Origin of the sequence: Oligoflexus sp., from assembly GCF_035638955.1 — a bacterium.
Lineage (GTDB): Bacteria > Bdellovibrionota_B > Oligoflexia > Oligoflexales > Oligoflexaceae > Oligoflexus.
The window spans coordinates 1-50,388 of the sequence record NZ_DASQYZ010000238.1; the positions used below are offsets into that span (position 1 = coordinate 1).

Annotated in this window: 64 protein-coding genes; 11 read left to right on the forward strand and 53 right to left on the reverse strand. The window is 51.0% G+C overall.

Annotated features, from left to right (window positions below; translation table 11 throughout):
• The 27 genes from VE954_RS21920 to VE954_RS22050 form a co-directional block, all read right to left on the reverse strand.
• The coding region (locus VE954_RS21920; protein WP_324956765.1) for a phage tail tape measure protein at positions 1–1,584 on the reverse strand (1,584 nt) is incomplete at its 3' end.
• 156 nt (positions 1,585–1,740) lie between these two features.
• Positions 1,741–2,073, reverse strand: a complete 333-nt coding sequence (locus tag VE954_RS21925) for a phage tail assembly protein (protein ID WP_324956767.1) — start codon at positions 2,071–2,073, stop codon at positions 1,741–1,743.
• A 32-nt stretch (positions 2,074–2,105) separates the two neighbouring features.
• Positions 2,106–2,621 (reverse strand): phage major tail tube protein, encoded by a 516-nt coding sequence (locus VE954_RS21930; RefSeq protein ID WP_324956769.1) that lies wholly within the window; start codon positions 2,619–2,621, stop codon positions 2,106–2,108.
• Between the two features lie 48 nt (positions 2,622–2,669).
• Positions 2,670–4,094, reverse strand: coding sequence for a hypothetical protein (locus VE954_RS21935; RefSeq protein ID WP_324956771.1), 1,425 nt, complete (start codon positions 4,092–4,094; stop codon positions 2,670–2,672).
• Positions 4,095–4,097: 3 nt separating this feature from the next.
• A complete protein-coding gene (locus tag VE954_RS21940; protein ID WP_324956773.1) occupies positions 4,098–4,853 on the reverse strand; it encodes a phage tail sheath family protein in 756 nt (251 codons plus the stop codon).
• Between the two features lie 50 nt (positions 4,854–4,903).
• On the reverse strand, positions 4,904–5,374 hold the full coding sequence (locus tag VE954_RS21945; protein WP_324956775.1) for a hypothetical protein: 471 nt from the start codon (positions 5,372–5,374) through the stop codon (positions 4,904–4,906).
• A complete protein-coding gene (locus tag VE954_RS21950) occupies positions 5,367–5,771 on the reverse strand; it encodes a hypothetical protein (RefSeq protein WP_324956777.1) in 405 nt (134 codons plus the stop codon). Before VE954_RS21950 ends, VE954_RS21945 begins: the two co-directional genes overlap by 8 nt.
• A complete protein-coding gene (locus VE954_RS21955) occupies positions 5,768–6,616 on the reverse strand; it encodes a hypothetical protein (RefSeq protein ID WP_324956779.1) in 849 nt (282 codons plus the stop codon). The genes VE954_RS21950 and VE954_RS21955 overlap by 4 nt, the downstream gene beginning before the upstream one ends.
• A complete protein-coding gene (locus VE954_RS21960; protein ID WP_324956782.1) occupies positions 6,613–6,924 on the reverse strand; it encodes a hypothetical protein in 312 nt (103 codons plus the stop codon). The genes VE954_RS21955 and VE954_RS21960 overlap by 4 nt, the downstream gene beginning before the upstream one ends.
• Positions 6,921–7,109 carry a hypothetical protein gene (locus VE954_RS21965; RefSeq protein ID WP_324956784.1) on the reverse strand — a complete coding sequence of 63 codons (189 nt, stop codon included), beginning with the start codon at positions 7,107–7,109 and terminating at the stop codon, positions 6,921–6,923. The genes VE954_RS21960 and VE954_RS21965 overlap by 4 nt, the downstream gene beginning before the upstream one ends.
• Positions 7,110–7,739, reverse strand: coding sequence for a phage baseplate assembly protein V (locus tag VE954_RS21970; RefSeq protein WP_324956786.1), 630 nt, complete (start codon positions 7,737–7,739; stop codon positions 7,110–7,112).
• Positions 7,729–8,196, reverse strand: a complete 468-nt coding sequence (locus VE954_RS21975) for a hypothetical protein (RefSeq protein WP_324956788.1) — start codon at positions 8,194–8,196, stop codon at positions 7,729–7,731. Before VE954_RS21975 ends, VE954_RS21970 begins: the two co-directional genes overlap by 11 nt.
• Positions 8,196–8,456, reverse strand: a complete 261-nt coding sequence (locus tag VE954_RS21980) for a hypothetical protein (protein ID WP_324956790.1) — start codon at positions 8,454–8,456, stop codon at positions 8,196–8,198. Before VE954_RS21980 ends, VE954_RS21975 begins: the two co-directional genes overlap by 1 nt.
• A 35-nt stretch (positions 8,457–8,491) precedes the next feature.
• Positions 8,492–9,244, reverse strand: coding sequence for a Rha family transcriptional regulator (locus VE954_RS21985; protein ID WP_324956792.1), 753 nt, complete (start codon positions 9,242–9,244; stop codon positions 8,492–8,494).
• A gap of 23 nt (positions 9,245–9,267) precedes the next feature.
• A complete protein-coding gene (locus VE954_RS21990; RefSeq protein ID WP_324956794.1) occupies positions 9,268–10,293 on the reverse strand; it encodes a major capsid protein in 1,026 nt (341 codons plus the stop codon).
• Positions 10,294–10,298: 5 nt separating this feature from the next.
• Positions 10,299–10,694 (reverse strand): head decoration protein, encoded by a 396-nt coding sequence (locus VE954_RS21995; RefSeq protein ID WP_324956796.1) that lies wholly within the window; start codon positions 10,692–10,694, stop codon positions 10,299–10,301.
• Positions 10,691–11,893, reverse strand: a complete 1,203-nt coding sequence (locus VE954_RS22000; protein WP_324956798.1) for a S49 family peptidase — start codon at positions 11,891–11,893, stop codon at positions 10,691–10,693. The genes VE954_RS21995 and VE954_RS22000 overlap by 4 nt, the downstream gene beginning before the upstream one ends.
• Positions 11,894–12,212: 319 nt before the next feature.
• Positions 12,213–12,512: an RNA-binding protein gene (locus VE954_RS22005; RefSeq protein ID WP_324956799.1), complete on the reverse strand. Its 300-nt coding sequence runs from the start codon at positions 12,510–12,512 to the stop codon at positions 12,213–12,215.
• Positions 12,513–12,832: 320 nt separating this feature from the next.
• Complete coding sequence (locus tag VE954_RS22010) at positions 12,833–14,329, reverse strand: phage portal protein (protein WP_324956801.1); 1,497 nt, start codon at positions 14,327–14,329, stop codon at positions 12,833–12,835.
• Positions 14,313–14,522, reverse strand: coding sequence for a hypothetical protein (locus VE954_RS22015; protein WP_324956803.1), 210 nt, complete (start codon positions 14,520–14,522; stop codon positions 14,313–14,315). The genes VE954_RS22010 and VE954_RS22015 overlap by 17 nt, the downstream gene beginning before the upstream one ends.
• Positions 14,509–16,368, reverse strand: coding sequence for a terminase gpA endonuclease subunit (locus VE954_RS22020; RefSeq protein ID WP_324956805.1), 1,860 nt, complete (start codon positions 16,366–16,368; stop codon positions 14,509–14,511). The genes VE954_RS22015 and VE954_RS22020 overlap by 14 nt, the downstream gene beginning before the upstream one ends.
• Positions 16,346–16,951 (reverse strand): hypothetical protein, encoded by a 606-nt coding sequence (locus VE954_RS22025; protein ID WP_324956807.1) that lies wholly within the window; start codon positions 16,949–16,951, stop codon positions 16,346–16,348. The genes VE954_RS22020 and VE954_RS22025 overlap by 23 nt, the downstream gene beginning before the upstream one ends.
• 831 nt (positions 16,952–17,782) lie before the next feature.
• On the reverse strand, positions 17,783–18,394 hold the full coding sequence (locus VE954_RS22030) for a hypothetical protein (protein ID WP_324956809.1): 612 nt from the start codon (positions 18,392–18,394) through the stop codon (positions 17,783–17,785).
• A gap of 365 nt (positions 18,395–18,759) precedes the next feature.
• A complete protein-coding gene (locus tag VE954_RS22035; RefSeq protein ID WP_324956811.1) occupies positions 18,760–19,227 on the reverse strand; it encodes a hypothetical protein in 468 nt (155 codons plus the stop codon).
• Positions 19,227–22,055 (reverse strand): trypsin-like serine protease, encoded by a 2,829-nt coding sequence (locus VE954_RS22040; RefSeq protein WP_324956813.1) that lies wholly within the window; start codon positions 22,053–22,055, stop codon positions 19,227–19,229. The genes VE954_RS22035 and VE954_RS22040 overlap by 1 nt, the downstream gene beginning before the upstream one ends.
• Positions 22,056–22,420: 365 nt before the next feature.
• Positions 22,421–23,269: a hypothetical protein gene (locus VE954_RS22045; protein ID WP_324956815.1), complete on the reverse strand. Its 849-nt coding sequence runs from the start codon at positions 23,267–23,269 to the stop codon at positions 22,421–22,423.
• Positions 23,270–23,293: 24 nt separating this feature from the next.
• Positions 23,294–24,457 (reverse strand): sigma 54-interacting transcriptional regulator, encoded by a 1,164-nt coding sequence (locus VE954_RS22050; protein WP_324956816.1) that lies wholly within the window; start codon positions 24,455–24,457, stop codon positions 23,294–23,296.
• A gap of 354 nt (positions 24,458–24,811) precedes the next feature.
• Between VE954_RS22050 and VE954_RS22055 the strand changes: the two genes are divergently transcribed.
• Positions 24,812–25,546: a hypothetical protein gene (locus tag VE954_RS22055; RefSeq protein ID WP_324956818.1), complete on the forward strand. Its 735-nt coding sequence runs from the start codon at positions 24,812–24,814 to the stop codon at positions 25,544–25,546.
• Positions 25,543–25,977: a hypothetical protein gene (locus VE954_RS22060; RefSeq protein WP_324956820.1), complete on the forward strand. Its 435-nt coding sequence runs from the start codon at positions 25,543–25,545 to the stop codon at positions 25,975–25,977. Before VE954_RS22055 ends, VE954_RS22060 begins: the two co-directional genes overlap by 4 nt.
• Positions 25,978–26,005: 28 nt before the next feature.
• Here VE954_RS22060 and VE954_RS22065 read toward each other — a convergent pair whose 3' ends face one another.
• A complete protein-coding gene (locus VE954_RS22065) occupies positions 26,006–26,359 on the reverse strand; it encodes a hypothetical protein (RefSeq protein WP_324956822.1) in 354 nt (117 codons plus the stop codon).
• A 449-nt stretch (positions 26,360–26,808) separates the two neighbouring features.
• Here VE954_RS22065 and VE954_RS22070 point away from each other — a divergent pair, with 449 nt between their 5' ends.
• Entirely contained in the window at positions 26,809–27,021 is a 213-nt protein-coding gene (locus VE954_RS22070; RefSeq protein WP_324956824.1) for a hypothetical protein, read from the forward strand.
• A 4-nt stretch (positions 27,022–27,025) separates the two neighbouring features.
• Here VE954_RS22070 and VE954_RS22075 read toward each other — a convergent pair whose 3' ends face one another.
• Positions 27,026–27,778: an IS5 family transposase gene (locus tag VE954_RS22075; protein WP_324956826.1), complete on the reverse strand. Its 753-nt coding sequence runs from the start codon at positions 27,776–27,778 to the stop codon at positions 27,026–27,028.
• An 80-nt stretch (positions 27,779–27,858) separates the two neighbouring features.
• On the opposite strand from VE954_RS22075, the gene VE954_RS22080 reads away from it, so the two are divergent.
• Together VE954_RS22080 and VE954_RS22085 are read left to right on the forward strand one after the other, a co-directional pair.
• Positions 27,859–27,981 (forward strand): hypothetical protein, encoded by a 123-nt coding sequence (locus VE954_RS22080; RefSeq protein ID WP_324956829.1) that lies wholly within the window; start codon positions 27,859–27,861, stop codon positions 27,979–27,981.
• 76 nt (positions 27,982–28,057) lie between these two features.
• Entirely contained in the window at positions 28,058–29,119 is a 1,062-nt protein-coding gene (locus tag VE954_RS22085) for a hypothetical protein (RefSeq protein ID WP_324956831.1), read from the forward strand.
• Positions 29,120–29,392: 273 nt separating this feature from the next.
• Here VE954_RS22085 and VE954_RS22090 read toward each other — a convergent pair whose 3' ends face one another.
• The 14 genes from VE954_RS22090 to VE954_RS22155 form a co-directional block, all read right to left on the reverse strand.
• Entirely contained in the window at positions 29,393–29,998 is a 606-nt protein-coding gene (locus VE954_RS22090) for a hypothetical protein (protein WP_324956833.1), read from the reverse strand.
• Between the two features lie 12 nt (positions 29,999–30,010).
• Positions 30,011–30,778, reverse strand: coding sequence for a C1 family peptidase (locus VE954_RS22095; protein ID WP_324956835.1), 768 nt, complete (start codon positions 30,776–30,778; stop codon positions 30,011–30,013).
• 144 nt (positions 30,779–30,922) lie between these two features.
• Positions 30,923–31,156 carry a helix-turn-helix transcriptional regulator gene (locus VE954_RS22100; RefSeq protein ID WP_324956837.1) on the reverse strand — a complete coding sequence of 78 codons (234 nt, stop codon included), beginning with the start codon at positions 31,154–31,156 and terminating at the stop codon, positions 30,923–30,925.
• Positions 31,157–31,164: 8 nt separating this feature from the next.
• Positions 31,165–31,353, reverse strand: coding sequence for a hypothetical protein (locus tag VE954_RS22105; RefSeq protein ID WP_324956839.1), 189 nt, complete (start codon positions 31,351–31,353; stop codon positions 31,165–31,167).
• Between the two features lie 8 nt (positions 31,354–31,361).
• Positions 31,362–31,859, reverse strand: a complete 498-nt coding sequence (locus VE954_RS22110; RefSeq protein ID WP_324956841.1) for a glycoside hydrolase family 108 protein — start codon at positions 31,857–31,859, stop codon at positions 31,362–31,364.
• On the reverse strand, positions 31,859–32,143 hold the full coding sequence (locus VE954_RS22115) for a hypothetical protein (RefSeq protein WP_324956843.1): 285 nt from the start codon (positions 32,141–32,143) through the stop codon (positions 31,859–31,861). The genes VE954_RS22110 and VE954_RS22115 overlap by 1 nt, the downstream gene beginning before the upstream one ends.
• Positions 32,144–32,171: 28 nt before the next feature.
• Entirely contained in the window at positions 32,172–32,477 is a 306-nt protein-coding gene (locus tag VE954_RS22120; RefSeq protein ID WP_324956845.1) for a hypothetical protein, read from the reverse strand.
• The gene (locus VE954_RS22125) at positions 32,478–32,735 is read right to left on the reverse strand and encodes a hypothetical protein (protein WP_324956847.1); all 258 of its coding nucleotides are present in this window, start codon (positions 32,733–32,735) and stop codon (positions 32,478–32,480) included.
• A 56-nt stretch (positions 32,736–32,791) separates the two neighbouring features.
• Positions 32,792–33,268, reverse strand: coding sequence for a RusA family crossover junction endodeoxyribonuclease (locus tag VE954_RS22130; RefSeq protein WP_324956849.1), 477 nt, complete (start codon positions 33,266–33,268; stop codon positions 32,792–32,794).
• Positions 33,255–33,686 carry a single-stranded DNA-binding protein gene (locus VE954_RS22135; protein WP_324956851.1) on the reverse strand — a complete coding sequence of 144 codons (432 nt, stop codon included), beginning with the start codon at positions 33,684–33,686 and terminating at the stop codon, positions 33,255–33,257. The genes VE954_RS22130 and VE954_RS22135 overlap by 14 nt, the downstream gene beginning before the upstream one ends.
• Entirely contained in the window at positions 33,683–34,018 is a 336-nt protein-coding gene (locus VE954_RS22140) for a hypothetical protein (protein ID WP_324956853.1), read from the reverse strand. Before VE954_RS22140 ends, VE954_RS22135 begins: the two co-directional genes overlap by 4 nt.
• Positions 34,019–34,176: 158 nt before the next feature.
• Complete coding sequence (gene bet, locus VE954_RS22145; RefSeq protein WP_324956855.1) at positions 34,177–34,917, reverse strand: phage recombination protein Bet; 741 nt, start codon at positions 34,915–34,917, stop codon at positions 34,177–34,179.
• Positions 34,868–35,767 carry a PD-(D/E)XK nuclease-like domain-containing protein gene (locus VE954_RS22150; RefSeq protein ID WP_324956857.1) on the reverse strand — a complete coding sequence of 300 codons (900 nt, stop codon included), beginning with the start codon at positions 35,765–35,767 and terminating at the stop codon, positions 34,868–34,870. The genes bet and VE954_RS22150 overlap by 50 nt, the downstream gene beginning before the upstream one ends.
• Before the next feature lie 2 nt (positions 35,768–35,769).
• Entirely contained in the window at positions 35,770–35,994 is a 225-nt protein-coding gene (locus tag VE954_RS22155) for a hypothetical protein (RefSeq protein WP_324956859.1), read from the reverse strand.
• Between the two features lie 975 nt (positions 35,995–36,969).
• On the opposite strand from VE954_RS22155, the gene VE954_RS22160 reads away from it, so the two are divergent.
• Positions 36,970–37,449, forward strand: coding sequence for a hypothetical protein (locus VE954_RS22160; RefSeq protein ID WP_324956861.1), 480 nt, complete (start codon positions 36,970–36,972; stop codon positions 37,447–37,449).
• Positions 37,450–37,713: 264 nt separating this feature from the next.
• Positions 37,714–38,103, forward strand: coding sequence for a hypothetical protein (locus tag VE954_RS22165; protein WP_324956863.1), 390 nt, complete (start codon positions 37,714–37,716; stop codon positions 38,101–38,103).
• A gap of 26 nt (positions 38,104–38,129) precedes the next feature.
• Here the strand turns inward: VE954_RS22165 and VE954_RS22170 are convergent, their stop codons facing one another.
• The 7 genes from VE954_RS22170 to VE954_RS22195 all read right to left on the reverse strand — a co-directional run bounded on the left by VE954_RS22170 (position 38,130) and on the right by VE954_RS22195 (position 43,233).
• Complete coding sequence (locus tag VE954_RS22170) at positions 38,130–38,321, reverse strand: hypothetical protein (protein WP_324956864.1); 192 nt, start codon at positions 38,319–38,321, stop codon at positions 38,130–38,132.
• A 117-nt stretch (positions 38,322–38,438) separates the two neighbouring features.
• Positions 38,439–38,726: a helix-turn-helix domain-containing protein gene (locus VE954_RS44365; RefSeq protein WP_414699025.1), complete on the reverse strand. Its 288-nt coding sequence runs from the start codon at positions 38,724–38,726 to the stop codon at positions 38,439–38,441.
• 12 nt (positions 38,727–38,738) lie between these two features.
• Complete coding sequence (locus VE954_RS22175) at positions 38,739–39,380, reverse strand: hypothetical protein (RefSeq protein WP_324956866.1); 642 nt, start codon at positions 39,378–39,380, stop codon at positions 38,739–38,741.
• A gap of 313 nt (positions 39,381–39,693) precedes the next feature.
• The gene (locus VE954_RS22180) at positions 39,694–40,482 is read right to left on the reverse strand and encodes a hypothetical protein (protein ID WP_324956868.1); all 789 of its coding nucleotides are present in this window, start codon (positions 40,480–40,482) and stop codon (positions 39,694–39,696) included.
• A gap of 60 nt (positions 40,483–40,542) precedes the next feature.
• On the reverse strand, positions 40,543–40,923 hold the full coding sequence (locus tag VE954_RS22185; protein ID WP_324956870.1) for a hypothetical protein: 381 nt from the start codon (positions 40,921–40,923) through the stop codon (positions 40,543–40,545).
• Positions 40,920–41,210 carry a hypothetical protein gene (locus VE954_RS22190; RefSeq protein WP_324956872.1) on the reverse strand — a complete coding sequence of 97 codons (291 nt, stop codon included), beginning with the start codon at positions 41,208–41,210 and terminating at the stop codon, positions 40,920–40,922. Before VE954_RS22190 ends, VE954_RS22185 begins: the two co-directional genes overlap by 4 nt.
• Positions 41,197–43,233, reverse strand: a complete 2,037-nt coding sequence (locus tag VE954_RS22195; RefSeq protein WP_324956874.1) for a hypothetical protein — start codon at positions 43,231–43,233, stop codon at positions 41,197–41,199. The genes VE954_RS22190 and VE954_RS22195 overlap by 14 nt, the downstream gene beginning before the upstream one ends.
• A gap of 836 nt (positions 43,234–44,069) precedes the next feature.
• Between VE954_RS22195 and VE954_RS22200 the strand changes: the two genes are divergently transcribed.
• Complete coding sequence (locus tag VE954_RS22200; RefSeq protein ID WP_324956876.1) at positions 44,070–44,861, forward strand: hypothetical protein; 792 nt, start codon at positions 44,070–44,072, stop codon at positions 44,859–44,861.
• A 6-nt stretch (positions 44,862–44,867) separates the two neighbouring features.
• On the forward strand, positions 44,868–45,335 hold the full coding sequence (locus VE954_RS22205) for a hypothetical protein (protein ID WP_324956878.1): 468 nt from the start codon (positions 44,868–44,870) through the stop codon (positions 45,333–45,335).
• Positions 45,336–45,365: 30 nt separating this feature from the next.
• Here VE954_RS22205 and VE954_RS22210 read toward each other — a convergent pair whose 3' ends face one another.
• From VE954_RS22210 to VE954_RS22220, 3 genes are all read right to left on the reverse strand, one after another.
• Positions 45,366–45,926, reverse strand: a complete 561-nt coding sequence (locus VE954_RS22210; protein ID WP_324956880.1) for a hypothetical protein — start codon at positions 45,924–45,926, stop codon at positions 45,366–45,368.
• Positions 45,927–46,251: 325 nt separating this feature from the next.
• Positions 46,252–46,656, reverse strand: a complete 405-nt coding sequence (locus VE954_RS22215; RefSeq protein WP_324956881.1) for a type II toxin-antitoxin system VapC family toxin — start codon at positions 46,654–46,656, stop codon at positions 46,252–46,254.
• A gap of 2 nt (positions 46,657–46,658) precedes the next feature.
• The gene (locus tag VE954_RS22220) at positions 46,659–46,973 is read right to left on the reverse strand and encodes a hypothetical protein (RefSeq protein ID WP_324956883.1); all 315 of its coding nucleotides are present in this window, start codon (positions 46,971–46,973) and stop codon (positions 46,659–46,661) included.
• Positions 46,974–47,765: 792 nt separating this feature from the next.
• Between VE954_RS22220 and VE954_RS22225 the strand changes: the two genes are divergently transcribed.
• Positions 47,766–48,038 carry a hypothetical protein gene (locus VE954_RS22225; protein ID WP_324956885.1) on the forward strand — a complete coding sequence of 91 codons (273 nt, stop codon included), beginning with the start codon at positions 47,766–47,768 and terminating at the stop codon, positions 48,036–48,038.
• A gap of 1,277 nt (positions 48,039–49,315) precedes the next feature.
• A complete protein-coding gene (locus VE954_RS22230) occupies positions 49,316–50,308 on the forward strand; it encodes a CPBP family intramembrane glutamic endopeptidase (protein WP_324956887.1) in 993 nt (330 codons plus the stop codon).
• Positions 50,309–50,388: the final 80 nt, after the last annotated feature.

Below are 50,388 nucleotides of genomic sequence, written 5' to 3' on the forward strand. Positions count from 1 at the left end.
CTTGAACGTTTTTTCCATGCGGCGAAGCGAGCCATCCCTCTCGGCGGCGGCAAGATTCGAAGCGGCGGGGGCGTGGTCCTCTCCGCCGATTTTTTTCCAGGCTTCCGCCTTTTTTGCTGAACCTGCGCCTTCCAAAGCCGCGTTTACGTCGTGCAGAACATCAATCCAGTTCCGCATGTTGTTTGCAGAGTCCCTGGTTTTGACGCCCATTTGGTCGAGCAGTTTTTCCAGCTCTTTGGGAGGCTTTGCAAGACGCAAAAAAACTGAACGAAGCCCCGTCCCTGCCATGGATCCCTTGATACCGTTATTATGCAGAACGGATGAGGCTGCAAGGGTCTGCTCAAGACTGGAATTCACGTCAACGGCCACAGCCGAAACGTATTTGAGCATCTCCCCAAGGGACTCAAGACTGGAGGCTGACGACGAGTAAGCCGCGGTCAATGAATCGCCCACCCGCTGCATTTCGGAAACATCAATCCTGAACCCCTGCAGAACCTCGGAAGTTATCTCTGCGGTTCGGGCAAGTCCGGTCATGCTGCTGTTGGCCAAAGCAAGCATGCTGGGCATGATGGCAATGATTTCATTGGTCCGATATCCTGCGGTTGCCAGCTCATTTTGAGCCCCGGCAACCTCCTTTGCTGAATAAACCGTTTCCGCCCCGAGCCGACGCGCATCATCTTTAAGGCGTTTATATTCCTCAGATGTGGCACCGGCCATGGCCTTGACGCGAATCATGGCTTTCTCGAATGCGACCGCTTCACGGATTGGGGTTGTGAAAAGGTAACCATATCCGAGAGTAAAAAGGCCACGGGACATGGCTTCGGAGCGAAGCTGTCCCGCACGGTCTGACAGCCTTTGGGCCTCGTGCGCGGTCTTAAGTGTCCTCGTCTGCCGCTCGATCGTCTGATTGAGCCGTTCGCCGCTTTTTTGAAGGTCCCGGGTTTCCATGCCGGCTTTATGAAGATTGTTCTCATACCGCTGAATACTTTCGTTGGCCCGGTTGACCTGTCCATGGGTCATACCAATTGAGCTTGAAAGTTCCCGCTCGGCTTTGCTCAGCTGCTCAACACTTGCCCCGGTTTCACGCGCCACAGTCTGATGGGTACGAAGACCAAGGGTGGCTTCCCTAAACTCCTGCCGCGCGGCCGCGGTACTGTCTCTCACTCTCGCAAGTTCCCGGGCAAGCGCCTCCAGCTGGGCTTTCTGTTCCCTGGTGGCATCGGTGGACATGGCCTGCCGCATCCGTTGATACTCGGAGGTGAGCACGCGGTATTCACGCTGCGAGTCCATCAGGACCTGCCTTGACCTTGAAACCGCATCGGTATGAACTTTCAGTGCTGCAGTGGCCGCCTGCCTCGTCACCTGGATTTGCAGAAGTTTCCCGTTCTGCTCCGAGAGCTGCAGGGTAAACCTAGCGACCTCATCCCTCGTTCTTTTAAGGCCCTCAACATCGGCCGCGGTGGATCGCAGTGCTTTTAAGGCACTGTTCATGCTTTTGATCCGTTCATCCGCAGTGGAAAATGTTGCGTTGAAAGCCGCATCAAACGCCGCTTTGATCTTAACGCTAACCTGTCTATTGCCCATCTGTCACCGCTTCCCAGGTTTCCTCGGAGTCATCCGGACCCCTGTCTTCATTATCCAAAAGAGCTTCGAGCCATTGGTCGAATTCGCTGTAGGCCATATCCAGTGACTCATTCGCAGTGAATCCATACCGCTCTCTCATCACTGAAATGGCTCGCCTTAGATGACGCGCATCGGGTGCACCGGACGAATCACCGGCCTTTTCCGTGGCTTTTTTCCGAGCACAATCCCGTGACTTTCCGCATACTCGGTCATCACTGTGTTGACGTGCAGCACAATCCCGTCCACATCATCAGCGTAAAGCTCGTCAAATGCCTCTTTCGGGAGGTTCTCGCAGAAAGCCATGACCAGGAGCTGCATCTGCATTTCCTCGGGCTTTTTCGCGTTTTCAGCCATAACCATCTTGTGTCTGGTCTTGAAATAATCAGAGAGCGTGACTGTCTCGTATCGTTTGCCTTTGTATGTCAAAGGCTTGATTAAACCGTATTCCATCCTCATCTCCACTTGAAATCATGCCAGTGATTTTAACCAATCTTCAGGTTCGCCCTTGCAGCCGCGTGCTGGTCGAATGCTCCAATCAGCGTTGTGCCGGCCATGACATCAACCGTAATGAGAGGCACAGCGCCTCGCGAGAGGATCCAGCTGAGCACCGACATTTCAACCGTCTGGGTTGCGGATTTCGGATCACCCGCTTTCCAGGTGCCGGGGTCCACACCCTTGACCCAGCCTCGCAGAACGCACGTGATACCTTCGGAGCTGCCGTCGACAGAGGCCATATGACCGAAAATCGTGGCTGTAATGAGCCCGGAAAGATTCACACCGGCAGAGAGATATCCTTCGATGGTCTGCTCACCGAATTTGAATGTCGCCTCCAGTTTTTCGAGGCCAACATCAATTTCAATTGGTGCGGCCATGCCTGCTCCCCGCCACTCCTCGGTCTTGTATTTGATCTTTGGGAGGGCGACTTCCTCGCAGATCGCCGAGAAATCACTGATACCGAACATCACATTGAAATTCTTCAAGTGTTTTGGCAGCTTCATAAATAGGCCTTCCTGCAAAAATTAAAGCTGTGCTTATTCATTCTGATCTCATTTGCAGCACACAGCGGTTGCATGCGCCTCTGCGCCATTGGGCTGCCCGCTTTCGAGCGCCCATGTGCAAGCATGAAAGCTAAAATCCCCGCCGCGAGTGGGATCTATAAACGGGGCGGAATCCCGAAGATAAATTTTCGCTGCACCATCGCGACCTGTTATATAGCACCCGCCTGATATAAGCGTTTCATCCGCAAGGCAACTTGCGGAAACACTGGTTTCAGATCCCTGCAGCTGGCTGCTTTCCTCTCTACTTGTACACCCGGAAAATGCCTTTGGGCCAGGAGGCCCGTCCTTGCCTTTGACGTCAACTGCAGGCCCATTTCCGCACTTGACGAAGCCATTTCCAGAAATTGTGCAGCCGTCGCCATTTTTCCCATCTGAACCCTTCAGCGTGGCCAATGGGGTGCTGGTGGCCCCGCATACGATATCGGACCCGGCGATTGCGCAGCTGTCACCGCTCCGGCCGTCAGCACCCCTAAGCGACGACAGAGGGGTTCTTGTGGCTCCGCAGACAATCTCATTGCCGATTATCGCGCAGCCGTCACCGTTCCGGCCGTCACCGCCTTTGAGCGAAGTGAGAGGGATCTTTGTCACACCGCAAACGATGTCTGTTCCAAGAATGGAGCAGCTGTCACCTTTGTCCCCTTTCAGTGCAGCCAGTGGCGTCGTGGTGGAGCCGCAGACGAGGTCTGTTCCAATGATGGCACACCCATCCCCATTTTTTCCGTCATTTCCTTTAAGCAATGCCAAAGGAATCCGGGTGGAACCGCATACAATGTCGGGGCGTTCGATCGTGCAATTATCCCCGTTTTTTCCGTCAGCACCTTTCAGCGTTGCCAAAGGAATTTTGCTTGTGCCGCAGACAATCTCATTGCCGATAATCGCGCAACTGTCACCATTCCGGCCGTCCGTACCCCTCAGCGCTGCAAGGGGGGTGCTGGAGACGCCGCAAACAATGTCCGGCCCAACAATGGAGCAGCTGTCGCCCTTGTCCCCCTTCAGCACCGACAGCGGGGTTTTGCTTGCACCGCAGACAATGTCCGCTCCAATAATCGCGCAGCTGTCACCTTTCAGGCCGCTGCTGCTCGGGCTCACCCAGCGGCCCGAGGAATCAATGATGGGAGTCTTGCCTACCGATAGACTTCTCACATTGACGTCCACGGGCATGTTCACGCTGCCATTCGCATTGGATATGATCACCGACGCCGGACAGTCCGCTTTACTCCTGCAGTCCAGTGGCGCGACTTTGCTAATGCGCAGGGTAAAATCCTGGCCTCTTGAATTGTTCGAAAGGTTGTCTATGGAGAATGAATTCTCGAAATTTGGCTGCTCGTTGTCGGAGAAAGGCGGCACTGGCTGGCCACGGCTTTCATGGGCGAAAAGCAGGGCAGGCAGGATGATAATAAATCCAAAATTCACTGTTTAAGCTCCAATCGTTTCAAGATATTTGTCGGTGATTTCTTCGGTGAAAGTCAGCTTTTCAGATACCGGCGTCGGGGTAAATTCGTAGATCCAAAAGACGTTGCCATCGTTCAGAGCCGTGGGGGTATTGGCTTCCGGATCCGCAAAGCACCTGCCGCCAGCAATGGCTCCGAGGCGCTTCAATTCGCCCAGATAGGCGTTGACGTTATTGGCCACTGCATCGAAGTAGTTCCTCGTGATGCCCTTGGCAACCGCCCAACGGTGAGATGCCTGGATGGCTTCCCGAATGGCATCACGTATCCTGACCTTCTGAAGCTGGTTTGTTTTCAGATCCAGTGGATCACCTGTGCCGCGGGCACCCCAAAGACGAAGTCCATCCTGCCGAACGATCGTTGCCACCTGAATGGCGTTGAGCCTTTGGCCCTGGGACTGCGGATCATTGAGCGCAAATGAAACGGCTTTGGACGTTCCAAGAATGCCGCCAATTTCCTGGTTTGACGGCGATTCCCAAAAATTGATCTTCGCCAAAACACCGGCAGCGTATGAGCTGGCCGGCACATCCAGGGCGGCGCCACTATCGGGCGCGATCCTGACCTTGGGAGAGACGATATAGACGTTTGGTGCGCCATTGGCAGTCCGGAATTTTCTGAGTTCCGTTTCATCCTCTGGACCGTCCAGGATCACAACTGCACCAAGTCTTTCGGAAATCGCTTTAAGCCTTAAAGCCACCGGGTTTGCAAGTGCATCATCGGCCATTTTTATCACCATTCGTTATTGGTTTATGACAATCAGAAGACGCGCAGAATTCAGGGTCGTCGCCTTGAAAGAGGTGTTGGGTCAGGCTCCGGGTCCGGCGATGGATCCGATACCGGGTTTACTGCCGGCTTTGGATTTGTATTGCCATACCCAGGGGCAATCAAAATCTTGGGCTTTTGATCTGTAATGGATTGGGCTTCAGCCAGCGATTCAATGGCTTTGATAAGATCGCCATCCGAATCCGATAGAGATTTGACCAATACGACCGTGGCCTCCAGTTGATCAAAGATCCCGGTGACAGCTTCGTGGAGTGATCCTTTTACGCCACTGGCCTCGGACGGGAAAATCGCTTCAAGAGCCGCTTTTTTCTTAAAATAAGCCCGAGGCACATTGGGTTTTAGTTCCGTGCTGGCCGGCGCTGTGCCGACGATTCCGATCACCGATTGATTCGGGGACCTGATTTGGCGAATCTCACTGCCGCCCTCCTTGATAACAACGCCGTGAACGTATAAATCAGCCATATTTAACCTCAAAACTTCCATGAAAGACTCGCTTCAAAATCCCGCGGGACTGCACGGATACCGAAAGTGCAGCCCTGATTGCTTTGATTTCCCTCTCCGTGGGGACACGCCCGGGGTCGATCTCGTAGTCGGATTTTGTGAGCGGAGCGAACGTTATATTCGGGAATCCAACCCAGGCGAGTGCCATGCGAATGGCCAGGGGCGTTCCCCTGATGCGGATAAAGTCGATCGCCTGCCCCTCGATGAGACTCGGCTCCACAGCGAAAGGCAGCAGGGGAGTCAGGCCGTATTCCCAAAGGATGGCTTCACGAATCTCCGGATCATTGAGCAGGCGGATATTCAATATGGGCGAAGTGTCAAATTCCGGATAGAACTGACGGATCACACGCTCAATCACGCTGATGCCTCCACCGACAGTTCCAGCTTTGAGATCGATGCATAGCGCTCGGCCTGAACAGGAATATTGGTTTCCGGGGACCTCATGATCACTGATTTTACCCCTGGCTGGTGCAGCTCTTTTACAATCCAGCTGACAGTGGGAACCCAGCCCAGCTTCTTTTGGGCCTCAAACCGGGCACGGAAGGCGGTCTCAATTGCCCCCTGGTGGTCGGCCCCATAACCCGGGCTCAGTATGATGATGGCGCTGATCACAAATGGTGTTGGCCGTGCTTCGAGAAACGTGACTCTATCCAAGGCAGGTTTTACGGTTTCCTTTTTGAAGGCGTCAGTCAGAGCCTTGATCACTGCCGTTTTCAAGTCAGCCGCATCGGAATTGATCAGAACATGAATGAAAAGATCCCCCTCGACGTTTTGGACAAAGGCGTCCATGACGGAGGCTGTTCTGGCATTTTTTTCGGTGCCTAATGTGGCTTCGCCATAAAGGAAGGTCAAAGCCTTATACATGGCATCGGTGCCTGCCGGTGATGCCTGGTCCCGCGTACCGCGCATCCGCTCCCGGTAGGCTTCATAGCTTTCACCCTCGCGGATCCTGCCTTTGAATATGAAGTCAATCTCATTCGATAGCTTCACAAGCTGTGTATAGGCGGCATTATTAATTTTTTCAATGCCAATGACCTGCGTGAGAACCAGCTCAACGAGCAGGTGATAGAGGGGATCGGCAGGAGTGGGTTCCTTGAAATCAGGCAACACCTTCCGGTACTCTCCCGTAAACCGCTCAATGGTTTGGCGCAGTTTGGCCTGAAAATCCGGCGTTTCAATGATATGTGGAAGCTCTGTCATCATATTCCAATATTCCTTTTTTCGGTGCCTATGGACATGGCGACCAGCAGCTCTTCGCCATTGCGCTGATCAAAAACCGTGTCGATTTTTGCGCCTTTGATGGTGTTCTCAATGCTTTCTGAAAGGTCGCCGGTCAACTCCAAAACCATGGTCTGGGTGATAGGTCGGTCGAGATAAAGTAAATGATTTGTTCCATACCATCTAAGCATTGGCCGCGAGCCTTTAGGGGTCAAGACCGCCCTGCGCACGGCCTGCCGCAGCCAGCTCTCGCCAGTGATCGCCTTGCCTGTGACTTCATCCATGCCAATCATGAGATTTTCCCATCCGTCATGGGTCCACCGTTTGGCGTTGTTCCCGTGACCAAAGCATTCGATGTGATGTGATCGATGATCACCTGCGCGATGGCCTCCCACGCTTCTTTCGTGACGCCTTTGGCGTTTGTCGCGGCCTCATAAAGTAAGCTGCCAAGTAAGTCTTCCGTGCCTTTGAGCGGCATTTATCCTCCAAAAGAGTCCAGCCTTGCCCTTATGCCTGGAATTTCTGCGGCTGCCGGCTGGAGCGGCTGCGGTCCCATCATGGTCGCCGTTTGCGATTTTTCGACAACCATCAAGGCATCTGAAAAAAGCTTCAAAACCTCATCACCGGCCTTGTTTCTGATGGCTGCTTTTTCAGTTTGAAACTCGATCCTCGAGCCTTTCACGACCAGATTCATTTCCTCGGGTCTCGACACTGTCATGGTGTGGGAATCTGAATCATAGGAAAACTCAAGCCCATCCTCGTACCTTCGAAGCTTTACCTTTGGGTTCTTCGAGGGAGCCGGATGTGCGCTGCAATATATCGCATGCCCGGCGTACCCGCCGCCCAGCTCCCCACCAGGAGAAAGCACCAGCAGCTGCTCACCAACCGCCGGCATGTCCCAGTCAATCGACCCGGCCGCGCGCTCCTGAAGGACAGAAAGCCAGGCGCTGTCAAGCGGCGAAAGGTCCTTTGACGGATCCCCTTCATTGAATCGAACCTTGACCAGCGCTTTGTCCGCATCAACGGCGATTACCTTTCCAGGCCGCAGGATGTTTTCCATCCGGCGCTGGAGATCTTTCACAGCAATCTCGATCCTTTCAAGTGACATCCTCTTTAACCCCATTCACATAGAGATGCTTCGGCAGCGTCGGCTCTGGCGGCAGCCAGCACGGCTTTTGGTATTGGATTTTGTAGGTCATGGAGAGGGCCGCTATCCGCTTTTCCCCCAGCATGTCGTGGCCAAAATCCACCTCATCCAAAAGCCAGTCGGTGACAAGGTCATCGAACTCCTTGTTCGATTCGACAGCCGCTTCCATCTTCTGCCGGACGGACACCAGTTCCTTTTCCGCGTCCCCTTCTGAAACAAAGCAGCATTCAATTTCAAAGCGGACCTCGCGATTCTCATAGTGGTTTTGGTTCTCCAACAGCGTGTCGCGATGAAAGTAAAGATTCACAAACGGCAGATCACCTACGCTGATTCTCGTGACTCTGGCGCTGAACTTATTGAAGTCAGGAAGAGCAAGGCCCAGGGACTTTTCGAGCTGGCTGCGAATCTCAAGAAGCATCAAAATGTTCTCTCGAATCTCTGTCCATCGACGCGGTGCAGATCAATCTCAGTGAAGCCCACGCCTGAACGTTTCATGTTTTTCACTTCGTAGAAGACTCCGCTCCTGACCCGCTTCAGCACAGCACCTTCCGGCAACTTTTCAGCATCTTCATCAAAGACCAGAACCCTCGCGACCCTGGCGATCATGCCGGGATGGCCCACGGGAGCGTGATCATCAAATTCCGTGTAAATTGCCCACAATTCCCTGACTTCGTACAAAAAACATTCATCGAATTCCGGGCAAGGCATAAAATTCAGCCCGCCAGTTCTTCGCTGCCGTCGCCGTGTGAAAAATCAAAAAGTGCAGCACCATCGTTACTGAAGATGGGCACCTGTATGATCCTTGATCCATAGGCTTTTGGTTTGTAGCGATCAGATAGCTCTTTGATGTCATCAAGCAGGTCCAGGAACCTCTGGCAATACCGGTCCCTCTCATGAAGGCTTGCGATGAATGCCTTGACGTTTCCCTCGGCAAGGCCAATTCTTTTGTGCTGGAGGCGGGCATGGTTTTCGATTTCGGTCATTTCCTCGATGGTTTTTGCGCCCGTCACCCACTCCTGCTCTGTAAATCCATCAGCAGTGGACTTTACCTGCAAATAGCCATACCGATGCTTGTACTTTTTACGGGGCAGAGCTGGGAGCTGCTGACCGTTTTGAATCCGGTGTTGAAGTTCCATGATAATTGCAGCCCGGCGATTAAACTCCAGTATGAAAAGTTCCTGTAGCTTTGCCGCTTTGTCACCTGTGAACCCAAGAACGATTGCCCAGAATCCGTCACGGGTCAGTTCATACATCAGGTTTGTTTTGCCGGATTCATCCCGATATTCACTGGGCGCAAAATTGCGCTCAGTGAATGATTTCGAATAGTTCGCCAATTTATTGCGAATGGTCCGAAGCACATCCTTATGGTTGCGGTCAAATTCCCGCGCCAGAATAAATGAGTTCGTTACCGCTTCACTTTCCTCATTGGCGTAAACAAGTTCAGTTTTCTGCTGGATGATATCCATAATCTCCTCGGCCCCTTCCTGTTTTATGCAACCGTCACAACGCCCGCAGTGTTTGGATCGTACGTGACAAAGAGCGGTGCCGACTGGAGCAGCACAATGCGCTGGCTCGGGTCTTCCTCTTCCCAGCTTTTGACAAAGACCCGGCGGGCCTGAAGGCCTGCCTTTAGATCGGGAATCGCCCCATAGTGCCGGACGCCCTGGATGTCACTGCATGTGAAGAGAACCTCCTTCGGCGCAATGTCATAGGTCTTCTGGTCGGTCTTCCCTTCGTGGGTCCAAAGTTCGCAGTTGCCAAAGGACCCCCTGTACATCAGGTTTTCAAAGGAGGAATCCTCGGGAGTCAGCTTCAGGCTAAGGCTTGCTGCAAGGCGCATATAGTCTGGCAAAACCTTTTGGACTTCCTTGTTTGCACGGAATAAGTCCCAGGCATCAATGCCGAGGATCATCTTCCTTGGGCGCGCCTGATTCAAATTTTTTGAGGCCATCTCCCGCTGAAAGTTTTCGACAAAGTCGGTCATGGGGAAATCGGGATTGGCCCAGGTATTGGTGCCGGTCAGCTTCACGGTAAGGGCTGGATCTCGCTTGAAGTCGATGACTGAATCAAAGCCTTCGCCGCGAATGGTCAGCTTGCCGGTTTTTACAATTTCAAGCGCCATCAGCTCTTCACGGACGCGCAGCCGCTCAAAGAGCCGGGTTGTCTTTTGAATCAACCGAAGCTCGGCGCGCTGCATGGTTGTCAGCTCGCCGCCAAAATCCTCACCCGGCAGACGGTCCTGCCCATCCTGGCCCGTGATGCCGGTCTTTTCCTTGATGAATGCCGGTTTAAAGGATTTGGTCGAATAGCCCTGGTCACGAAACATCGGCGCTTCGAGCAGCGGATGAACGAAGGGGGCCGCCCCGATCCTGTTGTCGGTGTTCTCGTCGAAGTAGACCTCCTCCTTCTCGGAGCGGACTTCCATGGGAAAGAAGGTGTCACGGAAATACCTGGTCCTCGGGACAAGACGCATGACGAGGCGGTTCAGATAGTAGGTGCTGTAGATGGGTAGCATGGCTGTCAGTCCTCACCGTTTTCAAGATAGATATTGTGCAGCTCCAGCTCATCCTGCACCGAATCCAGCGTATGGCTTTTGCCGACCGTGAGGTCGAGCCTCAGAAAAGCGCCGGTTCTGAAAACCGGGGCAAATTTATCTGCTTCGGTGGCGTCGATATCGAGCTGCAGGATGCAGCGGGCTTTTTCGCTTCCATCGGCTATGGCCGTGGTCCCGTCTTCAGCGGTTTTGGCGCAAAGGACGTATTTTCCGCTCGCCGTCTTTCGCCCGAGGATCGAGCCTTTTTTCAGGACCTGACCTTTCTCAATCGTCACGGACCCGCGGTAAGCCGGGAAGGATCCTCTGTTGAGAAAAGCCGGCTCATACTTCGAGACTTCACGAAAATGCGGTTCATATTTCATTTATGGGTGCCTCCGGTAAGGCCCAGCTTTCTGGCGAGTTCTATGGCCGCGTCCTGCTCCGAGGCGACGACATCCAGGCCCGTGGACTGGGAAGGCGGAACATCAAGTCCGCTGAGGCTCCTGTCATGGTCCTTCCTGATGGCCTGCCAGGGAGCTTTTGGATTTTTCTTTGATTCCATCAGGATCTCAATGGCCGCATCCTGAACGCTCACTTCGGACTCAACCAGGCTTTGGAGAAATTCGCCCGACACTTGCCCCTCAGCCAGTGTGCGGATGCGCTCAACGCGGGTCTTCTCCGCTTTGAAACGATCATTTTCCCCGGCTGCGCCGATCCTTATGAAATGTTCGGCAATAGCCGGGTGATTCGCGGCGATAAACTCCGCGGTGATGTTATCCGTTGTCATTTTTTGGGCTCCGTAATTTGAAATGACATTTTCGAGAGTGGAGACTTCATCAATCAGGCCCCGCTTTTGTGCTTCCGAGCCGATGAAGACCGAACCCTGACCGAATTTCCCGAGAACCATGTCGCGGTTGATTCCGCGGTTGCGGGCGACTTTTGAAATGAAGACCTCAGCCAGCCCATCGATGACGGCCTGGACCTCCCTGGCTCCGTCCTCGGTTGAGGGATCGCGGTTTTTGTTTGGGCTTTGGCTGGAGACGAAGCGGATTTCGTTCTGATTTTTTTCGGATTGCAGCGCTGACTGAACGCCTATGCTCCCGATGATGGAAGAGTCGGAGCCGTAAACGCGGTCACAGGCACTGGCGATCCAGTAAGCTGCGGATGCTCCGGTTCCGCCGACATAGGCGGCAATAGGCTTTTGGCCGCGTGCCCCGAAGATGTGATCGGCCAGTTCCGAGCAGCCATTGGCCTCACCGCCGGGACTATCGATGTCAAGGACTATGCTGCGGACCTGATCGGAGGCCAGCATCTGGTGGAAATCGCGAAGCACTGTTTCGTAACTGGTCGCGCCGCAGTGCTCGGTCATGAGATTGGCGCGCTTGAATAGAGGGCCACGGACCGGGATGACTCCCACCCCGCCCCGAATAAAGGCTTTCTCCGAGTTGTTCAGTCGATCACCTCGAATTTTTTCGAGCGCATCGATATCAGCGTGCCGCTCCACGACTGAAAGCATCAATCGCAGGGCCTCTTCGGTCATGGCCCACTGGGAATTTAAGATTTGATTGAGAGCAAAAGACACGATTAACCCCGCAGTTAACTGGGGCCAATCATAGCGTCAAAAGGCTTGAAGAGTGAAGGATTGGGGTGTTCGCTATGTAGCGAACACCCTCGCTTGGAATTTGCTTGACGAGTTCAGGCGGCTGGCTAGAATGCGCTCGGCTGAAGATCTGACATCAGGGATTGGAATCTGACTAATAGTCAAAATCCGATCGGCCTCTCGACTGCCCGAAAAGAACTGTGATTGAAATTCAAGGGCAAAAAAAAGACGCCTTGAAGCGTCTTTTCTTTAATTGCGAAAACTCAACTTTGACAGTTGGGCTTCCAAATATAAGCAGGAATCAATAACCCTGACCATTCCGGCCAGAGCCATAACCGCTACTGCTGCGCGGTACGGAAGGTCTGGCTTCATTGACTGTCATTGGGCGACCATCGTAATTTCTGCCGTTCAGCTTATCCACAGCCATGGCCGCGTCGTGAGAATCAATCATTTCGACAAAGCCGAAGCCCTTGCTACGGCCTGATTCACGGTCCATGATGACCTTGGCAGATCCGACTTCCCCGTATTGATTGAACGCATCCATCAGCGTTTGATCAGTGACAGAATAAGCGAGATTACCAACATATAATTTGTTGCCCATAGGGGGCCTCCAGAGTGCATCGGCGGCTAAAGAGAAACAAGCAGAATTACTTACAGGCTCGATAGAAGCGCAGGAATGCGTTAAGAGAGTACTTAACACGCCCACACACGAATAGATAGGCGATATCTGGCCAACTCAAGGATTACGTCGTAAGCTGATGCATCCTCCAGGAAATCAGAGCCTCGCGAGGCGTGGATGGATCTCGTTTTAGTTGCAAGGATTCTTCTCTCACCATATTTTCAACCCATGGGATTGATGTGCCGACAAAATGAGAAATATATCCGTTGCGCCTTACAGTTGCTGAATCGTCTGGCGACTTGTCAGCTCAAATCGCTTTTTTCGAACGTGCTCCTTTCAGCCTTATACTCCCGGATATGCTTGTCAAAATCCCGGCCCTGGCTTTCCACAATCGATCGGCGTGTGCGCAGGCCGGCGTTCACCTCGACCTCGTTTGCCCTGGCATCCTTAAGTGGATCGATTGATTCCATTTCCGTGCCGGTCCATTGCGTCTGAAGATAAGCCTGTCGTTTCAGGGGATCGTTGAACCCGGGCGCATCCAGCATGCCTTCCCGAATCGCGTCAGTAATGACCCATTCCCATACCGGCTGACAAAGGCCTGTTACAAACCAGACCCGCCGAATCTTAAATGCCTTCCAGGCTTCAAGCAGCGCTGCCCTGGCCGCGGAATAGGATGACTGAAACTTCTGGGCAAGAACTTCCGGAGGCAGACCGACCCCGATTCCGATCTGACTCGCGATGGCATCGAAGAAAGCCTCAAAATTCGAGTTTGGGCGGCCGGGAGCGGGAGAGGATATCTTTTCCCCAGGAAGGAGAGGAACGAGCATTCCAGGCCCAAATTTGACCGTTCTGCGCTCGGGTTCGGGACGCATCGACTCAGGCAAAGCCTGGTTCTGCCTGCCGATGATCCCGCCGGTCTCGCTTGTGATGAATGTGGCGTAGAATGCGCTAATGACTGCTGCCATGATCTCGGCCTCCGTGTATCGGCTGATCTGCTTGAATTTCTCCACAACGGGTGCCAGAAGCGGCTCGCCTCGGCTTTGCCCGGGCAGGCGCTGCATAAAGACATGAAGGATGGCAGGCGCTCCCTCCTGGTCAAACCGGGCCGCCCGCACGGTATCCGATCCGAGCAGAAAGCGCTGATCAGCCTTGGCAATGTGATAGGCAACAGGCATTCCCGTTGAATCCAGCTCCACGCCCTCCCGAATATCAGTCCTGGGGCTTTTTACTATCAACGGATTTTGCAGGCGAGCTCCATCGATAACCTGAAGGCACGTTGGCAAGATGGCAAGGGGTCGGTCACGGTACCGGCGCACGACCATGCAGTCGCCATCGAGAAGAGCGGCCCGGAACACCTGCGCCTGGAGTTCCTGAAAGCTCACCACACCATGAAAGTCTGCGGTGTTTTTTTGCATGTGCAGTTCAAAAATCTTTTCCGCCCGCCTCTCAAACTCCCGGGCCTTGTCCTGGGGAATCCCGATCAACTCGTGATCGATACGGGCCTGGGGCCGAAGTCCCGCACCGATTACATTGGTCGTGTGATTTTCAATCGCTCCCCGCGCGAGGCTTTCGTTTCGATCGAGATCACGCGACTGGTTTCGGAGTGTGGCAAGTGCCGGCAGCAGGGCCTCGTCGGCGTCCGCGGACGAAGCATACCATTCCTGTGATGCCCGGCTTTCACGCGATGTCGACCGATAGGGGGTGTCGACGGCCACAGTCTCCAAGGTTGTCCCGCCAGTCATGAAGCCTTTCAGTCGGGACCATGCCGATTTTCTTTCGACCTTAACCTGGAATTCCATAAACAGCGCCTCCCCCATTGTTTCTCATGAGTGCCATTTTCAGCTGATATTCCCGGCGATAGAGTTCACGCAGATCCCCGCGCCTCACCCGGCGGCGGTTTTGATTCACTTCGATATCCACCTCCTGGCCGCCGCTTTCGATGGCTGTGATAGCTCTCTGAACCGATTCAAGCTGCTGCTCAAGCGTTTGCACGTCCGACCTCCTTCTCGATTGTGTCTGCGAGTTGATCGATATCAGTCCCCAGCCAGTAAAATGCGGCCAGCGCATAGCGGTAGCAGTCAAAGGCGTGGTCCGGCGTGCCGGATGTTGTCTCGTAGACCGTTCGCCATTCTCCATTGACCGCCTTGTGGCGGGCCCTGGGAGCGATCAGTTGAGTGAAAAAATGTCTGGTTTCCTTGTCCTCCCAAAGCCTTCGCGGGAAATGGCAGAATCCATGACCGAAAGAAGATTCGATTTTTCCCTCCTCAAATTGCCTGACGCGGCTGATGGATTGCGAGAGGCCGGCAAACACCCGGGCCTTGGTGGTGTTGGTTCCGACCGGGTAGACCCGCACACCAAATTCATTATTCAGCGTCTGGCGGCCAATGACCGGTGTCGCGTCCCCCGGCATGCCCTTGATACAGATGAAATTCCTATGAAAGAGTGGCCCGACGTTATCGTGGACGCTTTGCGTGTTATGGCCACCGGTATCAAAGCAGGCGGCGGCGACTTCGAGATCAAACCCAAGTGGGTGATCCCAGCGCCGCTCCAGCCGCCGCATCAGTCGATCCCACGTCTCCTTTTGATCGGCATCCCCACTGATGACCCCATAGTCAATCACCCAGCTCTCCTGGCCACGGCCCCAGCCTCTTACCACAAAATCAAGATGCGCCGGGTGGACATCGATACCCGCAGTGATCAGATAAATGCCGGGATTGAGTGGCTCAACGGGCGAATCGTCCAGGAGCTTCTCAACTCCACCAATATCGATGGAATCAGCAGGATCCTCCCACGCCTCGGCCAGAACGTTGTTGTGAAATGCCTTCATTTTCTGAAGATCCTTCTGGGCCTCCACCCAGAGGTTCCAGGCGTCATCCCATGAGAAAAACTGGGGAGCGGCGTAAAGCGCACTAAGGATATACCCCTTGACCCGGCCTTTGGTCTTATCCTCGGCCGTGGCGATCCATTTGCCGCTCCTGATCAGCCAGACCTTTTCGATATTTCTGTGGGCATGGTCGCAGCACGGTGCATGCCATTCGCATTCGCCGCTGGCTGTCTCATGCGGCCCGCGCATGCGTTCCCATTCGATCGTGACGAATTCGCCGCAGCCTCTGCAGGGAACGTGGTACCTCAGCTTCTGTGTGTCCTCGACATCCCGGGTGATGGGACAGACGCCTTTGATTGTAGGGGTACTGAGCCGCAGGATCTTTCGGGTTTTCTGGAAGGTCGATGTGCATCCAAGGGCAATGGCTGACGGATCCCCTTCCCCCTGACAGTCAGTATCGTAGGCTGACTGCTCGTCCAGCACGAGGCGGCGCACGGACTGCGATCTCAGCTCCGAGGAAGACTTGGCCGAAGCGATGTTGATAAAACCGCCTGGGAAGGTCTTGATGTCGAGCGTGTCCTTTTCCTTCTGCCTGGCTTCGCCGATCTTTCCAATCAGGTCCTTGCAGCGGCGCAGGATGGGCGCCAGCTTCTGCTTGGAAAATTTCTGCTTTGAATCCCTGGTCGGGAAAACAACCATGGCAGCCGCAGGTGATACCGCTGCCCCCCAGAGCATCCAGGCGGTTGAAAGGATGGTGAGACCGAGCTGCCGGCCCTTTCGTATGCGGACTTCCTCGACTCCGCTGTCGTCTTCCAAATTGCGCAGAATATCGATCATGTACCAGGTATCTTCGAAGCTGATCGGTCCCGGCCGTGGAGTGCCTTCGGGAAGGATAAAGTTTTTTTCGCAATATTCCTTGATACCAACCTTCATCACGGGACGAATGCCGGCCTTGAAGGATCGAACGGCCGAGCCGAGGCAATCCTCTATTTCAAGCCTGGGTAGAATCTTCATGATCCCCCCCGGCGCTCTCTTCAAATGTGCGCTTCTTTTGTTTTTGCAGCGATGAAAAATCGAATTCCGAGATTTCCAGGAGCACATCCTGGATCATTTGAATCAATTGCTTCACGATTTCATCAGAGGCTTCATCGGTCAGCCCAACGGATAGCAGCTGGAAGCGCATTCTTTCAGGAATTTCGAGAAGCCGGTCGCGGGTTTGCCTGGCAAGGTTGAACACCTCGGTTTCAACTTTCGCAAGGTCCACAAGGCTTTCGGTTTGTTTCAGGAGGAGGACACGCTCGTTCAGCGCCTCATAATATTCCTTGACCTGGCGGCTTTCAGCCAGAGGAGGATAGGCATTGTTTTGAAGAAGATGTTGACTCTCAATGGCCTCTGTATTTCGGACCTGTCCATTGTCACGACCGTTTTCCCATTCGAGGCATGCTGTAAAAATTTCGAATCGTCTATCGTATCTGGCTTCTCCAGAAACGCATTGGGACAGGCGTCCGATTTTCACAGCTTTATAAATGGCTTGATGTGAGACCCCGAGAATTTCGGCGAGTTCCGGGCCGGAAGCAGTCTTCAGCGTTTTTTTCATGCGTAATCCTTTGATTTCTACAAGCTGAAAAGCGACGAAACTGCGGGGTTAATCGTGGCTTTTGCTTCTTCCATCAAAGGTCAGTTTAGCTATGTGTCAGTTTGCAATGAAATGCAGCTCCATATTATGGTCTACAAAAAACGGGGGCGGTTGATCGTCAACCATTGGGGGCAGGGGTGCCGGAAGGACCCAAAACCATGAAACGCATGGCTATAAAGGGCTGTGAGCGACTACCACCGCGAAATAATTGAACAGCAAGCAGTTGACAAAGCCTCTAGCCGCAATCACGCTTGCAGTCTGATGGCTGACCAAAGGTCCCGGCGCGTAAACGCCAGGATCTCGCTTGGGCATTTAAACATGGATTTATCGATCACGACAACACCAAATTAGGGCCACCCATGTCTTACAGGGCATCACACTGCACCGTCGTTTGATAACTCGTGCTTACGGTCGTTGAAGAGGAACTGCCACATGATTTGAAAGTTACTTCCTTGCCTTGGCACGAAGCTGTCAGCCTAGCTACACTTTGAGTCGAAATACTCTGATTCGAAAAGCTGCGATAGGTCTTGCCCAAGGTGCGACAGATAACTTCAGCTATTCCAGCTGTAATGGTGGAATCCACGGGCAACCACTGTGTGCCTTCCCGATAAAAGAGCGCTCCGTTGGTGCGGATATCAAAACCGCTCGCTAATTAGAATCTGCGTGAGCATGAATGTGTTTGGTCAATATTTCTCAAACTCATTCGGCATCAAACTCTGCCCCTAATTCCTTTCCACGTCCTTTAAAGCACAAGGCAAAGGGGCAAAGTTTGATTTCCACTTGATCAAAATCTCACTGGCTTTCCTTTGACAAGACTATGACACCATCAGAAAATTCCAATGTCAGATGGTCTCCTTCCAATACATAAGCCGCATGCACTAATGCTTTGCCCGGAACAGTAAGGTTGGACCATACTCCACCTTTCTCACGAGTTGCCGGGCAGTTCCTCCCAGTGACATCCAGCCAGGTCTTCAGGGGCCAGGAATTAAACCCGCAGGACAAGGATTGTTCTGCTGCTGTCTTGAAATCCTCATTTTCAATTTTCATGTGAGTTTGGGTCAACACTGAATCGATGCCACCATCCTCAGCGGTATAAGGACCAATATGCCGGATTTGCAGCAGTTCTTTGGAGCAAGATAAGTCCGCGAACTGATTCTTGTTCCAGATCAAGAGTTCAGCCTGCATCTCAAGCTTGGTTTGGCAATAACTATATCCACAAGCCTTGCATTCAGTTGACCAGCTTCCGAGCAATTCTGGATTGTCAGAAGTCGAGGTGAGCCCAAGCGGAATGGACGCCACAGGAGGCGCGTTCTGCGCTGGAGCTTTATCTTTATCATTACTATCCTTTCCACATGAGGAAAGAAGTGTGGTAAATGCGAACAATGCGAGACCTTTCAACACCATGTTAACCTCCAGTTCTGATCTTTCCCAGTTCAGTACGACGGACCACATTGAGGAGAAGCAAGCATGGGCGAGCGAGGACCCTACCCCCGGGAGCCCTGTTACTGTCTAGCTTCGCCAGGAGAGCTATCAGAAGCAGAAGGTCAAGGTACTATGTCACGATCGGGGCTGGAAGGTACGAAGGTGCAGGATGAAGCGGAGATAGACGATCGATAACTCTTCAGGCCGAGGCAGTCCAAGGCGTAAAATTGTTTCAAAAGTCGTCCACCAAGATGAGCTGCACTTCACTTCCTCAGATCATCATCAGTCGGATGATTCTCGCGATCAACCTACCCCCTTTTGCCTGACCATGACCTCCGCTACTGCTCTTACAGGATTTGATATCCCTTTGGTTTAATATTTTCTTGCCTAATGTAGTTGAACACATCGTCTGAACTCAATGGCATATTGGATATGTCTGCTATTTGTTCAACGAACACTTTTCTACGTTCCTCGAAGGCACTTACCATACTTTTCAAGTCATCATTAGTAAAATGAACGATTACTTTTTTCGACTGAATGACTTTGAGCTGACCGCCGTACTTTTCCGAAAATGTCTTAAAAATATCGAACACTTTTTCAATTGATTTGCTAGAACAACAAAGGGCAATTCTCACAGAGAGATTCTTCCCCTGAACCAAAAAGTCAATTAGGTAGTCGTCATTTTTAATTACATATCTTCCTTGTCCTCCACCGATTTTCGGAATAATTCCAGGTAGCTTCGAGAAATCATTCAAAACCACATCTGATTTAGATTCTGGCGGTAGATATGCAAAATTAATAGCTTCTAGTCCCATTAATCCTCCAGAAGAAGATTTTTAAACTCAACATCTTTCCAAGCGATACCCGAAACCAAACCTGGTGATTCTCTTGTTGGAACGGCTTTTCCAGTTATTCTTGAAGCAACATACCTATGATGCCCATCGGATATTACCTTAGAACCGTCTGGCTTGACAAAAACTTCTATTGGTTCAATTTTTATTCCTGCTTTCAAATCACTTATATACCTATCTACTCTAATTGGATCAACCTCTGCCTGAGTCGTCTTTAGAACATCAGGCCCGTCACCAACTAGATCTTTAAGAGGCTTGGTAATAAAACTGGGGTCATTTTTGAATTTCTTGAGATCATCAGCGTCAAGCCCAATTTTCTTCGCAGAGTCCAGAACATCATCCAAATCCTCCGCGCGCACTCCAGCCTTGAGCAGATCGTCATAAACCTGATCAGCCGTCTTGAGCCCTTTATCAAGAAACTTCCCTCCATCGCTCGCGGTGTTCACATATGGTCTGAAGTCTTTAAAGATGTCAGCCGCCTTCTGTCCTTTTCTTAACCATTTGGGCACAATGATCGATAAAAGGTCAATGGCGAAATCCATAGAATTTTGGGTCCCATAGATGGGCGCACCCGTCCTTGGATCACGGGGCTGGGATTGGACATAGTCATTCGCGTTCTTCATGAGAGAAGGAAATGTTGTAAAATCCACGGCAAAATTGGCAAACTCATACGTGTACTGCAGGGCCCTTTGGGTATAAAATGTTGTGTATCGATTGAGTTCATCGAAGGACTGATGAGCTTTGTACACCCCGGCTGCAATCATGAACTGCATCCCCTCAGCCCGAACTCCACGGCCGTCCGCCTCTTCGAGCCTCTCCTGAACAAATCTTTGGCTTGCATCCAGCTGCCGGTTCTTAAGTGCTTCCTGCTGTGCGGGACTCATTTTCCGCACTTCGCTCGTCATGGGAACCCCAAGCCCATACTCGTTCTGCATGGCGATGGTATCAGCAATATCATCAATGTCCTCCGACAGGCCCGGATCAGTTGAAAGAACAGATTTTGCCACCGTATCGAGCGCCATCCGAAGCTCTTTTAGCGCAAGAGGATCGATCTGACCGCCCTTCAGCATTTGATTGAGTTTCCCCAGGATTTCCGGATTTATGCCTTTTTCAAAGAGTTTGGGGTCCAGATTGGAAAGGTTTGCAATCCTTGACATCACATCCAAAAGATGATCCTGACTGCCGACAGGATGGCCTTTTGTTGTGACCTTGCGGCCCTTTTTATACTTTTCGGGCGGCAGACTTCCAGATGAACCCTGGCCACCGTTATCAGTGGGTTGTGCCGTGGATCCCGGGGCTCCGGCTGTGGTCACTGAAGTAATGTCGGTGCCTGGCGAATATCCTCCGTGATCAGCTGGATCTTCAGCTATGCCGCCGGTGGCGATGAATGCTCCGGCGCCGCCTACCGCTCCTGAACCTGCGGCAGCAAATTTAGCTGATGCCACCTTGATGGATTGTCCGCCGACCTCAACAACGAATGCCGCTTCTCCCGTCACTGCTCCGCTGGAAATGAGATAATAGCCCCCGTATGCACAGAGAGCGATGGCAGCAATGACCACAATTGTCTGCTTGTTATCCTCCAGGTATTTTCCAATCCTGTGATCGGGATCAATCCGACCCAAAGCCTGACGAAATTCCGAGTTCCGCGACATCACGTCAAGTTCCTTGACGGACTTTGTCAAGGAATCCGCACCTGCGGCCACGCTGAGGCTTCCATTTGGATTTGTAGGATCAATGTCCGCAAGTGTGCCTGTCAGGGTTTTGATTGGGTCTTTTCCAACCTTTTTTGCCCATTTTTTGATTTTTTTAATGCTGATGCCTTCGGGCCTGATGGACTCCAGCCTCTGCTCACGCGCCAGGTTATAGGATGAGAAGATTTCCGTGAGGGCGATCCCCACGTTTTTGCGTAGCTCAGGATCATAACCCACGTGAATGCCGACCAGCTGACCGTTCTGAAAAATAGGGGCACCCGAATAACCCGGAACGGTATCAAGGTCGTAAGATAGAAAGCCCTGCTGGTCCAGGGCGTGATTCCGTGTCTCCTGGGTATACCGCTGCCAAACCATGTAGGAGTGTTCAAAAGGCTCAAGGTTTTGCGAGCCTGAACATTTACACCCCTGGGTCCAGGGCATGGTTTCACAGGTCCAGGCGTCGGGCGGCGTTTCGAGGCAGGAACTCGAACCTCCACGCCCTGGAATGGGGGTGAGCTCAGGCTTGCTTTCGGGCTGGGAGGAAGGTGAAGGTGTCACCCATTCAGTAATCGTGACCTGCCTGGGCGCGGTTACAATCCTGAGAGGCTCGCTGCTATCGTAGCTGTCGAGCTGAGCCGGGTAAACCGAGGAGAGGTCCACGGGCGAAACCAATTGCAGCTGCGCAATATCAAGGTCTTCATAGATATCGTAAACGGCGCGAACTTTGCGCTTCTCAGTCGAGCTGAAGGAAACTTCAACATCATCCAGCAGTTCAAAGGAGCCATCCGTACGTTCAATCATGACGCCATCAAGGCAATGGGCGGCCGTAGTCACGACGTCGGGCGCTGTAAGCGTTGCATAACAAACAGCCGTTTTTCCTCCGACCCGTTCGGATTTGCTGAGGACGCCCACGGGCCAGCTGCTATACGGCACGCGCTCCTCTATTCTGTTATCAACTCCGATAATTGCTTTGGCGGTCGATCTTGCAGGCGGGGGCACGCCGCAACCCGTCACAAGGTAGGAAAACAATGTCAGGATGGCGATGATCTTTCTCTTCAATCTGCAACATGCCAGGACTGATAGCACCTTTTGATTGTTCATATTAACCTCCGCGGTGTAAGTGTGACTGTATTTTTGATCATATTTTCTTCAATCTCCTTGCAGAGACTTCAGCGATTGGCTGGTTCGCCAATGCTTCAAGTTGGGCTCATTCTCCACGATGACTTAACGCAGGCTGGTTAAGTGTTTCAGCCTTAGTGCCCGAACGACGCCTTATACTGGATTTGGATTATTCAGTCCAGTAAAGAAGGTCCGTCTGAAAGCAACAGCTCTTCAGAATGGATGGTTCACGGAACTGCCCAAATCCTTGAAGACCATGACCAAGTTCGAAAGCATTGGCAAAGTTTTCATGATGAGAGAACACATCAAAGCGATCCGGTAATGCTGCAAATTCCTTTGCCTCGTCATCAGAGCTTGGACGGCCCCCTTGGGATGTATTGATTACTTCGCCCATTAAGGGCAGCTTTGCTCGAAACTTTACTGGCCCGGCGAAACCAATTTGTTGTGTTCTCTGGCCCAATCCAGTCAAGGACTAGGGCTGAAACTTGGCGTTCAAGTGAAGACAGAGATTCAAGAGTCAACCACTGGTTGTTGCGTATCTTGACCGCTCCTGGCCCGCGCTCAGTAAAGGTCACGGCTGAAGTTACCATTCGCACTGATACGTCTGCGGGAATAAAAAAACCATCGCAGTCCCAGCCGTCAGGAGTCTTGTACCCAGGAGGGACCATATACAAGTCATTGTCGTAAGAACGACCTGAAATATTGGGGCCGTAGACTCCTGCCCAGCGGCCTGAATTGTTGTGGCAGTCACCATAAAGCAGGTCCCGTTCAGTCACGTCAGCATTTATGCGGCGTTCTGCCAGAACCAATCTTGTCGTTTCCATTTCCTCCTCGGTCATGTTTCGCAGCAATGGTGTCCCCGTACTGAATTCCAAGACAGGAATATCTTCAAGATTCAAGGCAGGTAGATCGGCTTCAAGAAATTCGATGCTACTATCGACACTGCCACCCATTAGAGCAGGTGGTGTGCCGCCGTCAGTCCCTCCGCTTTGCAAACCAAGGCCATCGCCGCCGATGCCATCGCCAGTCAGGGCTGGTGTGCCGTCACTGCCGCCGATGCTCCCATTTTGCAAGCCAAGGCCACCGCCACCTCCTATGGTACTTTGCAATCCCAGGCCTTGACCCGAGCCTTGCCCAGCAAGTGAAATAGAGGAAAAGAGCATACCAACAAGCATGACTGACAATTTTTTTTCCATAAAAGCTCCTTAAGTGATTTGGGATCAGCACTGCATCGTGGAAGTCGCCAACCCATACTTTCGCCGTTTGGCGTCAATTGTCGATCGTGGAAGTCCAAGCGCCTTGGCTGCTTCGCTAATAGTCCTGTGCTTTTTTAGGGCTGAGCTGATCATGAGCGCTTCGAGAGCGTCCATCGTCTTCAACATATTTCGACCAGACAGAACCTCTTTGAAAAGATCAATATGCAGACTCGCCTCTTCAGGGGATTCCTCAGTAGCAGACTCACAGCCTTTCGAGGCCGGTGTCAGCATCCCCTTAAACACGGGAAAACCTTCGATGCATAGAGGCTGGCCCTTCACCGAAGCCATCAGGATCCAGGTGTCGATGGCCTTAAAAAGCTGGCGAATGTTTCCGCGCCAATGAAATTGCGCAAGGTATTCAACCAGCTGCGCAAACAGATCTCCGCTGATCGAAACACCATTATCCGAAAAGCGGCGCGCAACCAGCGCAGGCAGGTCTGCCTTGCGATCTCGAAGAGGCAAAAGGTGTATATCAATACCAGTCAGCCGACTTCTGAGATCGAGAAGGAATCGCCCTTCATCGACTTCATCATCCAGGTCCCTTGTCGAAGCAGCGACCAGCTGGAATCGGCTGTGGAGCTGGGACGTTTCCCCAAGTCGGTTGAATGTTCCGTCGTTCATTACCCGCAGAAGCTTCTGCTGGATAGATAAGGGAATGGTATGGATCTCGTCCAGGAAAAGGATTCCGCCACTGGCTTCGTGTATGTAGCCGTTGGTGGAAGCATCAGCACCGGTGAATGCTCCGCGCCTATGGCCAAAAAGAAGAGATTCACAAAGGCTTTCGGCAATGGTCGCGCAGTTTACGATTACGAACGGTATTCTTCCCTCACCATCGCAGCGAAATCGGTGGAGAAGTTTAGCCATCTCTTCCTTGCCAGTACCGGTTTCCCCTGTGATGACTATTGGAGCTTGCGCATTCGCAGCCAAGCCTTTAAGGAGCGTGATTTCGTCACATCCGATCACCAACCCATACGGGTATTCTTTCTGATAGCGACTCCACAGGGAGTCGTCCACTAGCCGTACCAATTCCAAGCCTGGAACACACTCTTTCCTGCTCGCTCGTCCCATCCGCTTCATCTCCTTTTGACGAAAGGATCCAGCACCCTGGCGCTGGGTTCTATCGCTCATGACGGTTTTTCTATTAATCTGGGGTGAGAGGAAAAGACGTATATAGAGTGACACGCGCTTGACGTCAAAGGTCATTAGAGCTAACCTTCGCATCAAGGACGCTGCTGAAAAACTCTTATCGGTCAGGTCGGCAAAACTATAACCGATACAGTTTTAAGGCGTCCTTTCCTCTTTCTAATCGAATGTGATAAGTCCTCCTTCCCTTATCCCACAAGAGTTTCAAGCTTTGTGTTGGCAGTTATAAACTGACTGTGAGTAGCCGCAAGAACTGAGTGCAACTTCAATTGTGAAAGACGACAATTGTGGATAGTATCGACAACAATTGTTGTTTATACTCGATGGAGGTTATCAAACATGACGCTTCTTGAGGAAGCTCGCAACCTAATCAAAGCATATTTAGCTGCGAAGCCGCACCTATCAATAGCATCCGTGGCAAGGTCTTGCGGGATGCCTGCAACGACAGCAAGAGCGATTGTGCAGGGGGAAATACAAAAAACAACTGTAGAGAAAATTACGCGCCTTCTGCTCACGTTTATGGATATTCAATCCGTAATCAGCCTAGTAGCAAAGTACGATGAATATAAAGTGCATCTCGGCACATTGAAAATTCTCGCAGACCGGGATGTTCAATTTATATCGTCAAATGAAATCGATTGGCAGGACCCAGACCAAGAGATTGTTGCCCTCGCTGCATCTCCATCAGGCATTACAGCAAACAGAATCCTTGAACTATACGGTAAAGAGCGAGGAGCAGAGCGGCTAGCCGCTCTGCTTGAATACGGGGTACTCAGGGAAATAAACGGTCGAATAAGACAGGCCGAAGAGAACGTCTTATTTTCAATATCAGATGCACAAAAAAGAGCTGCCAACCAACTGTATAGATGGAGACCGCTCGACATGGATAAGGGAGGATTCCTATATCATCTCTATCACCCGCTTCCGGCGGAAGGACATGAGGAAACCAAAGAAGCTTTTAAGGTGCTTTTAGCCACCCTAAACGATATCAGGCACAGACACCAAGCAGCTGACGGTGATCCCGTCATTTTACTCACCTTATGCGCAAATTTGTTGAAAGGAAGCGAGAAATGAGAAGAATTCTTTCGACTTTGTTATTTTATATTGCCTTTTCTGGAAGCACTTTCGCCGGCTCTGGTATAGGCGGCGGCGGCTTAGGCAAGGAGCTCCAGGAAATCGCGCTGTCTGAAACAATGCTATCGACTGCCAGGATGGAAGAACTCCTTGGCGACAATCTAAAACTGGATCTTGGCAACCTGCCCAAAAATATTCGTTCGACTAGGCTGATGGAATCCAGCAGCGAAGCCCCGGCTGGAATACTGATCGAAGTTCAGCCGTCTGACTTCGCTCTGGTCACCGCCGCTGCTGCCGAGGGCAAGGAATTCGTCTATCGGGATCTGGCTGTTCGTGCGACAGGCATTGACCCGGAATCCAAGATCGTGACCATGACATTGGTAGACGATCCATCGATGACCGTCGTCGTCAAGGACGCTGAGAGCCAATAAAAATCTCGGGGCCTTCCGTCAGGGGGCCTCAGACTTTCCAGAGGGACCGCTCTTCATTCTCCAGCCGCTTGAGCACTCGAACGTTCATCGGCCTCGGCGCGGTCTTCTTAGTTCTGATGGCTTTTGTTCGGATTTCAAGCCAGAGATGGATCAGACGCCCGGATACTTTTGCTAGTTCCCCATAGGCCTGCCGCACATGCTCCCGTATCTCATCCAATGCCAATGCTGTTCTTTCCATGCGAGCGCTGGTTTCTGGTGGCTGCGAAACATGGGGTTCAGGGTCATCCTGAGTTAGATTTGCCATTTTGGCATCCATCTCAAGAAGGGCGTCCTGGATTTTTGCAAGGGCCTCTGCGCGGATACGATCGACAGCAATGCTCATAGGGTTGGAGATCTCCAAGGATGGGAATCGCGAGGCAGCCCAGGCGGCCCCTACAGCTCAAGACACTACTCTATTTCGATTATTGCAGTCTTTTAGGCGGCAAATTGCCGTTGCCTTCCCTGCCGCTTTATTACGAGGCGTGCGTGGTGAATGCATTCAGGGTTGACCTTTGACCCGTGGCTCACAGTTACAATGCTGGTACCGTCCGAATAATATGCGTGAGTGCCATTTCTGACAAGACGAAAGCCATGACTTTTCAGGTATTTGACGAACTGGTTTTTTGTCATAAGAAGTCCCTGTTCGTGGGAGTCAGTCATGCGAATCATAATTGTCGAAAGGTTAGAAATCGATTGGACGCGTGTCTCGAAACTGGCGATAAACAATTTCAATCTTCCTGCTTGGCCAAAGGCTGAATAGGTGAGAGAAGTCTCATTTAAGAGAGGGCTCAAATGAAGCTGGCAATGATGCTGCTCTGCATGGATTCATTTTCCAATTCAATCCGCCAGGAACAAGTTTCTTCAAATGAAAAAAACTATGTCGTTGAAGGTCAAGCAGGTTTACTCGGAGCAGGACTGTCAGTTGGAGTACTAATTGCCTATCCGAAAACCCCTGCAAAGCGAAGCGCTGTTGGTGCAAAGCTCAGATGCAGTAGCGCTTCGTAATTGCCTAGCTTTTTCTCCCATCTGATCTGTAGCCGCGAAACCGATTGGCCCACGCGTGAGTTCTTTCGACAACCCAGCGGTATATGTCTCGCCTAGTGACAGGTCGACCTCGCCTGTCTCGTCTTTTCCTTCTGGCAGCATGTGGAATATATCCGTGGCGCCTTGCAGTCGTCCTTGCAGCTGCCGAATCGTAGCCTTTATCGAAATGCATGTGCATTCGCTTGCGACGCCGATTTCTTTGGCGTCGGTATTTTCTCTTCTTTAAAGTCGTTTGAACGATGTGAACGTCATGAATATTCGCACCCGCTATTTTCGCGGGATAACGGCACGCCGCGCCCGTCGACCAGGACGGAACGTTTGCAGCCAAGCTTGCCCCGGTGGGTTGGATTCCTGCCAATTTTTTTCCTCCGAGCGGAGCTTTTAACGTCGCTGTATCGAGCGATTGATGCTGCCAGGATGTGCCCCGCAGCTCTTCATACTCAGTCAAAGACAGATCCCACATCCGTTCAAAAATGCCCAGCTCAACCCACTCCTGGAAGTAATCATGAATTGTGCTGCTGGCTCCGAATACTCGTGGCAGCGCATTCCACTGGCATCCCGTCCGCATCTTATAAAAAATGGCATCAGCAACAGGTTTGACCTGTTGCAGGCGCGGTCGCCCGCCTTTTCGAGATGTACAGGGGCGGTCAGGAAGTAGCATTTCCATTCGGTTCCAAAGTTCATCAGGCATTCGATATCTGTCGAAACTCTTTGTCATAGGAGCCTCACCTGATTTTTGTAAGCATAAACAGGATGAGGCCAAATTTGAACGTTTTTCTCAGCGATTTCAGGAGGTTTATGAGAAATCTACTTATAGCCGTACCAGGGATGCGAATCATGATGGTTTACCGGCAATTTCATCGTGATGAGGTCTTTGAGAATTATACGTACGATGCTGGCTGGCACCCGCAAAACGTCTAGCCTAAAGGACGCAAAACGTTTAGGTATTCGGAAGGTAATTAGGCAGTTAGATTAGATTTAGTCTTTGGAGTCTTTGATGAAATCATTGGTTTATTTGGCCATGTTATTGAGTATCTCGTGTACCACCACAAGCGGAAGTAATTCAAAAAATCCAGTCAATGACTACAAGATTGTTTCTCATGCTGAGCAATTTGTCAGTTTTTGGGACGCAGCGAAGGGGATGGAAAAAGCAGATCGATTGAAATTGTTTGAATCGTCCCCATTTAATACTGACCATCAAGAATTTTATGACGATATAGCATTCGGTTCGAAGATGGATCCGAACTGGAAACAGAATAAAATAGAAAGTCTAGAGGAAATATTTGATCAGTATGAAAAGAAGCAGCAAAAAATCCTTACACAGCACCAATTTCTAAAAGAAAAGGCGGATGTCTGGGTCAAAGCAGCATTTCGACGTTACAAATTTGATAGACCAATAGAAATTGTGATCACCCCCGTGTTAACTTCTGGCGGCACACTTCGAGTAAGGGATAAAGTTATCCTCGCGATAGGTAGTAACGTTTTAGCAGATTTTAAAGATGCTGACTTTATTATACCTCATGAGCTAACTCATGCTTATCACAATTCAGTGAGCAATTTCCCCGGAGGTGACGACCTAGCCTTGTTAAACTCCGACGAAGCCAAGCTTTATTGGGGGCTCTGGACCGAGGGGATGGCGACCTATGGTGTTTATGAGGTAACAAAAATCGAGAATATGAAATTTATTATGGGACATAAAGAATACAGCAGCATTAATTTTCACAAGGAACCTAGGATCGATGCAAAACTTGCCGATCTATTTCTTAAAGTAATGGATGACCGTTACATAAATCTGGACGATTCGAATGTTAGGCGACAGACGAAGAACTGGTTCGGCGTCAAATCAAATGTAATGGGTAACGAGACCCCGTCTGCACCCGGCTATTACTTGGGGTTTAGAGTCATTCAAACGCTTATTACATCTGGAAAATTTACCTTCGATGATTTGCTTCGGCTCAATAGGCAAGAAGTAAGACCACACATTATAGATGCGTTGAAAACCTTCAAAGCAGCCTCTGACGCTCAGGAAAAAACAAAAAATTCGTCGTCAGCACTGTGATGGTTCCTGTCTTCGACTGGCAGTCGATGGCTTTTGGAATGGCACTTTTCAGGAGACGACAAACGACTGTATTTTGGTATAGAATGGACAACTTTTTCCATTCTATACTCCACTAATAAAGATGAAGCGTATTTCAACGCCACTCTTCCAAAACTCACACTGGGAACAAAGTTCTAACGCCAAGCTTTGCCAGTGCTTCTGCCCTCTGGCCCAAGGTTCCCGCTGGTGCTATCACAGGTATAAATATAATCGACTTCAACGCGTAAATCACCATCAGCCATCCTTGATAGAAGGACTGTCGGGATCATCAAAGTATTGGTCGAAGTACCGATCAATCACCCACTCCACCTGGGGTGTGAATTTCCACAGCGGCCTCGTATTCTTCTCGTCTTTCAATAGATACATGACCCTAAACTGCTTGCCGCGCATCACCCGCTGAAAGATACCGACCAGCGGGTAGGGCTTGTAAGCCGGGTTTCTGGAAAAGTCGAACTTGAAAATATCCGGTCGCCCGCGGAGACTGTTTGGAAGCAGATGCCTCGGAATCGGCGCCTTGGCCGTGGGCCTCGCGGCCGAAGGGATTGCAACGTGCCCCTCAGGTCGGTAGAGCTGCCCCTCTTCCTGCTTGAGCATGTAATTGTCCACCGAATATACCCTGGTTTCGAGTGTGGTCCGATTCGCACGATCCCCACGGATCCCTTTGTGGACCCAGTTCTTCCGCATGGTGAACTTCTGCGGCAGGTCATCCTTGATTTCCTCCACGGCCTTCGCCGCCGTCTTCGTTAGCGCAGACGCTGCCCGCGAGCGGGTTTCCTGGATAAGCTCCAGGTTCCAGCGCCCGCTCAGATCATGGCTATCATCAATGTGAATCGTCAGCATGTGCCAATGTCCCTAGCGAATGGTCCAGAAATCGCCGGAGAGCTTCGGATCTTCAATGAAGGCATAGGGCAGGTATCCATAGCCTTCCTCGCCCCAGTCCTCACCCCAGCTGTTGCGGATGATCAGAGCCTTTTTCGTGTCGTCGTATCCGACCACCAGAACTGCATGACCACCCTGGCGCTTCTCCCCGGCCTTGGGAATCGGGATGAATCCTGTCTTTTTCACGTTGCGGCCGTCGATGGATGAGTGGACCGAAAATCCGAGGATGATCGGATAGCCTTCGCTGATCACCTCCCGGAATTGATCCAGGTCACGATTCAGCCTTTCATAGGATTTGATCCTTTCCTTTGCTGCGACAGCAATAGCTTCTTCTGGAGGGCGGATCGAAAATTTCCTGATTTCATAGGGCCATTGGTCTTCGGGCGGATATCCCCAGGTGGCGATGGCTTTGATGGTATTTCGGAGCGTGGCACCCGAATCAGAATTCTTCGTACCCTCGAGGCTTCGGGTTGCGTAGTACACGAATAGCCGTGAGGGGACCACCACCGGCATGTCCCGATCGTAGACGTCCAGGTACATGCAGGCTGCGCCGGCCGCGTGGGCCGTGCATGAGCCGAGATCACCCTGATCCCAGGCGCGGAAAAAGCGGTTTCGGTGATCAACCACTGCAGGAAATTCCTGCGAAGATTTCTTCGCATTATAGATGTGGTCACGTTCATCAGTCTCGTCCGGTAACCAACCCAAATTTTTTCGCTCAGTCATCATGTATCCTTTATTCAAAGCCCTCCTATCAGGGCTTTTGGAAGGATACCTCGGAGCGCGCCTAAGACGAAGAAAGCTGCTGTTCGCTGGACAGCGAACATACTGCATGAATGTTTTGGTTGACATAAAGCTGGATTGTTGATCCAGAACAAAGGGGCAAAGCTATTGCCAGCAAAGGATCCTGACCGCATCAATATAGAAGGAAAAGACTTCCTGCCTTTTCTCCCGGGCGGAGAGAGCACCCAGGATGCAGTCAAGAACAAATGTCTTTGGCAGGCGGCGGCCGGATTCAATATCCGCAATGTATCCTGGAGAATAGCCGGATTTTTTGGCGACATAGCGAAGCGAATAGCCATGATCCCTGCGGATATTTTTAAGGCAGTGTCCCAGGTCCATTTTTTACCTCAGAACAGAGGTTTAATTTTCGACCACGCGAAAAATACAAGTCCCGCAGCTGACAGGATTGCAAAAGCAGCGGTAAAAGCTCCACCCAAGGACACCGCCCTGCGTCCTGGCAGCTTGAAAACAGCTGGCTGTTCATTGGCGTTGAGCAGGACATTCGCAAAGAGTTTGGTTTTCAAATCGCTATTCATATTCAACCTCAAGCAGAAAGTGCGATATCCATTATACGCTTTTCCCAGCCAGATCCAAACGTGTCATAGGTTTTGAGACTCCGGTAAAAGCGCAGGCGCTCGACCAGGAAGGCTGACAGGACACGCTTTGGGGAATAATTTTTGGTCGATTTGACGGTTTTCTCGCCCAGGATACCATCGACCTCGAGGTCAGCACCGAGGCGGTTAAGAGACTCTTGCAGGATCTCTCCTGCAGCCTGAATCCCATGATTCACGGCCGCATCGAACAGCGGCAGCGCCAGCCGCGGTGAGAAGCGGTCGAGCTTCAGCGGATTCCAGTATTCACGCAGGTAGATTTCCTTCGCCTCTTTCGCCGTGAGATTCCTGATCCCGTCGGCCCCGAGCTCTGGATGCGCGCGCAAGGAGATTCCATATTTTGTCAGCCCGCCGGGGTCTTTGGGGTGGGAGACGATGCGTCCCCCACCCTCAAGCTCCAGGACAAGCTCAACAGCCGCCTGGAAATCCATCACGCAGCCCGACTTGTGCTGACAACGATGTCCTCGGCCACAGTCAGGAGGCGCTTGGCAATCGTGAAGCCTTCTGGCACCGAAAGATCATCGATTTCCTCTCGAACCAGCGTGATGCCAGCCAGGGCCACGGCCAGTTTCGTCTGAAAGTCCGGCGACAGCACAATCATCGCGGCATCGCTTAGCTGAAGGCCATCGCCACGGATTTCCTTGAAGATAAGACCGGCCAGGGTCGCCACCAGTTCAATCACTTCCAACGTCTCTTTCGTACCTTGTTCACTCATCTTTCGGGAACCTTATAAAATACCAAACTTATGCAGGCAAACTGATGCCAGGCAGGGCTTGGACATTGTCAATTATCATCATATGGTCGAGTCCATCGCGCTCGGGGCGCTCGCGCACCTCTCGATTGATTGCACGAATGTCTGCGCGGATTTTCTTGATCAGGCTGCCGTAGGCGCCACTGATTGCTTTCTTGTTGTCCTCGGCCTGCTCGAGCTGATTCAGCAGGTGTGAAATGCGGGCCTGCAGATCCTCGGTGCTCATTTCCTGCAGCTCGTCCGTTGTCAGATTCGAATACGCACGCGATTCGTTTTCGATTTGCTCAAATGTGTCCACTTACGATGACCTCTTGTTAAATATGGCCGTTTCGATTCGATCCAGCCGCTCCTGAAGCAGCTTGATTTCCTTCTGGCTTGTCACTTCCAGAACAACCTCCACCTTTTGAAGACGCTCGGACAGGTTTTCGAGCCGCTGCTTGAACGTCTCGAAGCTATCCCGAAGCCCCTTCATCGAATGAAGGAGAAAAAGCGTCAGGGGTAGTCCTCCGGAAGCCCCGACCGCCATGCTTTGGACGGTATCCAGGTTCAAATCCATTTCCCAGTTCCTTTGCCATGTGTACTGAAGTGCGGCCTGCCCTGGCCGATTGATTGCTATCCTGCGCGCAGGTCCAGCAGCTCGACCTCGATTTCAATCCAGCCTCGTACGTCCTTCGGCGCATATTTTTTCAGGCATCGACCGTCAACGATTCTGGAATCGTTGACCCAAAGTATCCCTTCAAGAGCATCGCCGATCAGCTTTTCCACGTTGTCATAATCGGGCTTTGTGTCAGCCCATACTGCGTTCGGCTTTGCTTTTGGGCGTGTGCGCCAGGCGGTGATTAGAATTCGTAGTGGGCCATCCAGCGGTTCTCCCTGGTATTGTCGGCGAACAGCATCAGCAATAGCTTCCATTGCTGCTCTGGTTTCGGGATCCTTGAAATTCCCGTTTCGGGTGATCCTTGGAACTTTTTTGCCTTGTGGTTCGATCGGTATGGTAAAATTCAGTAACACTTCTATACGCCAATTAGTAGATGTGATAGTCATTGCCCCGCCTGCTCGCACCAGGCGGGGGATTTCAAAATGGAACATTCCCTAAATCCTGATCGCCCATTTGCGCCGGGACCTCCGGCTGTCGGCTGCTGCGTGTCCGCGGCTCAAGGCCCGGGTTTTCCTCCTGCGCCGCGCTCAGAAATTTGACAACGTCGGCGATCACGTCCGCCGAGTAACGCTTCTGGCCCTGCTGATCCTCCCAGGAGCGCGTGGTCAGCCGGCCTTCGACATAAACCTTCGAGCCCTTGCCGCAGTATTTCGCCACGTTCTCAGCCTGCTTTCGGAAGGCAACGACTTGGTGCCATTCGGTCTTCACGTGCTTCTGCCCATCCTGGTCGACCCACCGGTCGGACGTGGCCAGTGAGAATCGGCAGCTCGCGACTCCCGATTGGCCATGCTTCAGCTCGGGCGGCTTTCCAATATTCCCGAGCAGGATGACCCTATTTACACTGCTCATGATTCCAATGCCTTCACGAGGTCTGCCGCTGCCCGAACCACTTTCCATTCCCCCACCGTGGTATGAACCATGGCCATGGGCTCCGATGGCCCTTCAACGGCCGCTTTCATGAACCTTTCACTGCCCGCCTCCTGGACAGCAACAACCGCGGATCTTTGAATCCAGAGGCGCATTCCGTAGGGTGTGGTGAGATCGATAAAACCTGTACCTGAAGACCCCTCGGCATCGCGGAGAATAATCGGGTCGGTATTGGAGCTGATATGCTCCGTGGCAGTGGCGGCATCGGCTCGTGACTCCATCTTTTTTGGTGCATCTTCTGCTGGATCACTCATTCAGGATTCTCCGCTTCCTTATTTTTCTTAAAATCATACCCGTGAATTTGAGTTGTGATGCTCCTGTGTTGCCTTGAGCTTTGCAATCCGGGATCCGATCAGAAATCCCGCGGTGAATATCAGAAATGGCATCAGCATCAGGATGATAAAGGTGGTGATCATGCAGCGTCCCCATCCCCGCCCTTGCGGGCATCGATGATTTTCTTCAGGGCGGCCAGCAGCTCATTTTTGGGATATCCGTTCAGTGAATCGAGGATGGAAGCCCATTCGGTTTCCGGGACGCAGGCTTCATTGAGCTTGCGCTGAATCCAGTCCCTGATCCTGGGATCAGCCGTTTGCACGACGGGCTCCACATGAACTGACCTGGAAGTCTGCTCATCGGCACCCTCCATCTCGTCCCGCGTGTAATAGCCGGACAGCTCCTCTGGAAAAGCTTTGCGCAGAGCTTTGGCTTCAGCGCATTTTTCCAGCATGCTCATCGGCATCGAGTCCCAAAGGGACTTCCTTCCATCGCGGCCGGGCTTATAATACTCGCTGAAGAGAGCCGTACCGCTAAACTCGCAGATATGCCCCTGGACCAGTTTCTTTACTGTGATTGTCGCGCTGACGGCTCTGCCTTCACCGTCCAGCACATACTGAACAGGGTTGATCCCCACATAGCAGCCCGTGCGCTGCGCTATCAGGCGATATGCGTCGATGGACAGAACAATTGATGCGCGACCGGCCACCTTCATAAAATAGATCTGTCTGGCATCAGGACGGAGAGACCTGGACCTGCAGACTTCGACGAAGTGTTCGAATTCCTCCGGCGTCGCATCCTTCGCATAGTGTCGGCGCAGAAAGTCAATTTTATCCGGTGTGAAATAGTCCAGACTCTGGTCCTTCCTGGCAGGCAACATCTGAAAACTCCCGTTCGAGCTGGTGAATCAAATCCGCGTTCGGGTCCGGTGCATGCCCTGGCTTTGGCGCATAGCGCGGGAGTCCGAGCGGCCGTATTTCCTCTGGAAGCCCCGGCCATTCGCCGGTTTCCAGGCATTGTTTAAGGAGGGCGAGGTTTCGACTGACAAACTCACGACCAAGCGCGATTTCATCAGCCGTTGCCTCATAGGCAGCTACGAGGTAGGGCGCAGTTGGCTGGACGCAAAGGAAGATATATCGCTGAGGCAGGATGCCGGTTGTCTGGAAAACACCTTCCATTGACATGGCGGCTGACACAAAATAATGAAGGTCGTAGGCCGCCTTCTGAAACTTCGCATGGCTCACATCACGCGCAGTTTTGAAATCGATTATGGTAAGTTGATTCGCACTGATCCAGTCGGGCCGGCACTTGCATAAAAGGCCCGTTGCCGGATCCACCCAGAAGTATGAAACCTCGAACCTGCCTGGCCGCGTGAGCAGGTCGGCACCGGGCCGATGGCGAAGGATCGCAGCCCGCATCTGGAGCACAGGCTCTGCCTCGTCCGGTTTCAAGCAGATTTTCCCTTGATGCGCGGCTTCAAATTCCTTCCAGATTATGGTCTTCCTCGCAGCATCGGGACCGATCGCGTATATCTCGAAAAATGTCCCTTCCATTGCCGTATGAAGCGCTGTCCCAAGGCGCAGGGACTTAGTTTCCTTGCCGCCGCCATGGTCACGAGCCCAGCGGTAAACGGCAGGTGCTTCATCGATCAGGCAAAGGCCGGTCTTCGACACGCCGTCAGATCCGTGGTACTGCTCGATGGATAGATCGGGGTAAATGCCCAGCTCCATGGCTATCCCACCTTCTGGCAGCGAAACCGATAAAATCGTTCAGGCCGAACGCGGAACAAGGACTTCATGCCAAGTTCATTGCGAACAACGACTTCAATTTCATCAAATTCTTCAAGAGCGCTTTCGTCCAATTGGCTCAGGCGAATGAATACGGCGCGCCGCGCTGATGAAGCTTCGACAGATGAAATGTCATCGATTTCGGGGATTATTACTTCAAATGCCTGCATCCTGTGGTCCTCGATCTGAGGACATGGGTGCAGCAAGGGATATGGGATCCGTGCTCCATTGTTTCCTCAGAAAAAATGCACCCACGGGCCAGGAGCCCGGGATGCGAATGCTACAAAAAAATCTCGCCAGAGATAGTGATTTTCCGTTTCAAAAGTGCGCATAAGTTTTCTCCTTTTGTAGCTTTATGAGGGCCTCCGGCATCAACAATCCTAAAGCCGGAAGCCCTTCTGCAAACAGCCTTTTGGAGGAGCTGTTTGCTACGGGGCCAATATACATTTGATGTTTCAAACAGAGCAAAGAAAATCCATGGATGCAGACATTTTTTGTTCACAGGCGGAACAAAAAATCAGGTATCTGGATTAAAAGGAAGGCGACGATTGCTCGCCGCCCCGAATGGAAGGTATGGAATGCAGAGAGTATGTAGCACTACTCCGCGGAGTTTTTTATGAAGTGTCGTGTAGCCTCCTAAGGCCTCGTAGCAGTGTCCGACAGCCATGACAGCGATCAATTTCAATTGATCCGTTTATCCAACGCCTAATTGCCGGCAAAATAATGAGGAGTTTATCTTTTTTTTCCCTATCCCAGTCCCGGTCGGTTTGCTACTCATTTCATTCAAGAAATGAAACGCCATGAAGCATGATGGTGAAGTCCCGACCATTTACGGCCTGGGCGAGAAGAAGCCCCGGGGCAGGTGGTGGATCGGGAAGCGGTCTTCTGATGTCCCGGATCAGGCCTTCCAACGGATAGGGAGGAGAACATCTTGTGCAGTATTTCCAGACTTCGTGCGTCTTGGACAAGGGCCCCATTAAAAGTATCCGTATTGGAACAGTACAACGAGGATATAGGGCTGGAGACTCTCTCATCGTGCTGCACAATCCAGCCCCAGGATGTTAATTTCACTATTGAAATATTGGCTCACGCCTTGACATGTTGGCCGCTAAAAAGATCAGGCTTCAAGACCAGGAGAAATCTAGATGCAGAAGGCGAATCGATTGGTTTATCTTGGTACTTTTCTATGTGTCGGTATAGGAATTGTGGAAATCGGAGAATTTTTGGCAGAGCACTTTGCTACCATTGTCTGGGGTTGCGAACCGCTCGATGAGTCATGCATTGGGTTCGCGCAAGAGTTGCATACAGGCGCAATGTATTTACTATTTGGATTGGCATTTGCTCTACTGGGGGTCTTTGACTCATCCTCGCGCAAGGTGCTCACTTGGCTCCGAGCTGGCGGTTGGCATATAGGAATTTACGTGATCTTATTTGTTGCCACTTCACTGTGGAGTTTCCACAGAGCCTATGAGAGCTTTGATGGCACTATCATCTCTTCCCGTGAGAGTGCGCATGTGGATGTTATGGTTCTTATACTATCATGCTGGCTCGTCCATTCCATTTTGATTGTCTCAGCAGGCACTTTAGGTCGGTTCCTTTCTCGTAAATTTCCATATAAATCCTAAGCTTATGTAGGAAATTTGCAGAACAGGGGCAGGTTAGAACTTCATCGCCAAAAACAGCGAATACTCATTCCGGGTCTGGCTCAGCTCCTTGAAGCGGAAATCCGTCACCGCTGCACCTCTTTATGTCGGACAAAAACGAGTACAGGCCCTAGCATTCGGAAAATTTTAACAGAGATTAATCTTTCCCTTACTAAATTCTGCAGGAGTCGTTGTATATATCCATTGTATAGTCAGTATCGGTTAATCGTTTTTCAGGAGACGACTATGTTTTCCACTGTTTTATTTAGACTGATGTTCTTCGCACCCCTCGTTGCTTTGGAGTTGACTGCAAGGGCTCAAAGCCTGCCCTTCAATATTTATCAAGGACCGTCCTATAAGGGCGTCCGACAGTGGTCCGAGCTGGGTGAATGGATCGGCAATTCAGCAGTGCAAACCTCGATAATGCAGGTCCCAGGGTATACTGGGCTCTATATGAATGTCTGGACTGGACAGTATTATTCTGTGACACCTGAAGGTGACATCGATTTAAGCCGTTCAGGTCAGAACTATGAAGGATCTCTGGCGGCATGGAATACGTGTATGGACAATGGTGGTGGAAACGCATGTTACACACGCGTTGACTATCGGATAAAACGTATTCTGCAAGTTTACTAACCGTTGTTTGATTCTCCTTAAGGCTTTCAATGGGGGCACCTTTTGCCGGGCACCCATCTTTTGCCGCCATCGACGTCCTCCTCGATGCCTTCGTCGTCAACGGCGCTCTTTGCATCAAGTGTCAGCTGACTGTGAATCAGCTTTGGCTTGATCGTGACCTCTGCGAAAGCAGTGGATGCACCGAGGACAAATGCGAGAGCGATCATACTACGAACCATTTTCAATCTCCTTGTGTGTACGACAGGTGTCGCGTTTTAAACAAGCAAGAGCCAGGCCATGGAATTGGCCGTTTCCTGCTCGATTCAAAGACAAATTTTATGAATTGTTGGTTGCGGTCAGTGCTCTGAAGAACACAGTTGCAACGCCTGGGGCGCTACGGAATCTGGATAAGACCTAAAAAGAATCTGAATCTCCGGCTGTCCATCAAGGACAATCATTGCCACTTCATGTCGCGGCAAGGCCCTTGCCAGCTTTGCCGCGACCTCAATGCCTGGCTCCCGGTTACCGGAAAGGATGGCCGATATCGTGTTTCTCGGAACACCTGTCGCGCGTGAAAGGCTGGACGCCGTCCGCCTCGGACCTCCTTTGAACCATTCGACAATCAGATCCGCCAACGTTCTCATACCTGTCTCCCATCATATCCCCCTTTTCACCCGTAGCGGTTCGCAGGGTGTGGGATTTCTCCACACGTTCCGCACCGCCGGTTTGGATTTGGGCTGCGTAGCTGAGTTCCTGATCACAACAAGAGCGGGTGCCGCATCCCTCCGATTCACTTTTTTCGAAGAGGACTTCTCGGAATTCGGCGAAGGCTTTGCTCGTTTTTCGAGAACCTTTAGCTGCCGATCAGCAAGCAGGGCACGCCAACGTTCATAGTCCTGCCGCGCGATGCTCTGGCCCCAGCCAGGGAGGTCCAGGTTGCCGGCCTTCACCTTTTTCCAGATGGATCCAAAGAACACCTGCTTGAAGGCGCGCAGGTGCTCGCGTCGACACTTGAATGCCGGGACACTGGTCACCTTCGCGTAAAAGTCCGAGGACTCCAGCTCTTCGCGTGGAAAGGTGGCGGCCACCGCGCAGAAGCTGATCGCCCAAAGGGAACTCATGCTGGTGGGATCTTTTAGCCGCAGCAGCAGATTCTTGAAAATCCAATCGCCATGGAGTTCCCTAAGCGTCAGGTACTCGAGCGGCGAAAGGCGCACGAATGGGAAGTATTCGAGCAGCCTGGCCTCTGCTGTAAAATCAGGCTGACTGCTGGCATCCTGCTGGCCCGGCTGACTCATAAAAAGTCCCTCACCCTGGTGACGTAAGTTTCTGTGCAGAGCGGCGCTACCTCGAATGTCATCATGTTCCCTCGGTTGGGAGAAAGTCGGCCGCTACAACGCCCGCAGCGGCCAGAGGGGATCGAAAATAAAATTCATTTTCGACAGAGAGGAATTTAACTTAAAAACAAGGCGAATTCAGCAAAAATAATAATCGCGATCAAAATATTTTGTTCGGTTGGATATCTCAAAACCCTCTTTAGAGAACGGTTTTATCGATTTCTTAGGCAGAGGCGGATTCCCTCCACCTCCTGTGCCACCCAACTCCCGAGTTTCAGCTGTCATGTTCAAGTGTGTTTTCATTTTGTGTTTTCTCTGGTTCAGAAATTTCATAGGGACCATCGGGAGGACAACCCCATCCCGTGGAGTGTCCAAATCTTTGGGCCACTTTGATAAAAAAGCCGGTCTTTCGAATGGCGTGGAGCATCAAATCAAGAACTTGATTTCCTACAGCCTTCGTGTCATCCAGTTTGTGATCAGGTTCTCCAAGAGAAAGCGGTATGTAGCTTGCTGCCACTCTATAGTCTTTCACAGGAAGGAGATCCGACGTATGAATTACAACACGGCGTTTTTTAGTGGCAAGAATTACACAGTAGTCTTTTTTGGACCTTATAACGGTTGGAGGTGCTTCCTGCTGCCTCTCTGAAAACGCCACTCTAATAACGTTACTCGATGCAGACTCCTCCCGCATAATTCTCTTGTAGTCGGCGAACTGCTTTTTCATTCGGGCAGGCGGGAAAATCCGCAGTATATTGTCAAATTGGTCTTTCGTTAAAATCGGCGCATCCTCGCCATGTGATTCTCTAAAAATCGAGTTAATGAACGACTGAAAAAAGCACATCCCAACCAGTCGCCCAAGAACAAAAAACTGTTCACAGTCTGACAGAAATATAGGAAATACGATCCTGCCATCCTCTGCCTCAAAAATATTAAGATTGATCAATTCATCAGCAAGAGCCGGAACGAGTCTTACGTCTGAAAGATGATGAAGATCCGCTATGATCCCATCTGCACTAATGTCCGATATCTGCCCAGCCGTGACAGAAGCGGCAACCATGAACATCCAGGAGCATCCAATGCCGTCATACATCGATCGTATACAGTCGTTAGCAAATCCGCTCATTTAATGATTACCTTCCAGACGCTCGCATGCCGTTTTCGTTGTAAGCCCTTCTACAATTTTATGCACCCGATCGCCCAATGCCCTTATCTCGTCGGGTTTCAACATTTTCAGTAAGTCCTCGTCCGAGATTTCCGACAAATCATGCACGTTCGCTTTTTTGATCTTTACCCGCTCGAGGCCGAAACGTTTGATCTGGCAGTATAGATGGGGGCGGTTCATTGTAAGGACGCGAATTGCAGCGGAAATGTTACCGTTCAGGTTGGCGAGGACAAATCCAATGTAAGAGCGAATGAATTGTTCATATTGCTCTTTCCAGGGAAGGATCTGGAACTCATAGTGGAACACTTCTTTCATATCAGGTGCCTTGTCACGTTTAGTCATTGGCGGTCAATCCTCTCATTCCAGGCACCCGAAGGAGCTGGACTCCGGGGCCTCTGCGATGCGCGGCGCATAAACATGCGCTCATAGTTCACAATTGCACGACGGCAATGCTTCTGCGCCTCCTCCACCGTATCGTGCTTCATCGACTCGATCTCTTCGATTGCAGTCCAGAGCGCAGGGCTCTCCTTTTGCATCATTGGCCATTCCTCTTCCTTGATTTGATAATGTTGATTCAGTCGATTTACGTACTTCACGGCGGCTGCAATCATGTTTTCAATGGTCGCCATTGAGCACCTCATCCACAGGGGCCTCGCCAAATCTTTCGATCATCGCCACGTAAAATTCGCCGTCGTCCTGGAGTGCCATGAAGTAGTCATCGATTTCGAACCGACGGCGAAGGTCAGCCTCCCTGTTCAGCTGTCGCAATGCCCGTTTCAGACGATCCCGGGCCAGAGGGAAATTGGCGGCCGGCACCGGTGGCTTTGGGGACGCAGGAGGGAAAGCGGCCTGGAGCTCGCCTGAACCGCGCCACGGCAGCGGCGGAATATCGGATCTGCGCAGGATGCCCATGGCGTCCAGTTCCAGCCTGGCGGATTCGACCAGGTTGAGGTTCCCAGGTTCCAGCGAGCTGAAAAAGCGGATCATCGGCAGAAGGGCTTCGATCTTCGGTTTTTTCGCCCAGAGCTTATCGAGATCCTGCCGCTGGGACTTCCGCGCCTTGGCGTAGACCCGGGCGACCAGCCACTGCTGACGATCGGGATCGGAGGGCATCGTTTCCTCAGCCGTCCGCTCCAGAGTTTGAGGCAGCTCCACCGGCTGCTCTTCAAAGCCTAAAACCGGGGCGTGGTGCTCCGCTTCAGATCCACTGCCTGCCGCGGGCAGGATTACAGGATGTGTCGATTGCAAGGGCATTTCCGCGTGAGTAAGGCTATGCGTCACAATGATTTCACGCTCACCAGCCGGATTTTGGGTTTCCCCTTTCGTCCCGTCAGAGCAAAGCGTCCCGCCTGCACTGAAATTGGTTGCAGGGGCTTCCGCCTCTGACATTGGCTTCTGCAGTTTCCACTCGGCCTCCATCATGGCAAAGACGCTTTCCCGGGCGGAATATTGCCGATTGGCATATTTATCGCGAATGAACCGGCAGAATGCCCGCGTTTCATCGAAGGCCAGTTCAACTGAATTCAGGCGCCTCGCTGCTTCAAACGTGAGATCCGCGATCCAGTGATTCAGGCGGGGCGCGTAAACCTTGCCGGTCTTCGATTGGAAAGCATACTCGATATAATCCGCCACAAGATGAGTGATGAAGTGGGATGGATTGCCTGCGTCATTGAAAATGCGCAGGCCTTTTTTTCGAAAGGAATCTTCTTCACCAGGAAGGTTCTCACTTTGAATCTTTTCACAGGGAATATTATCACAGGGCCCTGTGGCGGCCTGAAACGCGGTGCCGGCAAGGTATTCCCGGACCACCCCGGTTTCTATTTTTGACCCTGTGTGTTTCTGTTTTTGACCCTGTGTGTTTCTGTTTTTGACCCTGTGCGTTTCTGTTTTTGACCCTGTGTGTTTCTGTTTTTGACCCTGTGCAATATATTCAATGGTTTCACGGCTTTGGAAAATCGAGAAATCCGGAATCGGATAGAGCGAAGCGTTATCAAAGGTCCAGAATGCCGGGTGGACCGTATGATAAGTCCGCTCAAGCGGAGCCTTATACTTTGCATGTTTGTAGTCCTTGGAGACGAGCATGCCGGACGATTCGAGCAGCGAAAGGCAGCTGAGAGCGGTCGGTTTGGATATTCTTACGGCCCTGGCTATCTGCTTTGCGGTCGGGTGCCAGGTGTCACGCAGGGCCGAAAGGTAGAGCCAGATTCGCTTGGCATGATTTGTAAGGTCGATCGTTCCAAGAATACGCGGAGCCTTGACGTATTGCATGGAGGCAATCGCAGCAGCGCCATACTCATCGATGCGATCCTCGGGAGCCGTCTGTAGATACACGATACTGCGCGACTGAGGATCAACCGATCGCCTGTCGTAGTGTGCATTTCGCCAGCCTTCAATTTTCCAGAAGAAAGGACTCGCGATATGCCAGATCCTCTTTTCATCGTGCTCGCCATGGTGCCAGACGTCATAAAAAAGAATGTGTCGCCTGACCAGCGCATCCAGAGCTTCGCAGAGATCGTTGTAGGTAATGCCGCAAAGCACACGCAACTCCCTCTGGCTTGGATGCTGCTTTGGCCGCAAAAAAAGAATCGTCAGCAGCACGGAAAGTTCACAGCGGCTTAACCTTGCTGTCACCAGCTCATTAAGCACAGGCACCCAATTGTTCCTGATAAGAAGATGCTCTCTTATCCGGCAAATGGGCAGCACCCGGATACGGGCAGCTGGAAGTATCCGGCTCTCCGGTGCCCAGCGTGTTTTGTCAGAGGCGATTTCAAAATAACGGAATCTCGTCCGCTCAGTTTCAGACCCATCCTGGTCAAGTTCAAACGCAGCACTCACGCAAATATGCTCCAGCCATGCCCCGGGTATCAAGGCTCAGCGAATGTTAAACCCATGGAGTTCAGAAAATTGTGAAGGCAATAGGAAACGCATCGCTATCCATCATGGATGACGTTTACGATCGGGAGATTCAAATACCGTGTTGCTCTGAAAGTTACTGCGAGTGACTTTGAATATTAATTGTGGCGGAATTCTGAAAGGCAAGAGGCAGAAGCATGCTCATGCAGATCTCCAATACTGATCTTTTCGAAAATACTTACGAATAAAATCAGTTCTTTCGGGTCGTTGATGGTTGACCGGCACAAGCAAGTTGGATACTGTAGGCATCACGAACATAGCAAGACCGGTTCGGGACAGATCAGTCCCGGATTCGTTTTTCACCCTGGGACTATCGATCAGCGGCCAAGCAAGAGCGATATCCCGGGGTTCCTTATATCTACCCGCACACTTTGAGCTTGTCAACGGGTTCGCGACGGCTAACTTATCGGAAAAATTATTCTATTTTCATCGCCTGCTCCATCTGTTTCCGCGGCATATTGACATTAAATTGATGTCTCCCATTCGATAACACCTTGATATTTCTTTTTACCGCTCGATCTGAGCTGTGTGAAGCAACATCAATTTGTTGCCACGATGGCATTGGAATGATGTCCTTGCTCGAAAATGCTGTAGCTCGTATTATTCCGGCGACACTATCCGGAGTTCCAATGACAGCAGCTGAATTTGTCTGGAAGATACTGCAAGAACATCTGGACACGCACACCTGGAGGAGTTTATCCGAAAAATGCGGCGTAGCAGAGAACACGCTTAGAAACATCGAAAAGGGCTTTGCAAAGTTTCGTACGCTGGTGATAGTGGTCGGCAATCTTCTTGGAGAGCATAAACGGTCCGAGTTTCTGATAGAATTTGCCCAAGGTGAACCTACCCATAAATCAGAAGTGGAGACAGCAAAACGAAACCTTAAAGCCAAGTCATCGCCCATGCCGCTCGAAGAAAAATTCGCAGAACTGTATATGTGTCTGGCGTCCGACGAAGGCATGACCGAGGCAGAAATTCTGCAATGGCTCAGCCATCGCGCACGTGAGCTCGAAGATTTGCGGGAGCAGGGAGTCCTACACGACCGAAATGGTCGATTGTCCATCTCCGATTGGTCCACGAGCGGAAATCGGAGCATAAAAAAACTAAAAATGAAGCTTGTGGCTCTGGACTCCACGGATAATAAATACCGCAGAGGCGAGGCTTTCAGTTCAGTCTATCGATTGGATCTTAAGGGATACGATAGACATATAAAACTGATTCGTCGATACCAGGCTGAGAGTCATGAAATCAACAGGCAGCACGGCAGCCCCACTGGAATTCCAGTAATTTCTGGCTGCATATTGGCTACGAGTTTGCCGGATCAGGGACTCGCAGAGCAGATTGACAACCATATCGAAGCGGATTAATACGCCATGAAAAACAATTCCATTTCAGCATTGCTCACTCTTTTCTGCGCACTAAACCCCTCCGCCCTAATATCCGGATCCACTACTGGCGGGGGAATTGGGACTGTAACACTCGACCAGCAGCAAATGGAAACTCTCCAATTATCCATGCGGAATGACGAATTGATCCGCCTGACTCGACCAGGGGAGAATAAAATTTATCTTCGTAGCAATAAAGACAAAATAATGCCAAAGAGCATTGCTGCCAAAATCCTCCCCTCTGGTGAAGAGGTGATGTTTACTTCAGAAAGCTCTGAGGAGCGTATTCAAACAACTCTTTCATTATCCATTGCCCGCTCGATGATGTCGACAATGCCAGGGGTTTTGCCAGTGGTGCCGAAGGACATTCAGCCTGAATTGAAGCCAAAAGTTGAGACTTTGCCCATCTCCTCACTTGATGCTGAAACCTTGCAAAATCTCAACATCCAGCCATAAAAATTTAAAGCCCGCACTCGGCGGGCTTTCTCATATCTTAGGCTTCATCGGCGTACTGATCATCCCGAGTCCGATACTGATATCGCCCTGTAAACCTTTATCTCCTAAAGCTTCATCTATCGCTTGCTCGGCCTGAGCCATGATTTGATGCAACCGATCAATCCCCTTCTCGTTCAGGCCGGATATGCGAACCGTCGTGAAACTTCCTTTTTCATCCTTGCGCCCGCGGTCGAACAGGTCAATGATGTAACCCATCCACTTAAGAATATTATCAGGTCTGGTATCGAAAATGTAATCAGACGAAAGTTTGAGTCTGCCGCTATCAAGAACCAGGATTTCCGAGTCCAGGAGAAAATTCACGCTGGACATGGACTTCAGGCCAACAATTCGTTCCAGTTCTGAAACTTCAATACCATTATTTGGACAACATAGGGCTATAATGAGAAGACAATCCTTGTTGTATATGGGATCGCCCTTTGTTGACTGCATGAATTGGAAAGGTCGATCAATGCTCCTCCGTGCATCCGGAAAGTATTGCTCGACGGCCTGTACTGTTTCCTCAGGAGTAAGGAGAACAGAGGCCAGCTGCATGAAGGATTGGAATTCAGGTTCACCACCTGCCGCAAGCCTTCTCACCGTGCTATAGCCAAGGCGTGACTTTGCGGCAAGAACCAGAAGGGTATTTTCGCGTTGCTGCGAGGTCCACTTCTGGATCCTTGTTTTTATAAATTCAGTCAAATCCCTGCTTATCATTCGCTATGACTTTGGTAGAAAGACATGAACGCCTGCCACAATTTTTAGCAAGATATCTGCGCTTCTAATGGACCCCAGTTTGGGATCATTTGCAGCTGGGTTGCCAGGGTACCTGGTGTTGAATTCTGCATTTCTTGTCATGTTCCTTCCGCCTTCTTTTCTTCTAAACATGCGAATAGGGATTTACGACTTCCCCCCAATAGTTGAAATCTTTCACGTTGTCAGTAACAATCTTCAGACTATGATGCGCTGCAGTTGCCCCGATAAGCAGGTCCTGTGCATGAAGGGTTATACCCTTTTGCAAGGTTTCAGATCGCTTTGCGGCAGCAATCGACGCGATTTCGCGCGTCACATCAAGGACTCTGAGAGGCGCAATTTTTATAAATTTGTCTAGTGCAGCAAGAGCATTCATCATTCCGGCTCTCCTTAGACCACTTTCGATCTCATAGAGGACAACAACGGATGTGAAAATATCCGGATGCTCTTTGAGCCACTGCTGGCAAGTTCTGCCGCTTTCGCCTCTTTTGAAGAGACCGGACAGTATGCAGGAATCCACAAGGTAAGCCACGATCAGTCCTCACTATCGAATTCAAGCACGGGCTTCGCAGCGCCGCGCGGTGGCAGTATCTCAGTCTCGCCGTCGTAACCATCAGCTTCAGCTGATTCCTGTATTTCTTTGAAAAGCGCATCGAGACTGGAACTTCGCATTTCACGCTTGAAATTCTCAAATTCCTCGAGCATTGCAAGCGGAATAACGGCGACGGCTTTCTCATCCCTGGTTTTTCGATCGATGATTATTTGAGGTGCCTCGAATGCCTGAAGAATTAAATCAGACATCTGACTTCGGGCCTCACTGACTGACCACTCTTTTCGTTTCAATCCCATAGCCTGCCCTCCTTGACAAAGGTACATCGGCACAAATGTATTATAACTTAAGTACAAATGTAAAGGAATTTTACGTTTAGTGGTTACGAAATAGGCATTCAACCAGCCAAATCTCAGCGAACGCAAGGGTTTTTGGATCAAGGAAATTATTCGCAGTAATTTCAGTTACTTATTTCAGCGTACAACTCGAGGAAAATATCGTCCAAAATACTGCCCTTAGAAAATCAGCAACCATGTCAAATAACTCACTATTTTATGGCCAATTTGAGACGCTAGAGGCTTTGCTATTAGCCCAAAAGACAACTATATCGATAATCAGTTGTTAGCCAAGATCACCATGGTTAGTTCCTCTTTCACTTGCAGATCAGAATAAGCGAAGCCAGAAGCAGTCTATACTGGCCATTCATATATTTTATGACATATAAGTCATATCAACATGTTTCATCTATTCCTGATAAGCCCTGTCCGCCAAATGACGGACAGGGTAAATCCCCCCACTCAACTAGTTTTTAGCCATATCTTTAAGGCTGTGTCAAATCGATGAAATGCGATGCATAAAGGTCAAACCAATCACAACCATTTTGCACCATTTTGACTTGGTTAAACTTAAATTAAACGCATAATGTCAGCCAGTTGAAATCGATCTATCGACCTCATTTCATTTATTCCATGAGAAGACCGAAGTCTGATTCTGAATTCGAAGCCAGGAGTCTGCTCTAAGCGGCACCTGTCGTATGACTACAGAGCCCGGTTTTCGAAGACATAATTTTTACTGGAAAGAGGAGTCGCATCTTGAAAGTCATGGTATTCGTGTCACACGAAGTCAAGGAATTTGGAGCTTGGAAAAAAGGCTTTGACGCCAATCAGACAGCTCGCGATGTAGCTGGTTTTAAGCAGGCTTTCCTGGCCCGAGATGCAAAGAAGCCAAATCTCGTCCATGTCGGTTTCTTTGCTCCATCCGTGGATGCAGCGCAGAATTTCGTCGGCGATCCTAAACTTAAAGAGACCATGGAAAAAAGCGGCGTGATCGGCATGCCCGATATCCGCATTGCAAACGTCGCCTAATAGATCGCTCATCGAAGAACCTGCAGGGACGCGACTTGAGGCGGGCCCTGCTTTTCCAGTCACCTGATTCTGAAAGACGGAGGAGCCAATAAGCTACCCTTAAAAAATCAGCAACCATGTCAAATAACTCACTTTTTTATGGCCAATTTGAGACGCTAGAGGCTTTAAGCCCAAAAAAAAACTATGTCGGAATTAGTTGTCAGCCAAGATCACCATGGTTAGTTCTCTTCCACTTGCAGATCAGAATAATTGAAACCAGAAGCAGTCTGTACTGGCCACTCATATAATTTATAACATATAAGTCATATAGACATGTTTCGTTCAACTTCTTAAGCCCTGTCCGCCAAATGACGGACGGGGTAAATTCCTCACTCAATAAATTCACCCTTAAAAAATCGGCAACCATGCCAAATAAATCACTTTTTTATGGCCAATTTGAGACGCTAGAGGCTTTGCTATTAGCCCAAAAGACAACTATGTCGATGAATCAGTTGTCAGCCAAGATCATCATGATTAGTTCTCTTCCACTTGCAGATCAGAATAAGCGAAGCCAGAAGCAGTCTATACTGGCCATTCATATATTTTATGACATATAAGTCATATCAACATGTTTCATCTATTCCTGTTAAGCCCTGTCCGCCAAATGACGGACAGGGTAAATCCCCCCACTCAACTAGTTTTTAGCCATATCTTTAAGGCTGCGTCAGATCGATGAATGCGATTAATAAAGGTCAAACCAAACACAACCATTTTGACTTGGTTAAACTTAAATTAAACGCATAATGTCAGCCAGTTGAAATCGATCTATCGACCTCATTTCATTTATTCCATGAGAAGACCGAAGTCTGATTCTGAATTCGAAGCCAGGAGTCTGTTCCAGGCGGCACCTGTCGTATGACTACAGAGCCCGGTTTTCGAAGACAAAATTTTTACTGGAAAGAGGAGTCGCATCTTGAAAGTCATTGCTTCTTGATCATCCAACCAGCCGTTTTTAGCGGGTTCATACAAGCCAAATAACCCATTAGCGATACACGGGAAAGTTCCAGCCGCTTTTCTTCGCATCAAAACGCTTTTCCATCCCCTTGCGCACGAGTGAAACAGCGCGATTCTCCGAACAACAACCGTATATCCGACGGAAAAGTCTACAGCCTTTGTCTTCAGAGTCGCCGTAAGTATCCAAGGGAAGGACTTTTTGCGACGGGCCAGCTTTTTGCTACAGGCCCTGTGGAAGCTTTGCGCTTACTGAACGCCCTAGGGCAATAATGGAGATCAAAAAGTTGGAAACCGCGGCTGCAGATTCACGTTGGGTCAAGCTTTTGCTGTCTTCTGTCCTGTGCTTTGTGGTCGCTGCTAATGCCGCTGCCAAAGAAAGCTGGTTTACTCCGGCAAGCGGGAATACTGAAGTGCGGAGTGTCTATTGGCGACCGGCGCTTTCTCTTCTCCTTCCCGGCTTTGACCAATATCTCGAAGGCCATACGACGTCCGGGGTCGTCTATTCTTCAATCGGGGTGGGCTCGCTTCTTTTGACTCGTGATAGCGTGAAGCGATTGAACGATGAGAAAGATATGCATGAGTACGACCGCTGGACAGATGACCAAAAAAATAATTATATGACTCATGGCGAGCTTCCGCGACAGACTTTCCTAAGCGCGCAATATTATCAGTCAGCTGGATTCATGAGCGCGTGGCATTCTTTCCGAACGTCTGTGACAACACAGAAGCCGTTGGGGCGCTATGAGTTTCTAAAGACCGAGGAAACTCCGAAGGACCTGCTCGCAGCACCCTTTAAATTTTCCTATCTGGAGCGAAAAACCACCTGGATCCCTTTGCTCATCGCAGCTGCATGGGGCGCAAATCACATCCATTCGACGAATGACAAGGTGCAGCGTGATCCTTTCAACTCTTCGGATGCATTTTACAGCGGCGCTATTTCTTACAATGCAGGGGTTTCCGAAGAGGCCTTTTTTCGAGGCTATTTACAGCCATTGACGATGGAAGCGTGGCAGTCGCCTTTCTGGGCAAACATAGCACAGTCAGCCGTATTTGCTCTTGCACATGGTACCGATAGACCGCCTTTGGTCCAGGCGGGCATGGGTTATTACCTCGGTTGGTTACAGCAGCGAAGTGATTGGACTCTGAGCGAAGGTATCTTCGTGCACGCGTGGTGGGATGTTATCGTCCTGTCATCGGCCTACATGGTGCGTTTAAAAGATCATGAAAGTCGCCCGTCTCCTGCGCTTTGGCTCCCACCGTTCACTGTGATTTGGTGAGCCCTAAGACAGGATCTTAACCCCACAGTTGTAGATAGTATTGAAAGCCTTGATGCTTGAAATGGCATTGGATTAACGAC

Excerpts from the sequence above, each read along its gene's own strand:
- VE954_RS22130 (WP_324956849.1), bottom strand. The coding sequence starts at position 33,268 with ATGTTCCATTTTGAAATCCCCCGCCTGGTGCGAGCAGGCGGGGCAATG.
- VE954_RS22070 (WP_324956824.1), top strand. The coding sequence starts at position 26,809 with ATGAAGCTGGCAATGATGCTGCTCTGCATGGATTCATTTTCCAATTCA.
- VE954_RS22190 (WP_324956872.1), bottom strand. The coding sequence starts at position 41,210 with ATGGCGACCATTGAAAACATGATTGCAGCCGCCGTGAAGTACGTAAAT.
- VE954_RS22165 (WP_324956863.1), top strand. The coding sequence starts at position 37,714 with ATGTTTTCCACTGTTTTATTTAGACTGATGTTCTTCGCACCCCTCGTT.
- VE954_RS22180 (WP_324956868.1), bottom strand. The coding sequence starts at position 40,482 with ATGTTCATGGTTGCCGCTTCTGTCACGGCTGGGCAGATATCGGACATT.
- VE954_RS21925 (WP_324956767.1), bottom strand. The coding sequence starts at position 2,073 with ATGGAATACGGTTTAATCAAGCCTTTGACATACAAAGGCAAACGATAC.
- VE954_RS22150 (WP_324956857.1), bottom strand. The coding sequence starts at position 35,767 with ATGGAGCTGGGCATTTACCCCGATCTATCCATCGAGCAGTACCACGGA.
- VE954_RS44365 (WP_414699025.1), bottom strand. The coding sequence starts at position 38,726 with ATGAGAACGTTGGCGGATCTGATTGTCGAATGGTTCAAAGGAGGTCCG.
- VE954_RS22035 (WP_324956811.1), bottom strand. The coding sequence starts at position 19,227 with ATGGGACTAGAAGCTATTAATTTTGCATATCTACCGCCAGAATCTAAA.
- VE954_RS22005 (WP_324956799.1), bottom strand. The coding sequence starts at position 12,512 with ATGGGCAACAAATTATATGTTGGTAATCTCGCTTATTCTGTCACTGAT.
- VE954_RS21930 (WP_324956769.1), bottom strand. The coding sequence starts at position 2,621 with ATGAAGCTGCCAAAACACTTGAAGAATTTCAATGTGATGTTCGGTATC.
- VE954_RS22115 (WP_324956843.1), bottom strand. The coding sequence starts at position 32,143 with ATGAGTGAACAAGGTACGAAAGAGACGTTGGAAGTGATTGAACTGGTG.
- VE954_RS21990 (WP_324956794.1), bottom strand. The coding sequence starts at position 10,293 with ATGCTACCCATCTACAGCACCTACTATCTGAACCGCCTCGTCATGCGT.
- VE954_RS22125 (WP_324956847.1), bottom strand. The coding sequence starts at position 32,735 with ATGGATTTGAACCTGGATACCGTCCAAAGCATGGCGGTCGGGGCTTCC.
- VE954_RS21955 (WP_324956779.1), bottom strand. The coding sequence starts at position 6,616 with ATGATGACAGAGCTTCCACATATCATTGAAACGCCGGATTTTCAGGCC.
- VE954_RS21995 (WP_324956796.1), bottom strand. The coding sequence starts at position 10,694 with ATGAAATATGAACCGCATTTTCGTGAAGTCTCGAAGTATGAGCCGGCT.
- VE954_RS21965 (WP_324956784.1), bottom strand. The coding sequence starts at position 7,109 with ATGCCGCTCAAAGGCACGGAAGACTTACTTGGCAGCTTACTTTATGAG.
- VE954_RS22040 (WP_324956813.1), bottom strand. The coding sequence starts at position 22,055 with ATGAACAATCAAAAGGTGCTATCAGTCCTGGCATGTTGCAGATTGAAG.
- VE954_RS22090 (WP_324956833.1), bottom strand. The coding sequence starts at position 29,998 with ATGCTGACGATTCACATTGATGATAGCCATGATCTGAGCGGGCGCTGG.
- VE954_RS21940 (WP_324956773.1), bottom strand. The coding sequence starts at position 4,853 with ATGGCCGATGATGCACTTGCAAACCCGGTGGCTTTAAGGCTTAAAGCG.
- bet (WP_324956855.1), bottom strand. The coding sequence starts at position 34,917 with ATGTTGCCTGCCAGGAAGGACCAGAGTCTGGACTATTTCACACCGGAT.
- VE954_RS22020 (WP_324956805.1), bottom strand. The coding sequence starts at position 16,368 with ATGAAGATTCTACCCAGGCTTGAAATAGAGGATTGCCTCGGCTCGGCC.
- VE954_RS21960 (WP_324956782.1), bottom strand. The coding sequence starts at position 6,924 with ATGATTGGCATGGATGAAGTCACAGGCAAGGCGATCACTGGCGAGAGC.
- VE954_RS21985 (WP_324956792.1), bottom strand. The coding sequence starts at position 9,244 with ATGGATATCATCCAGCAGAAAACTGAACTTGTTTACGCCAATGAGGAA.
- VE954_RS22110 (WP_324956841.1), bottom strand. The coding sequence starts at position 31,859 with ATGGATTTCCAGGCGGCTGTTGAGCTTGTCCTGGAGCTTGAGGGTGGG.
- VE954_RS22065 (WP_324956822.1), bottom strand. The coding sequence starts at position 26,359 with ATGAGCATTGCTGTCGATCGTATCCGCGCAGAGGCCCTTGCAAAAATC.
- VE954_RS22205 (WP_324956878.1), top strand. The coding sequence starts at position 44,868 with ATGAAAAACAATTCCATTTCAGCATTGCTCACTCTTTTCTGCGCACTA.
- VE954_RS21945 (WP_324956775.1), bottom strand. The coding sequence starts at position 5,374 with ATGGCTGATTTATACGTTCACGGCGTTGTTATCAAGGAGGGCGGCAGT.
- VE954_RS22080 (WP_324956829.1), top strand. The coding sequence starts at position 27,859 with ATGAGAAATCTACTTATAGCCGTACCAGGGATGCGAATCATGATGGTT.
- VE954_RS22050 (WP_324956816.1), bottom strand. The coding sequence starts at position 24,457 with ATGAGCGATAGAACCCAGCGCCAGGGTGCTGGATCCTTTCGTCAAAAG.
- VE954_RS22135 (WP_324956851.1), bottom strand. The coding sequence starts at position 33,686 with ATGAGCAGTGTAAATAGGGTCATCCTGCTCGGGAATATTGGAAAGCCG.
- VE954_RS22075 (WP_324956826.1), bottom strand. The coding sequence starts at position 27,778 with ATGACAAAGAGTTTCGACAGATATCGAATGCCTGATGAACTTTGGAAC.
- VE954_RS22060 (WP_324956820.1), top strand. The coding sequence starts at position 25,543 with ATGAGAAGAATTCTTTCGACTTTGTTATTTTATATTGCCTTTTCTGGA.
- VE954_RS22100 (WP_324956837.1), bottom strand. The coding sequence starts at position 31,156 with ATGGACCTGGGACACTGCCTTAAAAATATCCGCAGGGATCATGGCTAT.
- VE954_RS21970 (WP_324956786.1), bottom strand. The coding sequence starts at position 7,739 with ATGTCACTTGAAAGGATCGAGATTGCTGTGAAAGATCTCCAGCGCCGG.
- VE954_RS22210 (WP_324956880.1), bottom strand. The coding sequence starts at position 45,926 with ATGCAGCTGGCCTCTGTTCTCCTTACTCCTGAGGAAACAGTACAGGCC.
- VE954_RS21975 (WP_324956788.1), bottom strand. The coding sequence starts at position 8,196 with ATGCTTCTTGAGATTCGCAGCCAGCTCGAAAAGTCCCTGGGCCTTGCT.
- VE954_RS22055 (WP_324956818.1), top strand. The coding sequence starts at position 24,812 with ATGACGCTTCTTGAGGAAGCTCGCAACCTAATCAAAGCATATTTAGCT.
- VE954_RS22030 (WP_324956809.1), bottom strand. The coding sequence starts at position 18,394 with ATGGTGTTGAAAGGTCTCGCATTGTTCGCATTTACCACACTTCTTTCC.
- VE954_RS22220 (WP_324956883.1), bottom strand. The coding sequence starts at position 46,973 with ATGGGATTGAAACGAAAAGAGTGGTCAGTCAGTGAGGCCCGAAGTCAG.
- VE954_RS22185 (WP_324956870.1), bottom strand. The coding sequence starts at position 40,923 with ATGACTAAACGTGACAAGGCACCTGATATGAAAGAAGTGTTCCACTAT.
- VE954_RS22010 (WP_324956801.1), bottom strand. The coding sequence starts at position 14,329 with ATGGAATTCCAGGTTAAGGTCGAAAGAAAATCGGCATGGTCCCGACTG.
- VE954_RS22025 (WP_324956807.1), bottom strand. The coding sequence starts at position 16,951 with ATGAAAAAAACGCTGAAGACTGCTTCCGGCCCGGAACTCGCCGAAATT.
- VE954_RS22170 (WP_324956864.1), bottom strand. The coding sequence starts at position 38,321 with ATGGTTCGTAGTATGATCGCTCTCGCATTTGTCCTCGGTGCATCCACT.
- VE954_RS22175 (WP_324956866.1), bottom strand. The coding sequence starts at position 39,380 with ATGAGTCAGCCGGGCCAGCAGGATGCCAGCAGTCAGCCTGATTTTACA.
- VE954_RS22155 (WP_324956859.1), bottom strand. The coding sequence starts at position 35,994 with ATGCAGGCATTTGAAGTAATAATCCCCGAAATCGATGACATTTCATCT.
- VE954_RS22105 (WP_324956839.1), bottom strand. The coding sequence starts at position 31,353 with ATGAATAGCGATTTGAAAACCAAACTCTTTGCGAATGTCCTGCTCAAC.
- VE954_RS22085 (WP_324956831.1), top strand. The coding sequence starts at position 28,058 with ATGAAATCATTGGTTTATTTGGCCATGTTATTGAGTATCTCGTGTACC.
- VE954_RS22140 (WP_324956853.1), bottom strand. The coding sequence starts at position 34,018 with ATGAGTGATCCAGCAGAAGATGCACCAAAAAAGATGGAGTCACGAGCC.
- VE954_RS22045 (WP_324956815.1), bottom strand. The coding sequence starts at position 23,269 with ATGGAAAAAAAATTGTCAGTCATGCTTGTTGGTATGCTCTTTTCCTCT.
- VE954_RS22160 (WP_324956861.1), top strand. The coding sequence starts at position 36,970 with ATGCAGAAGGCGAATCGATTGGTTTATCTTGGTACTTTTCTATGTGTC.